The sequence below is a fragment of the Luteimonas sp. RIT-PG2_3 genome, from assembly GCF_054902115.1.
Map to the genome: position 1 here is coordinate 57,672 of NZ_JBUBPF010000010.1, position 57,671 is coordinate 115,342.

At 67.1% G+C, this 57,671-nt stretch carries 42 protein-coding genes and 1 riboswitch (2 of these 43 cut by a window edge); of the genes, 16 read left to right on the plus strand and 26 right to left on the minus strand.

Going from position 1 to position 57,671, the window contains the following annotated elements; genetic code table 11:
• Positions 1 to 709 carry the 3' portion of a serine hydrolase domain-containing protein gene (locus ACYX7E_RS14890; RefSeq protein ID WP_462081375.1) on the plus strand. It extends 587 nt beyond the left edge of the window, so only the last 709 of its 1,296 coding nucleotides appear in the window; its start codon lies beyond the left edge, outside the window; its stop codon occupies positions 707 to 709.
• A 50-nt stretch (positions 710 to 759) separates the two neighbouring features.
• On the opposite strand, the gene ACYX7E_RS14895 is transcribed toward ACYX7E_RS14890, so the two are convergent.
• From ACYX7E_RS14895 to ACYX7E_RS14950, 12 genes are all read right to left on the minus strand, one after another.
• Positions 760 to 2,859, minus strand: coding sequence for a TonB-dependent copper receptor (locus ACYX7E_RS14895; RefSeq protein ID WP_462081376.1), 2,100 nt, complete (start codon positions 2,857 to 2,859; stop codon positions 760 to 762).
• A 153-nt stretch (positions 2,860 to 3,012) separates the two neighbouring features.
• Complete coding sequence (locus tag ACYX7E_RS14900; protein ID WP_462081440.1) at positions 3,013 to 5,079, minus strand: TonB-dependent receptor family protein; 2,067 nt, start codon at positions 5,077 to 5,079, stop codon at positions 3,013 to 3,015.
• Between the two features lie 178 nt (positions 5,080 to 5,257).
• Positions 5,258 to 5,710 carry an azurin gene (azu, locus tag ACYX7E_RS14905; protein WP_462081377.1) on the minus strand — a complete coding sequence of 151 codons (453 nt, stop codon included), beginning with the start codon at positions 5,708 to 5,710 and terminating at the stop codon, positions 5,258 to 5,260.
• Positions 5,711 to 6,054: 344 nt separating this feature from the next.
• Entirely contained in the window at positions 6,055 to 7,782 is a 1,728-nt protein-coding gene (locus ACYX7E_RS14910) for a methanol/ethanol family PQQ-dependent dehydrogenase (protein WP_462081378.1), read from the minus strand.
• Between the two features lie 64 nt (positions 7,783 to 7,846).
• Positions 7,847 to 8,506: a QcrA and Rieske domain-containing protein gene (locus ACYX7E_RS14915; protein ID WP_462081379.1), complete on the minus strand. Its 660-nt coding sequence runs from the start codon at positions 8,504 to 8,506 to the stop codon at positions 7,847 to 7,849.
• Between the two features lie 16 nt (positions 8,507 to 8,522).
• On the minus strand, positions 8,523 to 9,959 hold the full coding sequence (gene aldA / locus ACYX7E_RS14920) for an aldehyde dehydrogenase (protein WP_462081380.1): 1,437 nt from the start codon (positions 9,957 to 9,959) through the stop codon (positions 8,523 to 8,525).
• A gap of 121 nt (positions 9,960 to 10,080) precedes the next feature.
• Positions 10,081 to 10,557 carry a DUF1097 domain-containing protein gene (locus ACYX7E_RS14925; protein ID WP_462081381.1) on the minus strand — a complete coding sequence of 159 codons (477 nt, stop codon included), beginning with the start codon at positions 10,555 to 10,557 and terminating at the stop codon, positions 10,081 to 10,083.
• Between the two features lie 76 nt (positions 10,558 to 10,633).
• Positions 10,634 to 11,509 (minus strand): transporter, encoded by an 876-nt coding sequence (locus ACYX7E_RS14930; protein WP_462081382.1) that lies wholly within the window; start codon positions 11,507 to 11,509, stop codon positions 10,634 to 10,636.
• 1,605 nt (positions 11,510 to 13,114) lie between these two features.
• Positions 13,115 to 15,118 (minus strand): sigma-54-dependent Fis family transcriptional regulator, encoded by a 2,004-nt coding sequence (locus tag ACYX7E_RS14935; protein ID WP_462081383.1) that lies wholly within the window; start codon positions 15,116 to 15,118, stop codon positions 13,115 to 13,117.
• Positions 15,119 to 15,225: 107 nt separating this feature from the next.
• Positions 15,226 to 16,773 carry a LutB/LldF family L-lactate oxidation iron-sulfur protein gene (locus ACYX7E_RS14940; protein WP_462081384.1) on the minus strand — a complete coding sequence of 516 codons (1,548 nt, stop codon included), beginning with the start codon at positions 16,771 to 16,773 and terminating at the stop codon, positions 15,226 to 15,228.
• Complete coding sequence (locus ACYX7E_RS14945) at positions 16,770 to 17,510, minus strand: LutC/YkgG family protein (RefSeq protein ID WP_462081385.1); 741 nt, start codon at positions 17,508 to 17,510, stop codon at positions 16,770 to 16,772. The genes ACYX7E_RS14940 and ACYX7E_RS14945 overlap by 4 nt, the downstream gene beginning before the upstream one ends.
• Positions 17,507 to 18,358 (minus strand): (Fe-S)-binding protein, encoded by an 852-nt coding sequence (locus tag ACYX7E_RS14950; protein ID WP_462081386.1) that lies wholly within the window; start codon positions 18,356 to 18,358, stop codon positions 17,507 to 17,509. The genes ACYX7E_RS14945 and ACYX7E_RS14950 overlap by 4 nt, the downstream gene beginning before the upstream one ends.
• Before the next feature lie 169 nt (positions 18,359 to 18,527).
• Here ACYX7E_RS14950 and ACYX7E_RS14955 point away from each other — a divergent pair, with 169 nt between their 5' ends.
• Positions 18,528 to 19,229 carry a FadR/GntR family transcriptional regulator gene (locus tag ACYX7E_RS14955; RefSeq protein ID WP_462081387.1) on the plus strand — a complete coding sequence of 234 codons (702 nt, stop codon included), beginning with the start codon at positions 18,528 to 18,530 and terminating at the stop codon, positions 19,227 to 19,229.
• Between the two features lie 47 nt (positions 19,230 to 19,276).
• Here the strand turns inward: ACYX7E_RS14955 and ACYX7E_RS14960 are convergent, their stop codons facing one another.
• From ACYX7E_RS14960 to ACYX7E_RS14980, 5 genes are all read right to left on the minus strand, one after another.
• Entirely contained in the window at positions 19,277 to 19,762 is a 486-nt protein-coding gene (locus tag ACYX7E_RS14960; RefSeq protein ID WP_462081388.1) for a RidA family protein, read from the minus strand.
• Positions 19,763 to 19,816: 54 nt separating this feature from the next.
• On the minus strand, positions 19,817 to 21,406 hold the full coding sequence (locus ACYX7E_RS14965; RefSeq protein ID WP_462081389.1) for a S10 family peptidase: 1,590 nt from the start codon (positions 21,404 to 21,406) through the stop codon (positions 19,817 to 19,819).
• Positions 21,406 to 22,872, minus strand: a complete 1,467-nt coding sequence (locus ACYX7E_RS14970; RefSeq protein ID WP_462081390.1) for a S10 family peptidase — start codon at positions 22,870 to 22,872, stop codon at positions 21,406 to 21,408. Before ACYX7E_RS14970 ends, ACYX7E_RS14965 begins: the two co-directional genes overlap by 1 nt.
• An 88-nt stretch (positions 22,873 to 22,960) precedes the next feature.
• Positions 22,961 to 24,319 carry an MFS transporter gene (locus ACYX7E_RS14975; RefSeq protein ID WP_462081391.1) on the minus strand — a complete coding sequence of 453 codons (1,359 nt, stop codon included), beginning with the start codon at positions 24,317 to 24,319 and terminating at the stop codon, positions 22,961 to 22,963.
• Positions 24,320 to 24,405: 86 nt separating this feature from the next.
• The gene (locus tag ACYX7E_RS14980; protein WP_462081392.1) at positions 24,406 to 25,563 is read right to left on the minus strand and encodes a pyridoxal phosphate-dependent aminotransferase; all 1,158 of its coding nucleotides are present in this window, start codon (positions 25,561 to 25,563) and stop codon (positions 24,406 to 24,408) included.
• 314 nt (positions 25,564 to 25,877) lie between these two features.
• Between ACYX7E_RS14980 and ACYX7E_RS14985 the strand changes: the two genes are divergently transcribed.
• Entirely contained in the window at positions 25,878 to 26,351 is a 474-nt protein-coding gene (locus ACYX7E_RS14985) for an Lrp/AsnC family transcriptional regulator (RefSeq protein ID WP_462081393.1), read from the plus strand.
• Positions 26,352 to 26,474: 123 nt separating this feature from the next.
• Here ACYX7E_RS14985 and ACYX7E_RS14990 read toward each other — a convergent pair whose 3' ends face one another.
• The 6 genes from ACYX7E_RS14990 to ACYX7E_RS15015 form a co-directional block, all read right to left on the minus strand.
• Complete coding sequence (locus ACYX7E_RS14990) at positions 26,475 to 27,827, minus strand: amidohydrolase family protein (protein WP_462081394.1); 1,353 nt, start codon at positions 27,825 to 27,827, stop codon at positions 26,475 to 26,477.
• A gap of 9 nt (positions 27,828 to 27,836) precedes the next feature.
• A complete protein-coding gene (locus ACYX7E_RS14995) occupies positions 27,837 to 29,108 on the minus strand; it encodes an amidohydrolase (RefSeq protein ID WP_462081395.1) in 1,272 nt (423 codons plus the stop codon).
• Positions 29,109 to 29,157: 49 nt separating this feature from the next.
• On the minus strand, positions 29,158 to 30,798 hold the full coding sequence (locus ACYX7E_RS15000; RefSeq protein WP_462081396.1) for a S10 family serine carboxypeptidase-like protein: 1,641 nt from the start codon (positions 30,796 to 30,798) through the stop codon (positions 29,158 to 29,160).
• A complete protein-coding gene (locus tag ACYX7E_RS15005; protein WP_462081397.1) occupies positions 30,798 to 32,852 on the minus strand; it encodes an amidohydrolase family protein in 2,055 nt (684 codons plus the stop codon). The genes ACYX7E_RS15000 and ACYX7E_RS15005 overlap by 1 nt, the downstream gene beginning before the upstream one ends.
• 172 nt (positions 32,853 to 33,024) lie before the next feature.
• Positions 33,025 to 35,241: a TonB-dependent receptor gene (locus tag ACYX7E_RS15010; protein WP_462081398.1), complete on the minus strand. Its 2,217-nt coding sequence runs from the start codon at positions 35,239 to 35,241 to the stop codon at positions 33,025 to 33,027.
• Positions 35,242 to 35,717: 476 nt separating this feature from the next.
• The gene (locus ACYX7E_RS15015; protein ID WP_462081399.1) at positions 35,718 to 36,614 is read right to left on the minus strand and encodes a LysR family transcriptional regulator; all 897 of its coding nucleotides are present in this window, start codon (positions 36,612 to 36,614) and stop codon (positions 35,718 to 35,720) included.
• Between the two features lie 390 nt (positions 36,615 to 37,004).
• On the opposite strand from ACYX7E_RS15015, the gene ACYX7E_RS15020 reads away from it, so the two are divergent.
• From ACYX7E_RS15020 to ACYX7E_RS15050, 7 genes are all read left to right on the plus strand, one after another.
• Positions 37,005 to 38,252 carry a thiamine pyrophosphate-dependent enzyme gene (locus ACYX7E_RS15020; protein ID WP_462081400.1) on the plus strand — a complete coding sequence of 416 codons (1,248 nt, stop codon included), beginning with the start codon at positions 37,005 to 37,007 and terminating at the stop codon, positions 38,250 to 38,252.
• A gap of 2 nt (positions 38,253 to 38,254) precedes the next feature.
• Positions 38,255 to 39,313 (plus strand): alpha-ketoacid dehydrogenase subunit beta, encoded by a 1,059-nt coding sequence (locus ACYX7E_RS15025; protein ID WP_462081401.1) that lies wholly within the window; start codon positions 38,255 to 38,257, stop codon positions 39,311 to 39,313.
• Positions 39,313 to 40,644, plus strand: a complete 1,332-nt coding sequence (locus ACYX7E_RS15030; RefSeq protein ID WP_462081402.1) for a dihydrolipoamide acetyltransferase family protein — start codon at positions 39,313 to 39,315, stop codon at positions 40,642 to 40,644. The genes ACYX7E_RS15025 and ACYX7E_RS15030 overlap by 1 nt, the downstream gene beginning before the upstream one ends.
• A gap of 123 nt (positions 40,645 to 40,767) precedes the next feature.
• Positions 40,768 to 42,171 carry a dihydrolipoyl dehydrogenase gene (gene lpdA / locus ACYX7E_RS15035; RefSeq protein ID WP_462081403.1) on the plus strand — a complete coding sequence of 468 codons (1,404 nt, stop codon included), beginning with the start codon at positions 40,768 to 40,770 and terminating at the stop codon, positions 42,169 to 42,171.
• A 44-nt stretch (positions 42,172 to 42,215) separates the two neighbouring features.
• Positions 42,216 to 43,313: a branched-chain amino acid aminotransferase gene (locus tag ACYX7E_RS15040; RefSeq protein ID WP_462081404.1), complete on the plus strand. Its 1,098-nt coding sequence runs from the start codon at positions 42,216 to 42,218 to the stop codon at positions 43,311 to 43,313.
• Positions 43,314 to 43,417: 104 nt separating this feature from the next.
• Complete coding sequence (queD, locus tag ACYX7E_RS15045) at positions 43,418 to 43,774, plus strand: 6-carboxytetrahydropterin synthase QueD (protein WP_462081405.1); 357 nt, start codon at positions 43,418 to 43,420, stop codon at positions 43,772 to 43,774.
• A 137-nt stretch (positions 43,775 to 43,911) separates the two neighbouring features.
• Positions 43,912 to 44,310 (plus strand): phasin family protein, encoded by a 399-nt coding sequence (locus ACYX7E_RS15050; RefSeq protein WP_462081406.1) that lies wholly within the window; start codon positions 43,912 to 43,914, stop codon positions 44,308 to 44,310.
• Positions 44,311 to 44,656: 346 nt separating this feature from the next.
• Here the strand turns inward: ACYX7E_RS15050 and ACYX7E_RS15055 are convergent, their stop codons facing one another.
• Complete coding sequence (locus tag ACYX7E_RS15055; protein ID WP_462081407.1) at positions 44,657 to 47,848, minus strand: multidrug efflux RND transporter permease subunit; 3,192 nt, start codon at positions 47,846 to 47,848, stop codon at positions 44,657 to 44,659.
• A gap of 5 nt (positions 47,849 to 47,853) precedes the next feature.
• Entirely contained in the window at positions 47,854 to 49,050 is a 1,197-nt protein-coding gene (locus ACYX7E_RS15060; RefSeq protein ID WP_462081408.1) for an efflux RND transporter periplasmic adaptor subunit, read from the minus strand.
• Between the two features lie 195 nt (positions 49,051 to 49,245).
• Here ACYX7E_RS15060 and ACYX7E_RS15065 point away from each other — a divergent pair, with 195 nt between their 5' ends.
• From ACYX7E_RS15065 to ACYX7E_RS15075, 3 genes are all read left to right on the plus strand, one after another.
• Positions 49,246 to 50,061, plus strand: a complete 816-nt coding sequence (locus ACYX7E_RS15065) for a TetR/AcrR family transcriptional regulator (RefSeq protein ID WP_462081409.1) — start codon at positions 49,246 to 49,248, stop codon at positions 50,059 to 50,061.
• 141 nt (positions 50,062 to 50,202) lie between these two features.
• Positions 50,203 to 51,393, plus strand: coding sequence for an efflux RND transporter periplasmic adaptor subunit (locus ACYX7E_RS15070; RefSeq protein WP_462081410.1), 1,191 nt, complete (start codon positions 50,203 to 50,205; stop codon positions 51,391 to 51,393).
• Between the two features lie 115 nt (positions 51,394 to 51,508).
• On the plus strand, positions 51,509 to 54,685 hold the full coding sequence (locus ACYX7E_RS15075) for an efflux RND transporter permease subunit (RefSeq protein ID WP_462081411.1): 3,177 nt from the start codon (positions 51,509 to 51,511) through the stop codon (positions 54,683 to 54,685).
• A 136-nt stretch (positions 54,686 to 54,821) separates the two neighbouring features.
• On the opposite strand, the gene bioD is transcribed toward ACYX7E_RS15075, so the two are convergent.
• Positions 54,822 to 55,511, minus strand: coding sequence for a dethiobiotin synthase (bioD, locus tag ACYX7E_RS15080; RefSeq protein WP_462081412.1), 690 nt, complete (start codon positions 55,509 to 55,511; stop codon positions 54,822 to 54,824).
• A 180-nt stretch (positions 55,512 to 55,691) separates the two neighbouring features.
• Here bioD and ACYX7E_RS15085 point away from each other — a divergent pair, with 180 nt between their 5' ends.
• The 3 genes from ACYX7E_RS15085 to btuB form a co-directional block, all read left to right on the plus strand.
• On the plus strand, positions 55,692 to 56,174 hold the full coding sequence (locus tag ACYX7E_RS15085; protein WP_462081413.1) for a GAF domain-containing protein: 483 nt from the start codon (positions 55,692 to 55,694) through the stop codon (positions 56,172 to 56,174).
• Complete coding sequence (locus ACYX7E_RS15090; RefSeq protein ID WP_462081414.1) at positions 56,171 to 56,575, plus strand: TfoX/Sxy family protein; 405 nt, start codon at positions 56,171 to 56,173, stop codon at positions 56,573 to 56,575. The genes ACYX7E_RS15085 and ACYX7E_RS15090 overlap by 4 nt, the downstream gene beginning before the upstream one ends.
• 39 nt (positions 56,576 to 56,614) lie before the next feature.
• Positions 56,615 to 56,852, plus strand: a riboswitch (cobalamin riboswitch).
• A 156-nt stretch (positions 56,853 to 57,008) separates the two neighbouring features.
• A protein-coding gene (btuB, locus tag ACYX7E_RS15095) for a TonB-dependent vitamin B12 receptor (RefSeq protein WP_462081415.1) crosses the window boundary here: on the plus strand, positions 57,009 to 57,671 show its 5' portion. The gene runs 1,203 nt beyond the window's last position; the window shows 663 of its 1,866 coding nt (coding positions 1–663); the start codon lies at positions 57,009 to 57,011; its stop codon lies beyond the right edge, outside the window.

Sequence of the window (57,671 nt, forward strand, 5' to 3'; positions counted from 1 at the left end):
GGTGATCGAAACGCTGACCGGGCAAAGCCTGGACGAGTCGATGCAGACGCACCTGTTCGGTCCGGCCGGCATGCGCGACAGCAGCTATACCTGGAGCCCGTCGCTGGCCGCACGTTCGGTGTATGGCCATCGCGCGCATGACGCCTCCGACGAGGAGCCCTCCAAGCTCGACATGCCGCCGCAGATGCTGCGCGAGCAGTGGAGCGCGGCGCAGCAGGTCGCCGAGCGTTGGGGCAAGCCGCTGTCGAGCTGGACCTATGCCGATGCGGCGCGCGCCCTGCCCGAGGTCATCGCGCTGACACCGCCCGGCCTGGTGACCTGGCCGGGCGACATCCTCGCCAATGCGGCAGCCAGCCTGCGCACCACGGCTACCGACTACGCGACGTTCATGACCCTGATGCTGGCCGGCAGGCAACGCGCCTCCTGGGAAGTCACCGAGTCAACGCGCGCGGCGATGCTGACCGCGCAGATCAATCTGCCCGGGCGCTGGACCGAAAAGGGCCTGGGCTGGAACATGGAAGCGACCTCCAGCGGCCCGCTGTTCTACCACTCCGGCAGCAATGGCGGCATCTTCAAGAACTTCGCGCTCGGCGATGCGCCCAGGCAACGCGCACTGGTGGTGCTGACGAATGCCGGCAGCGGCAATATCGTCTATCGACGCATCGTGCGCGCAGCGACGGGCCACGACCTGCTCGCGTTCGATCTCTGACGTGCCATCGTCGATGGCGGCGCGGAAGGGATCCGCGTCGCGGATTGCACTCAGTATTTCAGGTTCACCTTGACCCAGGCCGTGCGCCCGGGCTCATGGATGCGCAGCGGATCGGACGGATAGCCGAAGGCGCTGTTGCCGCCGAGGTTCAGGTGCTCGCTGTAGCAGCGGTCGAACAGGTTGTCGATGCCGGCGGTCAGTTGCACGCGCTCACCGAAGCGGTAGCCGCCGTTGAGCGAGAACACCGCGAAGCCGGGACTGGGACCAAGATCGCGGCCCACCACGTTGCCCTGTCCCGCACTGGTGCGATCCTGATGGGCGACGACGCGCAGCAGCGCACCCAGCGTCCAGCGCTTGTTGTCGTAGGCGGCCGACAGGCGGGCTTCGGCCGGCGTCATCTGCGGCAACGGCGTCCCCGCATCGGCGACTTCGCCCCAGGCGTAGGCCAGGCTGCCGCCGAGCTTGAAGGCGTCGGTCAACCGATACTCGACGCCGGCCTCGCCACCACGGATGTCGGCATCGACATTGCGCGCACGCGTGCTGCTGCCCGTCATGCCGCCCCCAAGGTCGTCGAACAGGCCAGGGTAGTCGAAAAGAATGTAGTCCTGCATGCGTCCGACATAGACCGACACCCAGGCATCGAGCTTGCCGCCGCGATAGTGCGCGCCGAGATCGAGCTGGGTAGTCCGCTCCGGCTGCACGCCACTGAAGGCATTGGGCGACCCGACCGGGCCACTGCCCGGCGAGAACAGCTCCCAGTAGTCGGGCATCCGCTGCGTGTGGCCGATGCCGGCGTACCAGCGCAGCGGCAGGCCGGCGACGTCCTGTTCATAGCGCAGGAACGCCGAAGGCAGCGTCTCGCTGCGGGTGATCCCGACACTTGGATTGGGCATCGGCATCATGCTGCCCGCGGTCGCGCGCACGTCTTCGACTTCGGCCCGATCCAAGCGCAGGCCGGCGATGACGTGGCGTTGCCGGGACAGATGCAGGTGCGCCTCGGAGAACAGGCCGCGGGTCTCGAAGCGCGCATCGGTCTGCCATGGCTGTTGCAGGTAGCTGCCACGCCCCATCGCATTGCGCTGCTGGTGACGGCTGCGACGGGCGTCCATCCCCAGTGTCAGCTCCCAGGCATCGTCCGCACGCCAGGTCAGCGATGCGCGGCCACCGCGCGTGCGATGCGCGACATTGCTGGCCATCGGCATCGGCATGGCGCTGCCGGGATCCGGGTCGCGCAGGCTGTAGTTATCCATGACATGATCGACATCGTTGTCGTAGACATTGGCCTTGATCTCGTCGAGCAGGCCGTCGATGTTCTTCTTCTCGAAACGAAGGCCGTGGCTGGTGCGCTCGAACTGCGACCCGTCCATGCCGCGCCCGGCGTAACGCGCCTGGGCGTCGCCGGTGCCGATGCTGAGCTCCAGCACGGTGTCGGCGTCGGGCGTCCAGCCCAGTGCGGCATCGGCATTCCATTTGTCCCACGCCGACGGCACGCGCCGGCCATCGCCATCGCGATAGTCGTCGGCCTCTGACCGGTTGGCGGTCACGCGTGCGTAGCCCAGCGGCGATCCGGCCACGAGATCGGCGACCTGGTCGTTGCGGCCGTCGCTACCGGCGAGCGTGCTGCCGTTGAAGCGGACGCCCGGCTGATCGAAGTACGGGATCTCGCGTTCGAAGCGCACCGTGCCCGCCGAGGCGCCGCCGCCCCACAGCACCGACTGCGGCCCCTTGATGACCGTCAGGCGGTCATAGGTTTCCGGCGAGATGTAGGACATCGCGTTGTCCATGCGCGATGGGCAGGCGCCGCTCATCGCGCCGTCGTTGGTCAGCAGGTTCAGGCGCGACCCGAACATGCCGCGCAGGACCGGATCGCCATTGGTGCCGCCACTGCGCAGCACCGCGAATCCGGGGACGGTCTTCAGATAGTCGGCGCCATCGCTGGCCGGTACCGGCTGCCGCGGCAGCCTGGGATCGGTGACGAAGGTCAACGCCTGGCTGGGCGCCACCGCGGTCACCACGAGGGCGTCGAGATCGACGATATCGCCGGTAGTCTCACGACCATCGGCCAGTCCGTCAGCCGTCGTGCTGGCGGCAACGGTTCCGACAGGAGCCAGCACGAGTGCCAGCGTGACACACAGGATGTTCCGGACCATGTTTCCTCTCCCCCACGACGTGCTGCCATTGTTGGCAACACGTCTGCGCGGAAGGGTGTGACAGGTTGTCGCAGTCGTGCGCGCGCTTGACCTGGATCAAACGCGCGCGGAACAGAACCAGGTTTTCGCTACACGCCGCTGCTCTCGTGCAGCTCAGTCGCGCCAGTGCCAGCGCATGCCCAGCATCAGCCCGCGACCCGGGCCGGGCTCGTAGAAGCGGCCATTGCCTTCGTTGACGATGACCGAGCCGATGTGGCGCTGGTCGAGCACGTTGTCGATCCGCGCGAAGCCGCGCAGGCGCCCCAGTCCGATCCGCCAGTCGCGTCCGATGTCCAGGTGCAGCAGGGCGTAGCCCGGCGAGCGTTCGCTGCCGAGATCGTTGACGGTGACGTCGCCGACCGCGACCACCTGCGCGCCAGCGCGCCAGGACTCACCCTGCCATTGCAGGCGTCCGCTGAACTGCTGGGTGGCGACGCCGGGAATGCGCGTGCCGGCCGCGACCAGGGTCGTCGGCGTGGTGCAGCCTGCAGCGGTGCAGATCGGGAAGTCGTCGCGGAACGTGGCGTCGACATAGGTGTAGGCCAGTTCCAGCTGCCACGCGGTCGCCAGCGGCAGCGTCGACGACAGCTCGGCCCCCTGCCGGCGTGCGCTGCCGACGTTGCGGAAGCTGCTGCGTCCGCCGACATTGCGCGCGACGGCCAGTTCGTCGTCGGTATCGGCACGGAACAGCGCGGCCTCGAGCGTGACGCCCCCGGCACCGCGCCACTTGGTGCCCAGTTCGAGATTGCGGCTGACCGCGGGCAGCAAGTCGAACGCGAGCCCTGCTCCGCCGTCCGCGCGATAGCCGAGCTCGTTGAAGGTCGGCGTCTCGAAGCCGCGCCCGGCCGACAGGTACCAGCGCCACTGTTCATTGGGCGCGAACATCAGGCCGGCGACCGGCGTGGTCCTGCCATAGTCGACGCGGCCGCTGTCGTCCGGATTGCCGGCCCTGATGTAGCGGTCGTCCGAGGCGAAACGCACTTCGCTGTGGCGCAGGCCGGCCAGCAGCGACCAGCGCGGCGTAAATTGCCACCATGCCTGCGCGTACTGGTCGAAGTTCTCGACTTCGTTGCGCTCGTCGCGACGCAGCGCGCCGCGCACGCCCAGCACGCTGCCGGCATGGTTCTCGAAGCCCTGGCGATGCTGGCGCTGGCGGTCGGCATTGAGGCCGACGCTGAGCTCGACCGGACGCTGCAGCCATTGCCCCTGCCACGACCAGCGCAGGTCGCCGCCGGCATAGCGGTTGTCGAGGTCGATGACGCCGCCGGAGTTCAGCGGGTTGTTCTGCGCGGCGATCGGCAGCGGCAGGTACTGCTCGACCGCACGCTGGCCGCCATAGGCCATGACGCGCAGGGTATGCCCGTGCTCGAAATTCTGCTGGTACAGCAGGCCCAACTGGTCCTGGCTGGCCGACTTGCGGGTGTTGTACTGATACGCGACCGCGGTGGCCTGGCGCGGGTCGTCCTGCGCCTGCTGCCAGGTCAGGCCGAGCGGATCCTGCGCGTCGGGCGCGTCGAAGTGATTGCCGACGATATCCAGCGTTGCACCCGGCCCCACCGGCACGCGCAACTTCAGGTTGACCGATTCACGCTTCGCGGCGCTGTGGTCGCGCCAGCCATCGGTGTCGAACAGCGATGCGGCGATGTGATAGCCGACGCCGCCCGCGCTGCCACGCAATCGCGCAGCGAGCGTCCGGGTGTCGTCGCGGCCGTAGGTGGCCTGGACGCGGGCATCGACGCCTTCGCGATCGCCGTCAGCGCTCCAGATCTGCACGACGCCGCCGGATGAATTGCCGTACAGCGCCGAGAACGGTCCGCGCATGACTTCGATGCGGTCGGCGGCCTGCAGGTTGAAGTGCGAGACCTGGCCCTGGCCATCGGGCATCGTCGCCGGGATGCCATCGGCGTACAGGCGCAGGCCGCGGACGCCGAACGTGGAGCGCGCGCCGAAGCCGCGGATCGACAGCTGGGTGTCCTGCGCGTAGTTCTGGCGCTCGCGCGCGAGCAGGCCGGGCACGCCGTCCATCGCTTCCGACACGCTGGCATTGGCGCGATCGCTGCCATCCCCGAGCCCGATCACGCTGATCGACGCCGGCACGTCGAAGGCGCGCACGCCTTCGAGCCGGGTCGAGCTGACGACGACGCGATCGAGCGTGACCGCATCCGGCTCGGGATGCGGCATGGCGTCCGCGGACAGCGCGCTGTCGGTGGCGGAAACGCCGGACGCGAGGACGGCCGGGCTGACGCCGGCGCCCAGGCCCAACGCGATCGCGGCGGGCAGCAGGCGGTGGAGCGGGCGCGGCATGCGTGTCGTGCTTGTTTTGCGTGTCAAACGAGGCCTCATTGCAACCATCACAGGATCAACCGAACACCAGTTTGCCCTTCATCAGGCTCGAATGTCCCGGGAAAGAACAAAAGAAGGTGTAATCGCCGCCCTTCTGCAGCTTGCTGGTCGGGAACGTGACCGTGGTCGACTCGCCGCCGCCGACGATCTTGGTGAATGCCAGTACGCGCGCATCGCCGCGTGGCAGGTGGCTGTCGGCGACGCTGGCCTTCAGGCCGGCCGTGGCCAGCGGGGCGACGTCGGGGCTGCGGGCCAGCACCCAGTTGTGGCCCATCATTTCGGCCGGCATCTGGCCGGTGTGCTTCAGGGTCAGCTTCACCTGCGTGCAGTCGCCGGCGATCTTGAGCTCGGACTGGTCGAACTGCATCGCATCGTTGCTCTCGATGGTGACGTTGCAGGTCCGCGCGAACGCCTGTGGCGCAGCCAGCGCGAGCAACGACAGCAGGATCATGGGGAGGACACGGCGCATGGAAATCTCCTGGTATTGGGCGACATCGCGCGGGCCTCCGGGGCTGCCATGCGATGGCGTCTGATGTCTTGAGCTGGCGTATTGATTGGAGCGGGTTGATTGGAGCGGGGCTGTCTTTGACGCAGATCCCGCACTGACGGCGACGTTGCCGTCAGTGCGGATCATGGTGGCGATCACTGAGAACCTGTTCACGATCTTGCTGCGCTTGCCAGCTGGCGCGCGTGCGGTGCTCGAAATGCTCATGTATCTCTACCTACACTGCGCTTTCTGTGCTCCACCACGCGCCACCTGGCCTCGCTCGCGACAGACCGTGAACAGGTTCTGACGCGATCGTCGTGGCAGGATCAATCGCCGAGGGCAAAGACCCACACCGAACCGCCTTCCGGCACGCGCTCGTCCCAGCCGGCCAGGGTGTGCATCTTGCCCTGGATCCACTGCGCGTCGACGCCGTAACCCGAGACCACCGCGATGTACTGCTTGCCGTCGATCGAGAAGCTGCTCGGCGGCGAGATGATGCCCGACGGGGTCGGGAACTCCCACAGCAGCTTGCCGGTCTTGGCGTCGTAGGCGCGGAACATGCGGTCGTTGGTACCACCGGTGAACAGCACGCCGCCCGCCGTGGTCAGGATCGAGCCCCAGTTCCACGAGTGGGCGTAGGTCTGGCGCCATTCTTCCTTGCCCCCGTCGACGCTCCAGGCCTGGATGCCACCGATATGGTCGAAGCCTTCCTTGACCGACAGGTCGAGCCGGTTGATGTCGACGCCGGCCGACCACTGTCCCGGAATGCGCGGCTGGATCATGCCGGTCAGGGTCAGGCAGTGGTTGTCGTTGTACGGGATGTACAGCATCCCGGTCTTCGGGTTGTAGGCTTCGTACGGCCAGTCCTTGCCGCCCCACAGGCTCGGGCAGTAGGTGCGGGTCTTGCCGGTGGCCGGCTTGTGGTCTTCGTTGTAGGTCGGGCGACCGGTCTTCGGGTCGATGCTGGTGAAGACGTTGTTGGTCACGTACGGCTCGGACTTGTCGTACGAAATGTTGCCCTGCTCGTCACGATCGAGCCAGTACAGGCGTCCGTTGCGCTGCGCGCTGATCATGCCGGAGACACGCTTGCCGTTGCGATTGAACTCCACCAGCGTCGGGGCGTTCATGCCCGCCCAGTCCCAGGAATCATTCCAGTGGTACTGGAAGTGGCTGACGATGTCGCCACTGTCGGGATCGAGCGCCAGCACCGAGGCCAGGTACAGGTTGTCCCCGGGACGCTGGTCGCCCAGCCACGGCGCGCCATTGCCGACGCCCCAATAGATGACATCGTTCTTGGCGTCGTAGTTGCCCGGCATCCACATGGTGCCGCCACCGTTCTTCCAGGCATCCTTCCACTCGCCGTCCTGCGGCCAGGTCTCGGAACCCGGCTCGCCCGGCGCGGGCACGCTGTAGCGGGTCCATGCCAGTTCGCCGGTCTCGGCATCGAAGGCCTTCAGGAAGCCGCGCACGCCGAACTCGCCACCCGACGGGCCGATCAGCACCTTGCCCTTGACCACCAGCGGCGCCGAGGTGATGTACGCGCTGTCGGTCTCCCAGTCGCAGACCTGCGCTTCCCACAGCAGCTTGCCGGTCTTGGCATCGAGCGCGCTGAGCATACAGTCGACGCTGCCGACATAGACCTTGTCGTTGTACAGCGAGACACCACGGTTGGTCCGGTGCAGGGCACCGATGCCGACCGGCACTTCGCGCTGGAAATGCCACAGGGGCTTGCCGGTCTTCGCGTTGTAGGCGAACACGTGGTTATGCGGCGTGGCAACGAACATGTATTCGCCGTTGACGATGGCCGGCGCCTCATGGCCGGAATTGACGCCGGTCGCGGCCGACCACACCGGGCGCAGGTTCTTGACGTTGGACGTGGTGATCTGGTCCAGCGCGCTGTAGCTCCAGCCCGCGTAGTTGCCCTTGGTAAGCAACCAGTTCTCCGGCTCGGGGTTGGCCAACCGGGCATCGGTGACCGGCTGGTAGTCGGCGGCGAACAGGGGCAACGAGACGACGGCTGAAATGATGGCGCAGGTAATCAACTTGAGTTTCATGGAAAATCCCTCCCAGGAATGGCGTTCTTGTGTAGCGGAGCGTGCGGGGTGTGGTCTTGTCTGATCAGGTCGGCGGACCGATCGGTCCATCGAATTTTCCGGAGATGAACAGCGCGCCGTCGCGGATCTCCAGCGGCAGCATCGCCAGCCGGCGGATCGCCGGGCCCTGGGTCACGGTGCCGCGATTGCAGGCATCGAAGACCGAACCATGGCAGTTGCAGACGATCTGCGTCTTGCTCGGATGCAGGGTGGTGACCGGGCAGCCGTAGTGCGTGCATAGCGAGGAGAACGCGACGATGCCCTCGGCGGCATTCTTCGCGCTGGCCGGCTGCAGATCCTTGGTGTCCATCCGCACCAGGGTCAGCAAGCCGGCGCGCGAAATGAGCACCTGCCCGCTGGTCGGATCCATCGGATAGGCCAGCACCGGCTCGGTGCCGATCGTCATGTCCGCGGGCAGGATTTCCTTGCCCTGCTTGGGACCGACCATGAAGGCGAGCTTGTCGCCCACCTGCGGATCCTTGCTGCGGGTGGCAGCCGCCTGTGCCGCGGCAGGCCTCGCCACGGCCAGCAGCGGCGAGGCCGCGGCCAGGTACAAGGCGTTGCTCAGCAACGTCCTGCGGCCGGAGTCTGGTGCCCCCGGATCCTGCGTGCTCGAATGCTGCGTGCCCGTCGCCGGCGCGCCGGCTCCGCATCCGCACCCGGTGTTGTTGTCGTGCTTGCTCATCTTGCTTGCGCCTCGTTCACGGGGTTTGCAGGTAGACCACGTGGGTTTCGGTGAACTCCTGCAGGCCATGCTTGCCGTCGGCGCCACCAATGCCCGACTTGCGGCGACCAGCGTGGAATCCCTGCATCGCCTCGAAGTGTTCGCGGTTGATGTAAGTCTCGCCGAAACGCAGCTCGCGCGCGGCCTGCATCGCCGAATTGATGTTGCGGGTGAAGATCGACGACGTCAGTCCGAATTCGGAATCGTTGGACAACGCGATCGCCTCGTCGAGGCTGTCGACGACCTGGATCGGCAGCACCGGTCCGAAGATCTCCTTGCGCATGATGTCCATGTCGGCACGCGCGTCGACGATCAGCGTCGGCTCGTAGTGGAAGCCCTGCCCGAGGTCGGCAACCTTGCCGCCGGTGACGACGGTGGCGCCGTCGCGCTTGGCTTGCTCGACCAGCGTCGAAACCTTGTCCAGCCCCTGCTGGTTGACCAGCGGGCCCATGTGCAGATCGTCGCGCTCGGACGGATCGCCGTAGCGGGTGTCGCGGAAATGCGCGGCCAGGCGTTCGACGAAGGCTTCATGCGCGCCGCGCTCGACGTAGACACGCTCGGCGCAGTTGCAGACCTGCCCGGTGTTGATGACGCGGGAGTCGTAGATCGCCTTCGCGGCCAGGTCCAGGTCGGCATCGGCGAGCACGATCGCGGGGGCCTTGCCGCCCAGCTCAAGGTTGACCCGGGTCAGGTTGCGGCCTGCAGTCTGCATGATGCGGCTGCCGGTGGCGACGCTGCCAGTGAACGTGATCAGGCCGACATCCGGATGCGAGACCAGGGCTTCGCCGGTCGACTTGCCAAGGCCGCCGACCAGGTTGAAGACGCCCTTGGGCAGGTCGGTCTCGGCAACCAGCTGCGCGAACTCGTAAGCATTGATCGGGGTTTCTTCGCTGGGCTTGATGACGATGGTGTTGCCGGTGATCAGTGCCGGCGCCAGCTTGCGCGCGATCAGGAAGAACGGAAAGTTCCACGGCAAGATGCCGGCCACCACGCCAATCGGCTTGCGGAACAGGAAAATGTTCTCGTTCGGGCGGTCGCTGGTCAGGATCTCGCCGTCAAGGCGGCGTGCCCATTCGGCCATGTAGTCGATGTAGTCTGCGGTGAAGTCGACCTCGACCTGGGCGAGCTGCTGGATCTTGCCCTGCTCGCGGACGATGGTCGCGGCGAGGTCCTTGCGGTGCTCGCGCAGCTTGGCCGAGATCTGGCGCAGGTAGCCGGCACGCTGGATCGGCGCCAGCTTTTCCCAACCGGTCTGGGCGCGGCGTGCGGCTTCGACGGCACGCGCGACCACCGTCTCGTCGCTGTCAGGAATCCGCGCAAGCAACGCGCCCGTGGCAGGATTCGTGACTTCCACCGCTTCGGCGGTGTCGGCTGTGAACTGGCCGTCGATGAAATTCTTGTAAAGCTTGGTCATATGGGTTCCTCGTTGCTTTTGCGTTGTTGCCTGATGCCGAAGACCGCCTCGCGGCGAGGCGGCGACGTAGGGGAGGGAATGCGGTGTCGCGGCACGCGATGGTGAGTTCCGGTGGACGTGCTCAGGCGGCCGGAGCCGGCTTGGCGATACGCGCGCCCAGGTGCTGGGACAGGTGTCCGAACGCGACGCCGGCAATCCACGACAGGATGACGAACAGGATGCTGTCGTCGACCTTGCCACCGGTGCCGAAGTAGGTCGCGGCACCGAGGAACGCGGCCGGCGTGTAGGCCAGCGCCTTGTGCCCGGCCATGGCCACCAGCACGAAGGCCAGCAAGGCAACCAGCACGACCAGGGCGATCAGGCCGCCACCGGCATGGCCGACGGCGAACATCGTCAGCGCGGTCAACAGCACACCGGCAATGGCCGGGGGCAGCGACTGCACGATGGCGGCGCGGCCGCCGCCCGCGGCGAAGTACGTCGCCCAGGCGACGAAGCCGATCCAGGGGATGAGCTTCAATGCGGGCAGACCGATGCTCAGGTAGACCCACAGCGCGACCAGTACGGCGATGGAAACGGCAAGTGCGATCAGTGATTTCATCTCGACCTCGTTCACGAGCGAAGGAGACGTGCCGGGCGACGGATGCGGGACATGCCGCACCCGGCACGCAGGAACGTCACCAGACGTAGGCGTACTTGAGGTTGAAGCTGTCGTTGTAGCTGTGGTTCCGCCCGTCGATCGAGGTCGAGTAGCGCATCGTGATCGACTGGTTGTCGAAGGTATGCACCATCAGGCCGACGCCGCCATCCAGGGCCCAGCCGCTGGGCAGGCCGTCGTTGGCGCGGACATGTTCGTGATCGAGGGCCAGGAAGGGTTCCAGGCGCTGCGTGGCACGGTAGGCGAAGCGGTGGTTGGCGTGCCAGCTCATGCCGGGCTGGATGCCGGTGTCGCGCTCGCTCTGCCAGACGAAGCCGGCGTCGCCGGTGTAGCCGAACTTGTCGCCCAGGCGCCAGTCCCAGAAGAAGCTCGACAGGTTTTTCCAGTTGGTGTCGCTGACGCGATCGGTGCCGACCGGGATCTGCACGAACGACTGGAAGCCCAAGGTGACGTTGCCCTGCGGCTTGTACCAGATCGCGAAGCCGGTCATCGGGTCGCCGATGCCGCTGATGTGGCGATCATCCGGACCGGGCGCATTGCTGTTGCGGATACCGACGGCCGGCACGATCACTTCCCAGGCCACGCCGATCTTGCGGTTGGATTCGGGCGACCAGAAGCGCACGTACTTTGAAAGACCGGTGATGGCCTTGCTGCCGGAACCATCGACGCGGTCGCCGTTGTCGTTGAAGGCCTTGGCGTTGTTCTGCACGGAGGCGTACTGCACGAAGACGTTGAAGGGTTCAAAATCGGTGGGCAGTTCATATTCGCGCGGGCCGATCACGTCGAACGTGGTCTGCGCGTGTGCGGCGCCGGCGAGCGACAGGAACAGCACGGCCGAGAGCCGTACCAGCATTGCGTTGCAACGAGACGTCGGCGACGTCGTCGAGGTTGTCATGGATGTTTCCTCCCGATGGTTGGTCTGGCGGAACAATGGATCTGCGCCCATTTCCCCGCCTGCGATTCACGCGGGAAGCGGTGTCGACCCAACGACTTCCGCTTCCACACTGGATATAGGCGCAATTCCCGTGCCAACTCTGGAAAGCGGCTGAAACAGCTGATTTCAGCTGGATTGATGACAAATCACGCGTGTCACCGAGATTTCGGCCCGTGCGTTCCACTGACGTGGTGTCGCTTGCAACACGCAGGCTCGACAGGTGTGACACCCGCTGCGACAGATGTCGCAGGTATTGCTGCGGTGCCGCAGCCCTTGGGATGGACGTGTTGAAGCAGGCCCATTGGCGTCGGACACGTCTCGGCATGCCTGAGCAGATGTCGCGCCTGGCGTTTGCTTCCATGAACGCATTGAGATCCAAAGCAGGTTCTCTGTCCCCGGAGCCGCATCGCTGGGTCGGATCGGGACACGCAGTGACATTCGCTGACCGAGCCGAGGAGTCATCCCGGGTCGGGGTGACGCAGCTTCCGAAGTCGATGGTGCGTTTGGCTTGTACTTCACTGAAAACAGCGAGCGCCGAAGCATGTTCGCTATCTCCGGAACCGCATCGCCGTGTCGGGCAGCGGCCGCTCTTCCCTCGATCAGGGCGTCCTGCCCTGACTCCGGCGCACGCCATCCATGGCGTGCTCGACGCGACCTCCGCCCAACCCAACGCTGCCGCGTGTGTGAGGAATACGCTTTCGATCAGTTCTGAAAATACCTCTCAAGGCCGAAGACATCGAACTATCCGACGCAGTGCGGCATCCCGACCCGGGATTGCGGAGAGCAGGCCATGGATGGCCTGCGGCGGCGAGTCAACCATGGATGGTTGACCGAGCCGAGTAGTCATCCCGGGTCGGGGTGACGCGGCTTCCGAAGCCGTTACCGCGGTTGATGTGTTCTTGCTCCAAAGCGCGAGATCCAAAGCAGGTTCGCTGTCTCCGGAACCGCATCGCCGGGTCGGGCAGAGGCCGCTCTTCCCTCGGTCAGGGCATCCTGCCCTGACTCGGGCGCACGCCATCCATGGCGTGCTCGACGCGACCTCTGCCCAACCCGACGCTGCCGCGTGCGTGAGGGTTACGGCGTTGGAAAGTTAACTGTCTCGTGGAGGCCGAAGACATCGAACTATCCGACACAGCCCGGCTAGGCCGGGTTTCGACCCGGCGTGTTTGTGTTTGACGTGCGGGACGTTCTGGCATCCATACGGCGGCGGGTCGAGACCCGCCCTACGGCGCTCGTCCGCGAGGCCGAAGACATCGAACTATCCGACGTAGTGCGGCATCCCGACTCGGGATTGCGGAGAGCAGGCCAAGGATGGCCTGCGGCGGCGAGTCAACCATGGATGGTTGACCGAGCCGAGGAGTAATTTCGGGTCGGGGTGACGCGGCTTACGAAGCCCACATCGTGTTCTTGCTTTTTCCTGCCTTAAAGCGCGATTCCCCATAGACCCTCTGCCTTTGAATCCATATCGGCAGATCCTTGAAAGAAAAAGGCGACGCATGTGCGTCGCCTTTCTTTGCTGCCGCAAGTGAATCGTCAACTGCGCCAGCGCACCGCTTCGGCCTGCCATCATCCTGAATGCGTCGGTGGCACGATGCCTTCTCGCTTCATGCGCCGGTACACGGTTGCCCGGCACAGGCCCAGCTCGCGCGCGGTATCGGTGATGTTCCAGCGATGCCGGCGCAGAGAATCCAGCAACCCCACGTCCGCCACGACATCCCCCGCACCTGCCGCATCCGGGCGTGCCGGGAATGCCAGCACCTGCGCGGATGCCTGCGGCGACGTCGCCTCGATGATCTCGGCCGGAAGATGATGCAAATCGACCGGTTCGCCATCAGCGATCGACAGCGCAAAGCACAGCACATTGCGCATCTCGCGCACATTGCCCGGCCAATCGTGGCGCATCAACAGCGCCATCGCCTCCGACGTGATCGCCCCCTCGACCTGCATCGCGCCGGCCTCTTCGGCCAGGATGCGCTCGATCAGGAACGGCTTGTCGTTGCGCTCGCGCAGTGCCGGCAAGGCCAGCGTCGCACCGCACAGGCGGTAGTAGAGATCCTCGCGGAATGTGCCCGCACCGATCTGGCGACGCAGGTCGCGGTGGGACGCCGCGACCACGTGCAGGTCGACGCGCACCGGACGATCGGCACCCAACGGCAGGATCTCGCGCTCCGACAGCACGCGCAGCAGCCGCGTCTGCAGCAACAACGGCATGTCGCCGATCTCGTCGAGGAACAGCGTCCCGCCGTCGGCGCGCTGGATCAGGCCCTTCATGCCCTTGTTGCGCGCCCCCGTGAACGTGCCCGGCATGTAGCCGAACAGCTCGCTCTCGATCAACGACTCGGGAATCGCCGCACAGTTGACCGCGACAAAGGTCTGCGACGCCCGCCGACTGGAATCGTGCAGCGCACGCGCCAGCACCTCCTTGCCGGTGCCGGTCTCGCCCTGGATCAGGATGTTGACCGGCTTGTCGACCAGGCGCACCGCACGGTCCAGCAACTGCTGCATCCGCGAGTCCTCGCCTGCCAGCCGGCCCAGGATCTCGTCGCGCTGCGGATTGGCCTGCGACTGCGCATCGCCATCGATGCCCGCACGCAGACGCGCCGGCGCCGCCTTCGGCGCAATCATGGACGCGTGATAGCCCTGCCCTTCCCACGTCGTAACGATGATCCGCTCGTCGCCGGCCGTACCCTTGGTCAGGCGCCAGATGTCGTCGATGCGCGAGCCGAATACACCACTGAGATGATGGCCGACCAGGTGCGCGCGCTCGTCGGCCGGGATCTGCGCGGTTTCGAGCAGGCGCAGGTAGCGGCGCGCATCGGCATTGGCGCCGACGATTCTGCCGTCGCGATCGACCGCCAGCATCAGCTCGCCGCAGACATCCACCAGCGGACCGGCGGTGCCCAGGCGCAGGATCCAGTGCTCGCGGAACTGGTGCATGAAGTTCGCGTCTTCGATCATGCGACCGTAGAGCACGGTCAGGTGCTTGACCAGGTGCTGGCTCTCGCGCGCGTTCGGCGAACTCAACGCCGAGACGTCGAGCACGCCCATGAAACCGCCCAGCGGATCGAACAACGGCGTACTGGTGCAGCTCAGCCCGACATGGCCGATGTAGAAGTGGTCTTCCCGGTGGCAGGTCAGCGCCGTACGCTCGGCGATGCAGGTACCGATCCCGTTGGTGCCGGCATGGATCTCGTTCCAGTTCGCGCCCAGCGCAAGTCCGGCGCGCTTGAGCGGCGTGTCCCAGGTATCGTTGCCGATGTAATCGATGGTGATGCCCTCGGCATCGGTCAACAGCAGCACATAGCCCAGCGCGGACACGTGCTTGTAGAGCTGCTCCATGCCGGCGCGCGCGACGTGCAGGTGTTCCTCATTGCGTTGCAGGCATTCGCGTAGGCGCGTCGATGTCTCGATGCGCACATCGGGACGCAGGCCCGGGTCGAGCGCGTGCTCGGTAGCGCAACGGCGCCAGGAACGGTGGATCAGCGCCGTGTTGGCGTCAGGTTGCGTGCGCTGCCTGGTCGAATGGACAACGCGCAGGATCTTGTCGACGTGATGTTGAACAGTAGCCATTTGCCGCTTCCTCCCAACGCATGCCGTCCATCCTGTCCGGCTTGCGGCCCTCGTCATGGAATGACCAGCATGTCCACGCTGGTGTTCCTGTTGTCATTGCGGTGCCGTCACGGTTCAACCGTTTGTCGTTGTGTGTTGTCTTGGTGTGGGTGTGGTGCGCCGCCTTTCGGCGGAAGAGGACGGGGCGTATCGCGACCCGCCGGAATCGTGGCCAACTGTTCGCGCAGCGAACGTCGCGCCGGGCGCAGTGGACTGCGCGACTGCGTCCATCCCGCTTGCCGGGACGGCGTCAGCATTCTCAGGCGAGACGCAGTCCATGCGAACAACCGGTACAGCAGTGCGTGGGAATAGAGCAGTCGCCACGCCTTCCACGACGCAGCCTCCAGGATGCTACGTGCTGCGCCCTGTCCCTTCAACGATTCTCGTTGCTGCGCTGCGGGATGGACATGCCGCCCGGCTTCGCGCAGGCGCATCAGCAACTCGGGAATCGGGATGCCGACCGGGCAGACATCGCCGCAGGCGCCGCACAGGCTCGACGCCGTAGGCAGATCGCGGGTCGATTCGAGGTTCATCAGGTGCGGCGAGATGATCGCGCCGATCGGGCCGGGATAGGTGGTGCCGTAGGACAGGCCGCCGACACGCGCATAGACCGGGCAGTGGTTCATGCAGGCCCCGCAGCGGATGCATTGCAGCGTCGCGCGGAAATGCTCTTCGCGATAGGCCTGGCTGCGGCCGTTGTCGAGCAGGATCAGGTGGACTTCGCGCGGACCGTCGCGCTCGCCGCTGCGGCGCGGCCCGCTGATGATGTTCAGATACGTGGTCACCGCCTGCCCGGTCGCGGAACGGGTCAGCAGCGTGAACAGCGGAGCGACGTACTCGAGCCGGTCGATGACCTTCTCGATGCCGGTGATCGCGATATGCACGTCCGGCACCGTGGTCGACAGCCGGCCATTGCCTTCGTTCTCGACCAGCACCAGCGAGCCGGTCTGCGCAACCATGAAGTTGACGCCGGACACGCCGATCTTCGCATGGCGGAATTCGTCGCGCAGCGCGCGCCGGCCGATCGCGATCAGTTCGTCGACATCCTCGGTGTAGGGTTCGTGCGGCAGCTTGTCGGCGAAGATCCGCGAAACGTCGTCCTTGGTCTTGTGGATCGCCGGCATGATGATGTGGCTGGGGCGGTCGCCGTCGAGCTGCAGGATGTACTCGCCCATGTCGGTTTCGATGCAGGCGATGTCGTGCTCGGCCATGCGATGGTTGAGCTCGATCTCCTCGCTGACCATCGACTTGCCCTTGACCATGCGCTTGGCGCCATGGCGGTTGGCGATATCGAGGAAGATCCGGTTGGCCTCGTCGGCATCGGCGGCCCAGTGCACCTGCACGCCGTTGGCGGTCAGGCGCGCTTCCAGCTGCTCCAGCAGGTCCGGCAGATGGGCCAGCGCATGCTTGCGGATGCCTTCGCCGAGGCTGCGCAGGCGCTCGAAGCGCTCGATGTCGGGAAACTGCGCCGCGCGCTTGTCGGTCAGGAAATCCATCGCGCCGCGGAAACTGCGCCGCAGCACCGGGTCGGCCAGCACGATGTGCGCGTTGTCCTTGAACGCCAGCGGATCGGCGACCATCGCGCCCGGCACGGCATGGAGGGTCTGCGCGCTCATGCGGCGACGCCCTCGCGGACCAGCAGGATCACCAGCTGCTTCGGACCATGCGCCCCGTAGACCAGCAGGCGCTGGATGTCGGCGGTCTTGGACGGCCCGGTCACCAGCAGCGCATTGGTCGGCAGGCCGTCGGCCCAGCGTTCCGCCTGCATGACCGCGTGCAGGGTGTCGTGCAGGGTGTCGGCCTGCAGCACCGCGATGTGCAGCGGCGGTACCAGCGACAGCGTCCGTGGTTCGGCGATGGTCGGCCACAGCACCAGGCTGCCGGTCTCGACGATGCCGCCGCGAACGGTCGAGATGCCGGCGTCGATGTCGTCGAACAGGGTCGCCTTGAAGTCCTCGATCGGCGCGTCGTACCAGGCCAGGCGTGCCGGATCGATCGCGTTCTGCAGGCAGTCGGCCAATGGCGTGTCGCGACCGGCCAGGAGGCGCTGTATGCCCTTTTCGTCGAGCACGGCCAGCACGGCGGCGCCGAGTCCGTCCGGGGTGGTCTCGATGACGTCGGCACGCCAGCCACGCGCGTGCTCGACGAAGCGCGCGATGCGACCGTCGGCATCGAGGTCGGAAACCGTTGCATCACCGGCATAGTACGGCTGCAGATCAGGCACGGGGATCGGCGCCGATGGCATCGCCGCTCGCAGCCGCGACAGGATCGCGCGCCGCGACGAGCCGGCATGCGCGCTGTCCGCAGGATGGTCTTCCAGGGTGGACGCGCCGGGCATGGGGTCGCGCATCATGCGGCGTCCCTCCCGGGCAGCCTGGCCCGCAGCAGGGTGGCCAGGTGCGTGCCACGCAGGGCCGCGCCGCGACGCTCCAGCGTGGCGTTGAGGTTGAGCAGGCAGCCGCAATCGCCGCTGACGAAGCCATCGCATTGCGTCGCGGTGATCGCATCGACCTTGTCGCCGGCCATCGCCGCGGAGATCTCCGGATGCTTGACCGAGAACGTGCCGCCGAAGCCGCAGCATTCCGGCTCATGGTCCTGGACCAGCAGCTCGACGCCGGGCAGCGCGCCGAGGACGCGTCGCGCACTGGCGAACGCGCCGGTTTCGCGGCGTGCGCTGCACGACGTATGCAGGCAGACCTGCAGGGCCTCGCCGCGCAGGTCGCTGAAGTCGATCCGGTCGACGATGAAGTCGCTGAATTCCACGACCCGTTCGGCAATCGCGTCGGCTTGCGCTTTCAACGCGGCGTCTTCGGCAAACAGGCGTGGCCAGTGGTGGCGCATCATGCCCGCGCAGGAACCCGAGGGCACCACGATCGGCCACGGTTCCGGAAACAGGTCCAGCTGCGCACGCGCGACCGCACGCGCATCCTCGGGAAATCCGGTGGTGTAGGCGGGTTGGCCGCAACAGGTCTGGCCGCTCGGAAACACCGCTTCGATCCCGGCATGCGCGAGCACCGCGACCGTATCCATGCCGGCTTCGGGCACGAACAGATCGACCACACAGGTCGCAAACAGATAGACCTTCTGCACTGCGACGCGCTGCGGCGCGGCCGCGCCGATGTCGTCGCGCACGTCATCGCCGGCGTCGTGGCGCAAGCCATCGGGCAACGGGTGATCCGGGATGTTCTGGGGCTGGCGCATGCGCGATCCAATGGCTGGCGAGGCCGAGTGTCGGCAGTCCATCGCGGGGCTGTATATTGGTCAGACCAATCCCGGAAGATGCTGCATTGCGGCAACTTCAGGCGGTTTTCAGCCTCAGCCACTCCAGCCCCTTCCTGCCCCCGCCATCGAGTCCCAGCGAGTCCCCGCGATGAACAGCCAGGTCCAGCAGGTCATCCATCACCTGGAAGCCTCGATCCTCAAGGGGGCATTTCCGGTCGACCATCGGCTGCCGTCCGAGCGCGCACTGGCCGAACAGCTGTCGGTCTCGCGCGCCACCGTGCGCGAGGCGATCACCTCGCTGGTGTCGCGCGGGATGCTGGTGCGCCGACAGGGGGATGGCACCTATGCAGTCGAGCAGTCCGACCATCGCATGGCCGAGATCTGGCTCGACATGGCGCAGCAGCACCCGATGCTGCAGGGCGACCTGGTGGAGTTCCGCGCGATGCTCGAGAGCCGCACCGCGGAGCTCGCCGCGCGTCGCCACGATGCCAAGGACCGTGTACGCCTGCAGGAAGCGCTCGACAGCGTCGACGCCGCCTATGCCGGCAGCGACCGCCGCGAACAGATCCGCAGCGATGTCGCTTTCCATCGCGCGATCGCCGATGCCACCCACAACCCGGTGTTCTCGTACCTGATGTCGTCGCTGCTGAAGTTGCTGCACGAGCACGTGCAGCTCAGCCTGGCCGGCCTGGAACCGCAGTCCACGACCGCGCAGCAGTTGCGCCAGCAGCATCGCGCCCTGGCGACGGCGATCCTCGCACGCGACGCCGAGCGCGCGCGGCAGGTCGCCGGCATGCACATGGATTTCGTCGCGACGCGCCTCAACGCACTCGCGCGTCCACCGGCCTGACCCGCGGACTCACGCAGCGGCTGCTGCGCGGATCGCGTTGACAAGATCTAAGGCAGGATCTCGACCTCGCCTTCCACTTCCACCGGAATGCCGAACGGCAGCTCGGCCATGCCGACCGCGCTGCGGGTATGGAGGCCGCGCTCGGGGCCGAAGACGTCGAGGATCAGGTCGGAGAAACCGTTGATGACCTGCGGCTGGCGGTCGAAGCCCGGCGCCGAATTGACCATGCCGAACACGCGGCGCCAGCCCACGATCCGATCCAGGCTGCCCAGGCTGCGTTGCAGGCTGCCCAACACCGCCAGCGCGGTCAGGCGTGCCGCCTCGTAGCCCTGCTCGACGGTGACCGCATCGCCGACCTTGCCGAGCGGATGCGCGACCGAGCCGTCCGCATTCAACGGACCGTGTCCGGAGAACAGCACCCGCGTGCCGGCGATCTGCACGAACTGGAACGGCAACGCCACGCCCGGCGGCGGCACGATCGGCGGCGGCAGGATCAGGCCGGCCTGGGCCAGGCGGGCTTCAATCGATGACATGGCGGGACCTTTGGATACGGGGGAGAGGATCGGCCGCCATCCGGGGCGGCGGGCTCACGGCTGCACCGGCTGCACCGGCTGCAGGAACGCACGCACGTCGGCCGCGACCTGGCGCCGACTGTCGGCGCCGATGTAGGGCATGTGGCCGGACGCATAGGTGCGCACGACGACGCGTGCCGGGTCCAGGCCGGCATGCGCGAGCATCTGCTCTGCGCCGCCGACGGTCGTGACCAGGTCGAACCAGCCGGTGCCCACGAACAGGCGCGTCGATGGGCTGCGACGCATCGCGGTGGCGAGGTCTTCGGCGTGATCGCGTCCCGGGACGGGCCCACGACCAGCACCCGCGCCGTAGTCCCAGCGCGCGTTGACGTCGGCAAACTCGATGGCGTTGTAGGCCAGCGGCAGGCTCACGCCAAGATCGTCGCGCAGGTAGTGGTTGATCGCCGCCACGAAGCCCGGCACGTACTGGCCCATGGCCGGGTCGTCGGCAACCGGATCGCCCGCGCTTGCGGCCAGCGGCAGCGTGTAACGCGCGTCGTAGAGTCCGACCTGCAGGCCATCGTCGCGCAGCACCTCGTTGGCGAACAGCGCCGGCGTGACCAGCAGCTTCTGCGCAAGGATCGACTCGGCACGGAGGCCGGTCAGGCCAGCGAGCGTGTCGGCGACCTCACGTCGCTGCACCTCGGGCATGCGGCTTCCTGCATGCAGGGCCAACACATACGCGTGATCGGCGAATGCGCGCGCACGCGCGACATGCGATTCGAAACTGACCAGGTTGCCGGCTGCATCCTGCCGCGCGACCTTGCCATGCCACCACGCTGTCGCCGCCATCGCCGACAGCGAGGTCAGCGCATTGCGACGGGCATCGCCGAACGACAGCGCCTGGCCCAGCAGCAGCACGCCCGACACTGGCGCGCTCTCCATGCGCCCGTCGGCGGTGGGCCCGCCGGCAAGCTGCCTGGCTACGACCGCGGCGCGGATGGTGCCGTAGCTCTCGCCCATCAGGTAGCGCGGCGCGTTCCAGCGCTGATGGCGGGTCAGCCAGTCGCGGATAAACGCGGAGGTGATGCTGGCGTCCTGGGCCGTGCCGAGGAACTGCGCCTCAGTGCCGGCCTTCAGGATGCGGCTGAAGCCGGTGCCGGGCGGATCGAACAGCACGATGTCGGCGACATCCAGCGGACTGTCGTCGTTGTCGACCAGCCGGAACGGCGGCGTGGTGCGCGGATCGATCTCCAGCGCACCCGAGGCACCATCCATGGCCAGGCGGCGCGGGCCGACGAAGCCCAGATGCAGCCACAGCGACGCCGAACCGGGGCCGCCGTTGAACACGAACAGCACGGGCCTTGCGGCATTGTCCTTGCCGTCGGTGCGGATGTAGGACGTGGAGACCAGGCTGGCGGTGCGCTCGCCCTGCGCGTCGACGATGAAGGTCTCGCGCACGCTGGCGGTGTACGCGATCCGCTGTCCGCCGATGCTGATGTGATGCCGCGACACCGACTCGAACCCGACCGGCGCCAGGTCGGCGGCACAGGCCAGCGCCGAGCACAGCAACAGCACCACGGCAACGCCCGCGGACAGCCAGCGACGCGTGCCATGCGGGCGTGCCCACGCGGAGGCAGACGCGCGCACCGGCCTGCGCCCCATCAGCGACGCATCCACGCGCGCAGGTCGTCCGTGAACTGCTTGAGGCTGCTTTCGATGGTGTAAGGCATGTGTCCCCCCTGGTAGTACAGCATCCGTACGCGATCCCTGGGCCAGCCCGATTGCGCGATCGCGTACTCGGAGGCGCCAATGGTCGTGGCGGTATCGTAGTATCCGGCCGCGACGACGACGCTGAGCCCGGGCTGCCTGTCCATCGCGATGCCGAGGTCGCGCATGTACGGCCAGTCCGCGAACGGGCTCTTGCCCGGCGCCCAGTCCCAGCCTTCCAGGCTGTCGACCGGGGACTGCGTGACGTACGCCAGGCCGGCGGGCACGCGCAGCACATCGCGCGCGTAGGCATCGAAGGTATCGGAGATCCGGCGCCACGGTGCCATCGATGCATCCACCAACTGCCCGGGGGCTTCAGGCGTGCCGACGTAGCGCGCATCGTAGCCGCCGAGCACCAGGCCCTGTCCGCGCAGCAGTTCCACCCGGTACTGGTCTTTGGTGACCTTCAGGTCGTGAGCAAGATGCACCTGGGCGGGCAATCCGGTCAGCGCTTCCAGTCGCGCGGCGATCCGCTGCTTCTCGGCATCGGGCAGGTTGCCGCCCTGGAACAACGCAGTGAGGTAGTCGCCTTCGGCGAACTGGCGCACCTCGTCGAGGAAATCCTCGAAACGCCGACTGCGCGGCTCGACCTTGCCGTGATACCAGCCCAGCGACGCCAACGTGGTCAGCGACACCACGTAGCTGGTGACATTACCCGGCCGCTGCGCCATCTCGATGATGTTCAGCGCCTGGCCGAGCAGGAACACGCCATCGACGCGCAGCGGCTGCACACGCTCGCTCATCAGGCGCGCGGCGCGGGCGGCGCGCAGGGTGCCGTAGCTCTCGCCCAGCAGGTACTTGGGCGAATCGAGGCGACCATGCCGGCGCGACCAGGTCTCGATCATCTGCACCAGTTGGCGGGCGTCTGCCTCGACCGAGAAGTAGGCGTTGGGCGCGGTGCCGTCGGCGACGCGGCTGTAGCCGGTGCCGGTGGGGTCGAACAGCACCACGTCGGCGACGTCGAGTACGGTGTACGGATTGTCGACCAGCGCGAACGTCTCCGGATCCGCGGCGAGGTCATCGGGGAAGGCGACGCGCTTGGGTCCGAACGCCCCCATGTGCAGGTAGATCGACGGCGAGATCGGACCGCCGTTGAAGACGAAGATCACCGGACGCTGCGCCGCATCGACGACATCGGCCATGTACGCGATCGACACCACGTCCGCCGAAGGGCCGTCCTTGCCATCGGCGGTCTTGCCATCGCTGATGCGGTTGTGCTCGACGCGCGACGTGTACGCCAGCGCCACCCCGTTGAAGGTACCCTGGTGGCGTGCCACGGCGATCTCGTCGCTGGCATGCGCGGACGGCAGGCCGGCGAGCAGCAGGATCATGGCCGCCAGCCAAGTACGCAGGTCTTTCATTCACGCTCTCCCATGGAATCGCCGCGTGGCGGCGAGGTATCACTTGTGTGGTGTCACGCGTGATGCATCACGCGTGTCCGGGTGCCGCCTATGCCTGCCGGCGCGTGGCCAGCACCGCCTGGATGCGGCTGAATTCACCTGCGCTCAACGCGTAGCCGCGCACCAGCAGGAACGACAGCAGCACGAACCCGGCAGGCACCAGCGCCAGGCCGTAGCGGATACCGGTGGCGACCTCGGCATTGGCGGTGTCCACGCTCTGGTAACCGATCCAGGCCAGCACCAGGCTGACCACGAAACTGCCCAGCGCCATGCCGGTCTGCTGGATGAATACCCACGCGCCATAGATCGTGCCCTCGCGCCGGGTGCCGCTGATCATTTCGTCGTACTCGACGGTATCGGGCACCATCGCATTGGGCAGCAGTTCGCCACCGGCATTGAACGCGCCGAACACCACCATCAACGGATACAGCATCCAGACCTGCCCAGCCGGCAGCACGATCACCGCCAGCCAGCACAGCACCAGGCCGGCGTAGGCGGCCAGGCAGGCCTCGCGCTTGCCGATGCGCGACGCGATCCTGGCCCATACCGGCGTCATCGCCACGCTGGTCAGGGCATTGAGCGGATACAGCACGCCCATGATCGCCGGCGACTGCCCGGAGACCACGGTGATGTAATAGATCAGCATGCCGCTGAAGGCCGCGCTGGCGATGTTGCTGAACAGGTAGGCGCCACTGAGCACGGCCAGCGGGCGGTTCTGGCGCAGCGTCGCGAGCTGCTCGCGGAAGCTCATTTTCTGCGGCTGGAACGCGATCGCCGGTGCATGCGCCGTGGTCGCGAACGCCACCACGCCACTGAGCAGGATCAAACCGCCGAACGCGATGCCGACGAAGCGATAGCCCTCCAGCGGCGTGCTGCCCAGGCTGATCAGCACGGGCGACACCGCGATCGCCAGCAGCACGGCCATGCGTGCCGCCATTTCCTTGTAACCCACCAGGCGCAGGCGCTGGTGGTAGTCGCCTGTCATTTCCGGCGCCATCGCCGAGTACGGCACGTGGTACAGGCTGACGCCGGTATTGACCAGCAGGAACAGCACGCAGAACACGATCGCGGCGGTACGCGGCTCGGCGAACTCGGGCATCGCGAACATCGCGACGAACGACAATCCCCAGACCAGGCCGCCGACCAGCAGGTAGGGCCGGCGCCGTCCCCAGCGCGAACGCGTACGGTCGGAGATCGCGCCCATCAGCGGATCGGTGATGACGTTCCAGATCCGCGGCACCAGCAGCACGATGCCCGCAAGCGCGGCGGGCACGTGGTGGGCTTCGGTCAGGTAGAACAGCAGGTAGATGCTGATGATGGCCATGTGGCTGGCGATCGCGAACTGGCCGAAGGCCCAGCCCAACTGCGCCGTCATCGTCAGGCGTGCACCCTGGCCCGGCATCACCATGCGCGCTGGCCCCTGCTGCCGCCGTATTCATTGCCGGCGGTATTGCCGGCCATGCCGCCGGGCCAGCCGCCTGTCGTCGTCGTCATCTATCCAGCCTCCACACACGCGTTGGACACCATGAATGCCTGCATGCCCTCGGCCAGGCAGCGCATCCCCTCATCGATCCAGGCGGCGTCCCGGCCGAAGCCGATCCGCAGATGCCCGGGGCTGCCGAAGTAACTGCCCGGCGCGACCGCCAGCGCATGCTCGCGCCACAGCCAGTCCGACAGCGCGACATCGTCGACGCCCTCGCGGATGCGCGGAAAGTACATGCAGCCATGCTCGGGCACGGCGCCCTCGATCAGTCCTGCGGCGGACATCGCATCGGCGGCCAGCACCAGGCGCGGACGCGCCTGCGCCAACAGGCCTTGCCAATGCGCATCGAACTCGGCCTGCCGCGACAATACAACAGCGGCCACGGCGTGCGACACCTTGGATACGCCGAACTCGAACTGTTCGTACACGGCGCGGATGCGCTGCTGGCGCGCGCCGCTGGCGACGATCCAGCCGCATTTGAGCGCGTACAGGCCATAGATCTTGGTCAGGCTGTTGACGCTGATGAAATCAGGCGACAGCCGCGCGGCCACGCGCGGCGGCGCGTTGGCGGTCGCGAAGTCAGCGTAGACCTCGTCGAACACCACGGCCACGCCGGTCCGCGCCGCCAGCGCCGCCAGCGACTGCAGGGTGTCGTCGGACAATCGCGTGCCGCTGGGGTTGTGCAGGTCGGTCAGCACGATCAGGCGCGTCGACGGCGTGACCGCCGCCTCGAGCGCCGCGACGTCGAGCTCGAAATCGCGACGGCGCGGCACCCGCCTGACGCTGGCGCGCTGGGCCAGCGCCAGCGACGACAGCAGGTCGAAATACGGACACTCGATCAGCACCTCGTCGCCCGGCGACAGCAACGCCTGGAAGACCAGGGCCAGGCCATTGCTGGCACCGGTGGTGCACAGGATGCTGTCGCGCGACAGGCCGTAACGCTGCGCCAGCGCATCGAGCACGACCGGATTACCATGCGAGAACGCGCTGCGGTAATAGCCGCCGAGCCCGTCGCCGAACGCCTCGGCAATGCACTCGCGCAACAGGCCGATGGGCTCCTGCACCGAGTTGTCGAACAGCAGGTTCGCACCCGGCCGGCGCGTTGCCGCCTCGACCATGCGACGCGCCCACAGGGTGTAGCTCGCCTCCACGCCTTTGCTTTCCTGCACTGGCTTTCCCGCCTTGTCGTCCATTGCCAAACGCCCGCCTCCGCTGCCAGGGACCATCGACCCGGGGATCGTCCGCAGCCCCGAAGGACCGCGGGCCCCTTCAGCCGACGCCTCGTTCCCTGCTGTCAGCCAGCAAAGTCCATGCAACGAATTTATCCGCGCCCGCCCCATAATTGCGTGCGTTATATGGCATCAAACGCCGGTCAATCGCTTTTTTTTGACGCCCGTGCCAGTATCCCGGAACATTTTTCACATGCCTTCCTGCTGTCCCCATCAGCCCCTATGCCCCCCTCGCCATACCGGAGCCGACCACGATGAGCACACTGGATTCCTTCGACGTCCGCATCCTCGAAACGCTGCAGACCGATGGCGACATGACGATGGCCGAACTCTCGGAGCGCGTGCATCTTTCGCACTCGCAATGCTCCAGGCGGGTCAAGCAACTGCGCGACAACGGCGTCATCGACCACTTCGCGGCGATCCTCAGCCCGGAGCGCCTGGGCCTGAACCTGAAGTCGTACGTCTCGGTGACGCTGAAGCACAACTCGCAGACCGCCGACGATTTCCGCGTGCTGATCCGCGACTGCCCGGAGATCATCGAATGCGCGATGGTCACCGGCGATGGCGATTTCCTGATCCAGGCCTACACGCGCGACCTTGCGCATTTCCGCGACCTGCTGGGCAAGCTGGCGCAGATCGAAGTCGTCTCCAGCCTCAAGTCGGTGATCGTCATCGAGGACGTCAAGCGTACCTCCGCACTGCCGGTCTACCAGGGCACTGCGCTGTAGACGGAGATTCTTTGTGGGAGCGCACTTGGGCGCGAATGGGCTTTCCCGGGAATGCTTCATCGCGCCTGTCGGCGCTCCCACAACGGGCGCTGCCATGCGTCCTCGTGCGACCGGCCCCGGGGATCAGGGGCTGACACCGCCGTACTGGTCGCGCAGCCGGGTCTGGTAACTGTCCATCGGCACCGCGACGCCGCGGACGAAGACCTGCCTGACATCCGTGGACATCTGCAACGGATCCCCGGTCGCGATCACCAGGTTGGCCAGCTTGCCGACCTCCAGCGAGCCCAGGTCCTTGTCCATGCCCCAGATCTGCGCCGGATACAGGGTCAGGCCCTTCAGGGCTTCGTCATAAGGCAATCCGTGCGCGACCGCGATCGCCGCCAGGTACGGCAGGTTGCGCGTCTGCGCGAAGCGCGGATACATGAAGCGACCGATGATGTTGACGCCGCCCGAGGCGAACGCGAACTTGACGCCACGCCGTTGCAGTTCGGCCGGCAGCCGGTAGACCGCGTCGTAGCGTTCGTTGGCGGCGGGCAGCAACTGGATCGGCCCCAGGATCACGGGCGCACCGGAGGCGGCGACCGCGTCGAGCTGGTCGCGCGCGTACACCAGGTCACCGAGGATCAGCTTGAGCTTGAACTCGCGCGCCAGTGCCAGCGCGGCGTCGACGTCCTGGCCTTCGCTGGCCGCGATGACGACCGGCCTGCTGCCATCCAGGTACGGCGCCAGTGCTTCGTAACGGGCGTCGCGCGGCGCACCGGGCTTGCGGTCGGCCAGATAGGCGCGGGCATCGATCAGGGTCTGCCGCAGTTGCGCCACCACGCCCATCCGCGTGCCGGGGAATTGCCCGCCCTCGCGGCGTACGCGGCTGGACAGGTAGACGTGCATCGCCAGTTCGGGCTCGACGACCATCCTGCGGCGGTCGTCGGCATGCAACTGGATGAACGCACTGCGGCCCGGCAGGCTGGTCAGGTCGCCGGGGGCGACGACCGCGTTGGTGATGCCGTTGTAGCGGACGACCGGGATATGCACGGTGTCGGCATTGAACGCGTCCACGACCCTTGCCTGCGGAAAGATCTGCTGGCCGGCCTCGGCGACGTCGTTGTCGGCGAAGTCCATGTCGCGCTCGGCCAGGCCGAGGCTGGTGTCGGAATCGATCAGCCCTGGATAGACCGTCATGCCACGACCATCGATGCGCGTTGCCTCCGCCGGCACGGCGACCGTGCCCGAGGCGCCGACCGCGACGATGCGCTCGCCGCGCATCACCAGCACGCCGTCTTCGATCGGCGCACCGCTGACGGGCAGCAGGCGTGCGCCGGTGATGGCGGTCGTCGCGCCCTGCGCCGGCGTGCGTGCAGCAGCGACGCTGGCGGCAGCCTCCCCTGCGGCAGCCGCCTTGAAGGGCTGCGCGATCACCAGCAGCAACGCGGCCAGGAATACCGTCCGTTTTACGCTCTGCACGCTCAGGCTCTGCATGTCGTGTCCTCAGTCGCCGCTCATGACGCCGGAGAATCGCGGCGTTCCCGTTCCGGCGAGGTTGCGGTCGAAATACAGCACACCCTCGATGTAGACTTGGTCGGCCAGCGCGTAGGCCGACATCGGATCGGTGCTCCAGATCACCAGGTCCGCGTCCTTGCCGACGTCGAGCGAACCCACGCGGTCCTGCAGCCCGATGATCCAGGCCGCGTCCAGCGTGATCATGCGCAGCGCTTCCTCGCGGGTGGCGCCGCCGTAGCGCATGATCTTCGCGGCTTCATGGTTGAGCCGACGGGTGATGTCGGCCGAGTCGCTGTGCAGCGCGACCCGCACGCCGCGACGCAGCGCCATCACCGCGTTCCACGGAATCGCCTCCATCGCCTCGGGCTTGACTCCGAACCAGTCGCTCCAGACCGCGATCGCCACGCCCTCCCCGGCCAGGATGTCGGCGATCTTGTAGGCATCGGTGGCGTGGTGGAACGCGTGCACCTTGTAGCCGAACTCGCGCGCGATCTCGAGCTCGGTCAGCATCTCATCGGCGCGGTAGGCGTGGATCTGCACCAGCGTCTCGCCCGACAGCACGCCGGCCAGCGCTTCCTTCTTGAGGTCGCGACCCGGTGCGTCCTGCGGCTTTCCGCTGCGCTGCCTGCGATAGTCGGCCGCCTCGTCCAGCGCTTGGCGTAACACGGCGGCATTGCCCATCCGGCTCGACGGCGACTGGTTGCGTGCGCCATAGGTGCGCTTGGGATTCTCGCCGATCGCGAACTTCATCGACGCCGGCGCATCGGCCACCAGCATCTGCGCCAGCGGCAAGCCGAACTTGTTCTTGACCACCGCCGCCTGTCCACCGACGAGGTTGGCCGAACCGGGCAGGATCATCTGCGTCGTGGTGCCGCCTGCCAGCGCGAAGTAGAACTCCTTGTGCGTCGGCACCAGGACGTCGGCGATGCGTACCTGCGAGGTCACCGGGCTGCTCATCTCGTTGCCGTCGCCGACGGTGCCGATATGCGAGTGTGGATCGACGATCCCCGGGGTCACGAACCTGCCGGTGCCATCGATGACTTTCGCATCGGCGGGCGCATCCACGCGGGCACCGACGCCGGCGATCCGGCCGTCGCGGATCCACACACTGGCGTTCTCCAGCGTGCCCTGCGAGACCGTCATCACCGTGGCGTTGCGGATCACCCAGTCGGCGGCCTGCGCAGCCGGCGCCAGCAGCGCGGCGCAACACAGCAGTGCGGACAACCGCATGGCCCGGCGCGACAGCAGCGCGCGCGTCATGGCTGCGCCTTCATGGATGTGCCCTCATTGATGTGTCCTTGTGCTTGCATCATTCCATCGGCCGACGCGCCGGTGCCTGTCCTTGATGATCGCCATCGACCGGCGAGGGCCGGATGAACGCGACGATGTCCGCGGCCAGGAGGTCCCACTCGCTGTCGGTCCCGTAGATCCTGTGCCCACCGTTCCAGTAGCAGCGTGCGGTGTAGTTGCGACTGTACTTGTCTTCAAGGTGTTCCAGCACGGCGTCGTTGGCGGCGCAGTTGTTCGCGCCGTCGAACAGGCCGTATCCGACGAAGGCACGCAGCGCCGGATGGATGTCCATCGCGCGCGGGATCCACGGCTCGCTGCGCAGGTCGTCGTCGGTGCCCACCCTGGTATTGACGCCGCGATTCCAGCCCCAGCGCTCGCCGGCCGGGACGTACGCGTCCGCCGTGCTCGGGCTGTAGCCGGTTTCGAAGCCAAGATAGGCCAGCTCGCTGTTGAAGCCGATGTTGTGCCGGATATCGTCGACGATGGCGCGGTCTTCGCGCGGCGACAGGCGCGCGCCGACGTCGGCCCGGTGGCGCATGTCGTGCCAGCCCAGCTTGATGCCCTGGTCAGCCAGCAGCCGGCCCGTGAATGCCGACAGCGTAATGCGCAGGCTGGTGCGATCGATGTCGGCCAGCGGGTATCCGGTGAACCTGGACAACGCGCGCGCAATCGCCTCGCGGCGCGCGGCCGGCAGCGTGTCGACCTGGTCGAGCGCGGGAATGTACTCGGACTTGACCCACGCCGTCGCCGCCTGGATGACTGCCTCCTGGCTGCCGCCGACGTCGGGCGAAAGGCGGCCGTGATGGAACGCGGTCGCCGCTTGCGACGGCACGCGATAGGCGGTGATCTCGTTCTCGCTCAGGTAAGCCGTCCCGACCAGGATCCCGCCCGAGAGCAGGATGGCACCGTCGACCGGCCGCCCCATCTCCGACAGCATCTGCGTCACCATGCCGACGCGCCACGCGCCATAGCTGCCACCCAGCAGGTAGACCGGCGTCTCCGGACTTGCGTTCTGCGCATGCCAGACGCGCACGAACTCGGCCAGCGACCTCGCATCGCCATCGGCGTTGAAGAATTCCGCCTCGTACTCCACGCGCTCGGGGCGGCTGAACCCGGTCCCGATGGCATCGACGAACACCAGGTCGGTGACCGGCAGCAGGCTGCGCGGATTGTCGATGAGCTGGAGGTCGGCGTCGAACGACTTGGGCCCGAACGCCCGATGGTTGAACCCCAGCCCGGGTTGCGATGGACCGCCGCCGAAGAAATAGGTCACCGGGCGGGCGGGCGCGCCGGCTGCCACGGGCACCCGGTATGCGGTGTAGAACATGCGCCCCCTGAGCTCCCCGGTCGCGGTGCCGCGGATCGGAACATGACCGGCCTCGGTGCGGTAGCGGTACACGGCGCCCTGCAGCCGGGCCGTGTGTTCCCTGACCACGACGCCGGCTTGGCCGACGTCGGCGTGCGCCCCGCCGGCCCATGCCGCCAAGGCCAGCACACCGGCCATGACGCAGGCCACTTTGAACATGGCGCATGCCCTCAACATCGAGCCTGTCCTCAACATGGCGCATGTCCTCGACACGGAGCAGGCCTCAACATGGATCTTGCCTCGACAGGAACATGACTCGACGGGAGCATGGCTCGACACGCACGCCTTCGGCATCACCGGAGTGGCCGCGGCGCATCGGCGAACGGCCGGACGCCCAGGGCTTCATAGATCTCGGAAGGGAAATAGATCGCGTCGCCCTTCGACACCAGCCTGGCCTTGCGCACCGCGTTGATGTCGCGCGTGGGATCGCCGGCAACCAGGAAGAAGTCCGCCTGCTTGCCAACGTCGATGCTGCCCAGCGTCTTGTCCTGGCCCATGTAGCGGGCCATGTCGAGCGTCGCGATCCGCAGCACCTCGCCGGCCGGAATACCCGACTTGGCGTACAGCTCCAGCTCGCGATGCAGGGTGAAGCCGGTGCCGTCATCGGTGCCGGGGAGCAGGCGCAATCCGTTGTCGTGCAGCAGCTTGATCGTCGCCAACATGCGCTCGACCGACAGGTGATAGTCCTTGTCGCCCTGCTCGGTCAGGTCGGAGACATAGGTGCGCTTGCGATAGCGCTGGTAACCGATCGGCATGTGGTCGAGGAAGTACTCGCCGCCGGGCGACATGTCGCCGGCACGGCTGAGCATCAGCAGTTCGAGGATCACTGCCGTGGTATCCAGCGCGGTGTCGTGCTGCTTCATCAGCGCGATCGTCGCCTGCACCTTGGGCGACAGCGCGAGATCGAGCCCGGCAGCGCGCGCCATGCCGGTCAGGCGCAGCGGCGTGCGGGTGTCCTCCTGCGGCCCCAGCAACCAGCCGAGCATCAGCTGGTTGAGATGCGCGATCTCGTCGTAACCATCGCCGATCACGCGATCGGGGGACGAAAACGCGGGCACATGCCCGGTCACACCCATGCCGAGCCGGTGCGCTTCGGCGGACACCGGCTTCACCCAGTCGGGATTGAGCGAGTTGTAGATCTTGATCTGCCAGTAGCCGTTGGCGGCATACCAGCGCACCGCTTCAAGCGCCTCGTCGAGGGTATCGGCCACGATGCCGGTGCGGGCCGAGTACGGGCTGCGCCCTTCGAGGAACCCATTGCGGACGATGCGCGGACCGGCCACCGTGCCGGCGTCGATGCGCGTCATCAGGTCCATCAGGAAGGCGTTGTCGTTGCCCATGTCGCGCGTGGCGGTGACGCCGGCGGCCAGGTACCACAGACCTGAATCCAGCGTGCTGTGCGAATGCATGTCATGCAGGCCGGGCACCAGGGTGCCGCCTTCGCCGTCGTAACCGCGCAGGCCGGTCGCGCTGTCGCCGCCTGCCGGCACTGCGTCGGGCTTGCCCGTTTCGGGCGCACCCGGGTAGGGCGTGATCGCGGCGATCCTGCCACCGTCGAGGGTCACCGTGACCCGGGGTCCACGCGTCGCGGTGACCGGATCGAAAACGTGTACGTTGCGGATCGTGACCGGACCATCGCTACGATGCGCCAGTTGCTGCTGCAGCTGCTCCGCGCGCTCCATGCCCAGGCGCGAGACCAGCGCCTGGAACTGCTCGCCGTGGGATTCGTAACCTTCGCGCACGACCAGCGCGCCGGACATCAGCGAGCCCGGCAGCACCGCGAACAACTGCTGCTGCGCGTCGAGCAACAGGTACACCGGCTGCAGGTCGACGCCGGTCAGGCGATAGACGGTCGTGGTCACCAGAGCGTCACCGCTGCCGACCGCCTCGTCCTGCAGGCGCTCCAGTTGCAGGCGGCCACCCGGCACGGCGTCCAGGCGCAACCCGGGCGCTTGCAGCAGCGCCCTGGCATAGACGCCAATCGCCCAGGGACTGCCGTCATTGACGACATACAGCGCGGGCACCGGCGCCTGGCGTTCGCCGGCATCGGCCTGGCTGGTCCAGCGCGCGACGCCCTGGTCCCAGCGATAGTCCTCGGCCACCGGGCCGCCCATCAGCGAGGTGCCGTCGATCTTCCACGACAGCGGAATTCCCTGGTCGCCGATGACGATCGACTCGTGGTGCTTGGGGCCGCGGCCATTGTCGTCGACGCGATAGTCGACCTCGACGCTGGACGCATCGGTGACGCCGACCAGGCTGCCGACCACTTCGGCATTGGCGACGACCGAGAAGCGCAGGGTCACCGGTTCGGTGGGCGCGTCCTGTCGTGCGCACGCGGACAGTCCCACGAGCAGGAGGAGGCAGAGACAGGACTGGAGGCGACGCGACAACGATGGCATGGGGGATCATCCGGTGGCATGGATATCGACCCTGGACGCAGGCAGCACACGACAGGGCATCAACGGCACACAGGGTCTGCAGCCCCGCCGCGGCATCGCCGCAGCGGGGCTGCGCCTTGGCTCAGTAGTCGAACGCGAACGACACGCCGTAGGTCCGCGGCTGGATCAGACCTACGCCGTAGGCGCTCAGGCCCGTGGTCGAGTTGCGCGGCGTCGCGCTGAGGTAGCCCTTCTCGTCGGTGACGTTCTTGACGAACAGCGACAGCGTCCAGTTGTCGCCCTGCAGGCCGCCATTGATGTCGCCGGTGGTGTAGCTCGGCATTACGAAGCGCGGGGTGGTGGCGACATTGTTGAACGGCGCCAGGCGGTCGCCCATGTAGCTGATGTTGCCGCCGACGAAGGCCAGCAGGTTGTCGCCGACCATGAAGTCCTTGACCACCGACAGGCTGCCGGTGCGCTTGGCCGAATACGGCAGGCGATCGCCACGCAGGCCGAACGTGCCGGCGCGGGTGTCCTCCTGCAGCACGGCATCGGTCAGCGTGGCGCTGCCGGTGACGGTCAGCCCGGCCACCGGACGCCAGGCCAGGCTGGCTTCGATGCCCTGGCTCTTGGCCTTGCCGCCATTGGCGTAGTACGACTCGCCGGTGCTCTGGTCGACCTGGCGCAGCTGGATGTCGCTCCAGTCGATGTAGAACAACGACGTGTCCAGGGTCAGGCTGCGGTCGAAGAACTCGCCCTTCAGGCCGATCTCGTAGTTGACCAGGCTGTCGGAGTCATAGGCATCGGGGATCTCCTCGAGCGAAATCCCCAGCGTCTGGTTCTGGCCGCCTGCGCGGTAACCGGTCGCGACGCGGCCATAGACCATCAACTGCTCGGACAGCTTGAAGCGCGGCGTCAGCGAATAGGTGAACACGTTCTCGCCGGACGAGCCGGTGTTCTCGCTGAAACCACCGTTCATCGGACCATCGATGTATTCGTTGTAGCGCTCGTCGTTGCTGCTGTAGCGACCGCCGACCTGCAGGTCGAAGCGATCGGTGAACTGGTAGGACACGTTGGCGAACAACGCCTTCTCGCTGAAGATGCTCGGCGTGCGCGCGTTGTACATGTACGGCAGGCCGACCTCGCCACCGGTGGTCGGATCGACGACACGCAGGCGCTGGCGTCCTTCGCTCTTCTCGCGCGTGTAGAACGCGCCGAGCATCCAGTTGAACGGCGAGTCCGACACGGTCGACGCCAGGCGGAACTCCTGCGAGAACTTGTCGGTGCTGAGCAGGTTGTCGATCACCACGCCCATGCCCGGACGACCGAAGATCGCCTGGGCGATGCCGCCGAACGTGCCGGTGACGTCCTGCGGACCGTCGTGGCGATGCTGGCCGTAGGCACTGATGGAGTCGAAGCTCGCCCAGCCCAGGTCGACATTGACGGTGGCGTCGTAGAAGCGGCTTGTACCCTCGAAGCCGTCGGTGCCGCGCAGGCGCTCATGCGTGTAGTCGCCGTTGAGCGTGCTGTAGTCGAAGCGGACGTCCTCGTTGGGCGTAGCGCCCGAACGCGAGTTCTGCAGCAGGGCCGACGCGCGCACGGTGACGTTGTCGGCAGCCTGCCAGAACGCAGCCACGCGACCACCGCGCACCATCGCGTCGTTGACGTCCTCGCGGCCCTGCAGGGTGTCGTCGATGTAGCCGGGATCTTCGCGCTGGAACACGCTGACGCGCAGTGCGAACTTGTCCTGCACCAGCGGCAGGTTGACCGAGCTGCGCACGCCGAAGCCATGGTCGCCGCCATTGGACGAGGCATCGAACTGCACGCGCCCACTGGTCTGGGCGGGGTCGGGCGCGACGGTGACGTACTTGAGCAGGCCGCCCATGCTGCTGGCGCCGTACAGCGTGCCCTGCGGGCCCTTCAGTACTTCGATGTGCTGCAGTTCGGCCGGATCGAGGTCGGGCACCATGAAGTCGCCACCACCGCGCGAGCTCGACGAACCGTACGGCGCGTCATCGATGGTGATGCCGACGGTCGGGTTGCCGCCGCTGCCGGTCGAAATGCCGCGCAGGATCAGCTGGGTGCGTCCGGCGCCGCGCGCGTTGATGCTCAGGCCCGGGACCTGGCTGAAGTAGTCGGTCAGCTGGACCGCGCCGCGGTCGGCCATCTTCGAGGCGTCGACCACCGAGATCGCCATCGGCACTTCCTTCAGCGGCTCCTCGCGCTTCTGCGCGGTCACGGTGATCGTGTCGAGCGTGGTCGCCTGCGCCGATGACGGCGCGTCCTGTGCCAGAGCCGGCCCCACGGCCAGTGCCGACAGCGCGACCCCGGCAAGGACGCGGGCGATGGCGGACGCCATGGTGCTGTGCTGACAGTTCGCTTGCTGGATATTCATCATGGCGGGCCAATTGCTCCTGACGGGGTTCTAGAGGGGTGTGGTCGGCCCGCGGCGTGTCTGCGACACGTCCGCAGGGCGGGCATCCGGCGCGTTGCCACCTGGCCGGATGCCGTCTTCCCCTGTCGGAGAAAGCGGCTTCGGATGGCGGTCGCATGGGGCACCTACCATTCGAATGTATCCTCGATTTAACGCGTATTTTATGTTTTTTTGGACGCGTTCACTCAGAACGGCGATTAAATTTCACCGAATTGAAATTTTTTACGGTATTTTTTTTCACGGGCTGCGTTCCCTTCCGGAATCGCAGCGCAACACAGTTCGCGATGACCGTCCCGGATGCACGGCTGTGCGGACCGTCCGACCGGCCCCAGGGAACCGGCCCCCAGGCAGAAGACGCCTGCGATGGCGGCCGCGCACGCGCGGCGGCAGGCGCGCCGCGCTCAGCCTCCGCCGCAGGCGAACACCAGGAACTGCTGCAACGCGCGCGCGGGCGGCGGGATGTCGGCGTCGTCGCGCCAGACCAGGCCGACTTCCATTGGCGGCACGATGTCGTTGACGGTGCGCACATCGATCCGGCGCCCTTCCAGCGACCACGGCCGGTAGACCATGTCCGACAGAATGCTGACGCCGAACCCGTAGGCGACCATGCCGCGCAGCGCCTCCAGTGCCGAGGTCCGGAACGCGACGTTGGGCGTGCAGCCGGCCGACCGCCAATAGCGCAGCGCCGAGGCCTCGCCTTCGTCGACGGTCAGCATGATGTAGGGATACGGCGCGATGTCGGCCAGGCCGATCGTGGGCTGCGCCGACAGCGGATGCGACTCCGGCAGCCAGAGCTGGCGCCGCGAACGGATCAGCACCTGCCGCTGCAGCGGGCTGGGCATGTCCATGTTGGAAATGATGCACATGCCCAGGTCGAGCTCGCCCTCGGTCACGCCGCGCTGGATCGAGGCGCGGTCCATGTCGATCAGGTCGATCTCGATCTGCGGATACGAGCGCTTGAAGCGTGCCAGCAGGCTCGGCAGGAAGTAGCCCAGCACCGTGTACGACGCGCCCACGCGGACTGTTCCCGGCAGCGTGCTGGCCAGGAACATCGGCTCGCTGAGCGCGTCCTGCAGGGTGTCGAGCATGTGCCGGACATGCTGGTAGAAGCGGTGGCCCTCGGCGGTCAGGGCCACGCCATGCGGCAACCGGTCGAACAGCCGGGCACCGATCGTGGACTCCAGTTGCGCGACCGCGGTGGTGATCACCGATTGCGACACATGGGCTTTGCGCGCAGCCTGCGAGAACTGCCCGACTTCGGCGGCCTCGACGAAGTAGCGCAGTTGGCGTAACGACATGTTTGCGGGGATTGCCATCTGAAAACCAGATATCTCGTAGCCCATTAAACAAATTTACGATAACCTGTCCGACCCATAGACTGCAACGGTGTTGATCGACACTGGCACGCTGGGGACTGGTTTCGACTGTCCCGGCACGCCAGCCGATGCCGCCCTCGCGCAGCCCGCATGCATCGCGGCCACTGCGACGATGGCACCGTCCGCAACGCCCCATCCGATCGGGAGACCCAGCCTCGATGTGCGAACTGCCTGCCACTGCCGCATCGCTTCGCCCTTCGCACAGGCTGCGTCTTTCCAACGCGCGCGCAGGTATGCTCCGCGCCGCCATCTCCACCGGTCATCGCGCCAGCGCGATGCCGTCTTTACGTTCAAAAGCGGGAGGACCCTGATATGAGCCCATCCGATCCAAACGGACACGCGCCGCTGCGCCTGCATGTCCCCGAGCCCAGCGCCCGTCCCGGCCAGGCCACCGACTTCTCCTACCTCAAGCTGAGCCCGGCCGGCGCGGTCGGCACGCTGCCGCTCGACGTCACCGCGTCGCAGACGGTGGACCTGTCGGGCCAGTTGATCCGCGTGCTCGACGACGACGGCAAGGCCGTCGGCCCGTGGGCGGCGGATATCCCCGACGAGATCCTGTTGTCGGGCATGCGCGCGATGCTCAAGACCCGCGCCTATGACGCCCGCCTGCTGATCGCGCAGCGCCAGAAGAAGACCTCGTTCTACATCCAGTGCCTGGGCGAAGAGGCGATCGCGGTCGGCCAGACCCTGGCGATGCGCGATGGCGACATGCATTTCCCGACCTACCGCCAGCAGGGCATCCTGATCACCAAGCAGCTGCCGCTGGTCGAGATGATGTGCCAGGTGCTGTCGAATGCCGCCGACCCGCTGAAGGGCCGGCAGCTGCCGATCATGTACTCGTACCGCGAGGAAGGCTTCTTCACGATCTCCGGCAACCTGGCCACGCAGTACATCCAGGCGGTCGGCTGGGCGATGGCCTCGGCGATCAAGGGCGACACCAAGATCGCAGCGGCCTGGATCGGCGACGGCGCCACCGCCGAAGGCGACTTCCACGCTGCGCTGACGTTCGCGCATGTCTATCGCGCGCCGGTCATCCTCAACGTTGTCAACAACCAGTGGGCGATCTCGACCTTCCAGGCGATCGCCGGTGGCGAAAACACCACGTTCGCCGCGCGCGGCGTCGGCTACGGCATTCCGTCGGTGCGTGCCGACGGCAACGACCTGCTCGCGGTCTATGCGGTGTCGCGCTGGGCGGCCGAACGCGCGCGCCGCAACCTGGGACCGACGCTGATCGAATGGGTGACCTATCGCGCAGGCCCGCACTCGACCTCCGACGATCCGTCCAAGTACCGTCCGGCCGACGACGCCGCGCAGTACCCGCTGGGCGATCCGATCGAACGCCTGAAGCAGCACCTGATCGCCCGCGGCCTGTGGAGCGATCAACTGCACGAGGACACCCGCAAGGGCTTCGATGCCGAGATCTCGGCGGCACTGAAGGAAGCCGAAACCCATGGCGCGCTGGGCAGCGAACAGCGCCCCAGCGCCGCGGAAATGTTCGAGGACGTCTACAAGGACCTTCCCGAACACCTGCGTCGCCAGCGCCAACAGCTTGGAGTCTGACCATGGCCGATCAAGACATTTCACGTGCCGACGAGGCACAGGGCGCGGCAGTGCCGATGACGATGATCCAGGCATTGCGCTCCGCGATGGACGTGATGCTGGAGCGCGATGACAACGTGGTCGTGTTCGGCCAGGACGTCGGCTACTTCGGCGGCGTGTTCCGCTGCACCGATGGCCTGCAGGCCAAGTACGGCAAGAGCCGCGTGTTCGATGCACCGATCTCCGAGAACGGCATCGCCGGCGCGGCGATCGGCATGGGCGCGTACGGCCTGCGCCCGGTCGCGGAAATCCAGTTCGCCGATTACATCTACCCCGCCTACGACCAGATCGTGTCCGAGGCGGCGCGATTGAGGTACCGCTCCTGCGGCATGTTCACCGCGCCGATCACGTTCCGCACGCCCTGCGGCGGCGGCATCTACGGCGGCCAGACGCACAGCCAGAGCCCCGAGGCGATCTTCGCCCACGTCGCCGGCCTGCGCACGGTCATGCCGTCCAACCCCTACGACGCCAAGGGCCTGCTGATCTCGTCGATCGAATGCGACGACCCGGTGATCTTCCTCGAGCCCAAGCGCCTGTACAACGGCCCGTTCGACGGCCACCACGACCGTCCGGTGACCGCATGGTCCAAGCATCCGGCCAACGCGGTGCCCGAGGGTTACTACAACGTGCCGCTCGACAAGGCGGCGATCGCGCGCCCCGGCGAGAAGGTCACGATCCTGACCTACGGCACCACGGTGTGGGTCGCGATGGCCGCGGCCGAAGACGCCGGCATCGACGCCGAAGTCGTCGACCTGCGCAGCCTGTGGCCGCTGGACCTGGAGACCATCGTCAACTCGGTCAAGAAGACGCGCCGCTGCATCGTGCTGCACGAGGCCACGCGCACCTGCGGCTTCGGTGCCGAACTGGTCTCGCTGGTGCAGGAGCACTGTTTCTATCACCTGGAAGCGCCGGTCGAACGCGTCACCGGTTGGGATACGCCCTATCCGCATGCGCAGGAATGGGATTACTTCCCGGGCCCGTCCCGGGTCATCGAAGCAATGAAGCGCGTGCTGGAGGACTAATGGGACACCATGTCATCAAGATGCCCGACATCGGCGAAGGCATCGCCGAAGTCGAACTGATCGCCTGGCAGGTCCAGGTCGGCGGTACCGTCAGCGAAGACCAGGTCGTCGCCGAAGTCATGACCGACAAGGCAATGGTCGAGATCCCGTCGCCGGTGTCCGGCACGGTCATCTCGCTGGGCGGCCAGCCCGGCGAAGTGATCCCGGTCGGCGCCGAACTGATCCGCCTGGAAGTCGAAGGGCCCGGCAACGTCGGCGCCGCGGCAGCGTCCGCGCCGGCCAAGCCAGCGTCCGCCGTCGCTCCGGCAGCTGCGGCCAAAGCCGCAGAGCCAGCGAAAGTCGAAGCACCCGCGCCGGTTGCTGCGGCAACGAGCGCGAATGCGAAAAGCGACGTGCCTGCGCGCGACGCCTCGCGCGAGCGCGGGCCGGTCACCAGCCGCGCGCTGACCGAAGGCGAAGCGCCGCTGGCATCGCCTGCGGTCCGTCGCCGCGCCTGGGACCTGGGCATCGAACTGCGCTTCGTGCCGGCCACCGGCCCGGCCGGACGCATCCTGCACGACGACCTCGACGCCTATGTCGCCAATGGCGGCAAGACCCAGGCCAGCGGCGGTGGCAGCAGTTATGCGCGCCGCACCGGCACCCAGGACATCCCGATCATCGGCCTGCGCCGCAAGATCGCGCAGAAGATGCAGGAGTCCAAGCGCCGCATCCCGCACATCACCTATGTCGAGGAAATCGACGTCACCGACGTCGAGGCCCTGCGCGCGCAACTCAACAGCAAGTGGGGCAAGGAGCGCGGCAAGCTGACGCTGCTGCCGTTGCTGGCGCGTGCGATCGTGCTGGCCCTGCGCGACTTCCCACAGATGAACGCCCGTTTCGACGACGACAACAATGTCGTCACCCGCTACGAGGGCGTGCAGCTGGGCATCGCCACGCAGAGCGAGGTCGGGTTGTCGGTGCCGGTCGTCGCGCATGCCGAATCGCTGGACCTGTGGGCGACCGCCGCGGAAATCTCGCGCCTTGCCACCGCGGTCCGCGCCGGCAAGGCGACCCGCGAGGAGCTGTCGGGCTCGACGATCACGATCAGCAGCCTGGGCCCGATCGGCGGCGTGGTCTCGACGCCGATCATCAACCACCCGGAAGTGGCGATCGTCGGCGTCAACCGCATCATCGAGCGCCCGGCGTTCAAGGATGGTCTGGTCGTCGCGCGCAAGCTGATGAACCTGTCGTCCTCGTTCGACCATCGCATCGTCGACGGCATGGAAGCGGCCGAATTCGTGCAGGCGATCCGTCGCCTGCTGGAAAACCCGGCGCTGCTGTTCATCGATTGATGCACGCGTGGCGGGCGCGGCACGCTGGGCGATACGCTCGATGGCCGCGCCCAGTACATTTCATCGCACCGTCGCCGCAGTGGATCGCGGCCCGGCGCAGACACTGATCGGATGGATACCTGCATGAGCCAGACACTCGACACCCAACTGCTGATCATCGGCGGTGGCCCCGGCGGCTACGTCGCCGGCATCCGCGCCGGCCAGCTCGGCATCCGCACGATCCTGGTCGAAGGCGCGCGCGTGGGTGGCACCTGCCTCAACATCGGCTGCATCCCGTCGAAGGCGTTGATCCACGCCGCCGAGGAGTTCGCCAAGGTCACCGAGTTCGCGCAGGGCTCGCCGCTGGGCATCTCGGTGCAGTCGCCGACGATCGACATCGGCAAGACCATCGGCTGGAAGGACGGCATCGTCAAGCGCCTGACCCAGGGCGTGGGCGCGCTGCTGAAGAAGAACGGCGTGCAGGTGGTCAACGGCTGGGCGCGCGTGCTCGACGGCAAGACCGTCGAGATCGACGGCGCCGGCGAAGGCGGCACGCCGCTGCGCATCCGTTGCGAACATCTGCTGCTGGCCACCGGCTCGGATCCGGTCGAACTGCCGTTCCTGCCGTTCGGCGACAACGTCATCTCCTCGACCGGCGCGCTGGCGCCGAGCGACATCCCCGGCAAGCTCGTCGTCGTCGGCGGCGGCTACATCGGCCTGGAGCTGGGCACGGTGTACCGCAAGCTGGGTGCCGAGGTCGTCGTCGTCGAAGCCCAGGACCGCGTGCTGCCCGCCTACGACAACGAACTGACCACGCCGGTCGCCAACCACCTGCGCAAGTCCGGCGTCGAACTGTTGCTGGGCCACAGCGTGCTCGGCCTCGACGACAGCGGTGCGCTGCGCGTGCGCACGCCGGCGGGCGAAGAGACCGCGATCGCCGCCGACCGCATCCTGGTCGCCGTCGGCCGCAAGCCCAGGACCGAAGGCTTCAACCTCGAATCGCTGCACCTGGACATGAACGGCAAGGCGGTCAGGATCGACGACCAGTGCCGGACCTCGATGCGCAACGTCTGGGCGATCGGCGATGTCGCCGGCGAGCCGATGCTGGCGCACCGCGCGATGGCGCAGGGCGAAATGGTCGCCGAGATCATCGCCGGGCGGACCCGCCACTTCGTGCCGGCCGCGATCCCGGCGGTATGCTTCACCGATCCGGAAGTCGTCGTCGTCGGCCTGTCCCCGGACGAGGCCAAGGCGCAGGGCGTCGCGATCAAGACCGCGCTGTTCCCGTTCGCCGCCAATGGCCGCGCGATGACGCTGGAATCGGGCGACGGCTTCGTGCGCGTGGTCGCGCGTGCCGACGACCATCGCATCCTCGGCTGGCAGGCCGTCGGCAAGGCGGTGTCCGAACTGTCGATCGCCTTCGTGCAGTCGATCGAACTCGGCGCCGTGCTCGAAGACATCGCCGGCACGATCCATCCGCACCCGACCCTGGGCGAAGCCGTGCAGGAAGCGGCATTGCGCGCCCTCGGCCACGCCCTGCATATCTGACCGCAAGACACGCCTACCTTCCCCCTACTTCGCACAGACCCGCCATGACCACCGACCGCTCTGCCGATTTCCGCTCGCTCCCCTCCGACCACCGGCTGGCGCCGGCCGAGCGCGACGCCAAGCTCGCCAACCCCGGGTTCGGCCTGCATTTCACCGACCACATGGTCGCGATCGACTGGACCGAAGAGGCCGGCTGGCACGATGCCCAGGTGCGCGCGTTCGGCCCGCTGTCGCTGTCGCCGGCGGCGTCGGTGCTGCATTACGGCCAGGAGATCTTCGAAGGCCTGAAGGCGTTCCGCCACGCCGACGGTTCGGTGTGGAGCTTCCGCATCGAGTCCAACGGCAAGCGCCTGCAGCATTCCGCCGCGCGCCTGGCCCTGCCGCAACTGCCGGTCGACCTGTTCGTCGAGTCGATCCGCCAGCTGGTGCGCGCCGATGCCGAGTGGGTGCCGTCGGGCGCCGAGTCGAGCCTGTACATCCGTCCCTTCATGATCGCCAACGAGGACTTCCTCGGCGTGCGTGCCGCGCGCCGTGCGGCCTACTACGTCATCGCCAGCCCCGCGGGCGCGTATTTCCCGAAGGGCGTCGCGCCGGTGTCGATCTGGCTGTCGTCGGACTTCGCCCGCGCCGGTCGCGGCGGCACCGGTTCGGCCAAATGCGGCGGCAACTACGCGGCGTCGCTGCTGCCGCAGAAGCAGGCCACCGAGAACGGTTGCGCCCAGGTGCTGTTCCTGGACGCCTGCGACGGTCGCTACATCGAAGAGCTGGGCGGCATGAACGTGTTCCTGGTCCGCAAGGACGGCAGCGTGATCACGCCGGAACTGTCGGGCAGCATCCTCGACGGCATCACCCGCGCCAGCGTGATCCAGCTGCTGCGCGATCGCGGCCATGAGGTCACCGAGCGCCGCATCGCCATCGATGAATGGATCGACGGTGTGCGCTCGGGCGAGATCGCCGAAGTCTTCGCCTGCGGCACTGCCGCCAGCATCTCGCCGATCGGCGTGCTCAAGGGCAGCGACTTCAGCGTTGGCGACGAGAACGCGCCGGCCGGTGCGGTCACCCTGGCGATCCGCAAGGACCTGACCGACATCCAGTACGGCCGCGCGCCCGACCGCCACGGCTGGCTGACGCGCCTGGCCTGACCGCCACGGACGCCGCTCCGGTCCGCCACCGACGGGAGACGGCGACCGCGGGCACGACACCGCGCATGGGGACCGGCGACGCGCCCCATGCGAACATGCGCGCCATGGACATCTTCAAGACCTTCACCCTCGAGGCGGCCCACCGGCTGCCCAACGTGCCTGCGGGCCACAAATGCGCCCGCCTGCATGGGCATTCGTTCCGGATCGAGCTGCGCGTCAGCGGCGAGCCCGGACCGGAGACCGGCTGGATCATGGACTTCTCCGAGATCAAGGCCGCGTTCGCGCCACTGTACGACCAGCTCGATCACCACTACCTCAACGACATCGAGGGACTGGACAATCCGACCAGCGAACGGCTGGCGATCTGGATCTGGGATCGGCTCAAGCCCAGGCTGCCGCTACTGAGCCGGATCGTGGTCCACGAGACCTGCACCTCCGGCTGCTCCTATTCAGGAACGTGATCGCAAACGACTGATTCCAAAGGAATCTGAACAGATTCCGGGTTCCCGACCAGCGGATGTTGCACCGCAACATATGATGACATATGCTGCACCGCACAAACCCGGCAATCCCTGCCGGCACACTGCAGGAAACCGCCATGTCTTATCAGTTCAACGAGCAGTTCACCGCCGCGACCCGTCAGTTCGCCGACACCGCCGCGCAGATCAACCGCCTGACCCTCGACAACGCGCAGCAGATCTTCGGCCTGCAGCTGTCGACCCTCCAGGACAACGCCAGCGCCGCGTTCGCGTTCTTCGGCGAAGCCTCGGAAGTGCGCGACATCGACGGCCTGAAGACCCTGTTCCCGAAGGGCGTGCAGGTTGCCCGCGAGAGCGTCGAGCGCAGCATCAGCACCGGCCAGGAAGTCTTCGGCCGCACCGTCAAGACCAACGAAGCCATCGCCGGCCTCGCCAAGTCGCAGGTCGAGACCGCCACCGTGCAGGCCAAGGCCGAAGCCGAGAAGGTCGTCAAGGCTGCCACGAAGGCGCGCCGCTGAGCTTCGAAGTAGACGCGGTGGTGTCGCCGATGCGACATCCCCGCGTGCTCCGGTGACGGAGCGCAGCTGTCACCGGGTGCGACCTCTCTCCCGCACCCGACTGGAAGCCCGGCCGTGAAAACGGCCGGGTTTTTCTTTGCCCGGAGATAGGCAGGAACCCGCGGTCGGAAGAACCCGGGAGCAGCGTCGTGTTTCCACACCGGAAGATCCCAGCGAAGACCGGCTGGATGGCATACACGCTGACCCGACCCTGCTCCGACCCGGCTTTGCCTTTTCATCCGCCACAACAAAAACGGGGCGGACCATGACGGTCCGCCCCGCGGATCTCCAGCGATGTTGCGCGCGGCTACTGGCCGTGGTGCGGCAGGTGGTTCGCCGGTGCCGGCTCGTCGAGCTTCTCGCCCAGCATCCGCCTCACGATCACGAAGAACACCGGGATCAGCAGCAAGCCCAGGAACGTCGCGAACAGCATGCCGCCGATCACGCCGGTGGACAGTGCGTGGCGGGCATTGGAACCGGCGCCGCTCGACAGCGCCATCGGCGTCACGCCCATGATGAAGGCGAACGAGGTCATCAGGATCGGACGGAAGCGCAGGCGTGCGGCTTCGATGACCGCCACGCGCAGCGTCTTGCCTTCGAGCTGCTGCTGCACCGCGAACTCCACGATCAGGATCGCGTTCTTCGCCGCCAGGCCGATCACCGTGATCATGCCGATCTTGAAGAACAGGTCGTTGGACAGCCCGCGCATCATCGAGAAGATCACCGCGCCGAGGATGCCCAGCGGCACCACCAGCAGCACCGACACCGGGATCGACCAGCTTTCGTACAGCGCGGCCAGGCACAGGAACACCACGACCACCGACAGCACCAGCAGCAGCGTCGCGGTATTGCCGGCGATGATCTCCTGGTACGACATGCCCGCCCAGTCATAACCGAAGCCCGACGGCAGCTCGTCGTTGACGATGTTCTCCATCGCGGTCATCGCCTCGCCGGAGCTGCGCCCGGGCGCCTGCGAACCGACGATGTTGACCGCCGAGTAGCCGTTGTAGCGTGTCAGCGACGGCGACGCGGTCGACCAGTTGGACGACACCACGTTGCTCAGCGGCACCATCGCCTGCTGGCCATCGAGGCCGGTCCCGGGCGACGGCGTGTAGAAGCGCTCGAACGACTCCGGCCCGGTCCGGTACGGCGCATCGGCACGCATGTTGACGCGCTTGATGCGACCTTCCGAGAAGAAGTCGTTGACGTAGACCGGCGCCAGCATCAGCTGCACAGCGTTGTACACATCCGACACCGACAGCCCCATCGCCTGCGCCTGCACGCGGTCGACCTTGAGCTGCAGCTGCGGCGCGTCTTCCAGCGTGTTCGGACGCACGCCGACCAGCTGGTCCTGCTTCTGCGCCGCGCTGCCGAGCAGCATGTTGCGCGCCTGCGTCAGCGCCTCGTGGCCCTGGCCGCTGCGGTCCTGCAGGTACATGTCGAAGCCGCCGAACTGGCCCAGTCCCTGGATCGTCGGCAGGTTGACGACGAAGATCTGCGCATCCTTGATGCCGTACAGCGCGCCATTGGCCTGCGCGAGGAAGCCGTTGACGTCGACATCGCGGTCGGCCCAGTCCTTGAGCTTGATGAACGCCATGCCGACGTTCTCACCCTGCCCGATGAAGCTGAAGCCCGAGACCTGCAGGATGCTTTCGAAGCCGGCCACGCCGCCTTCGTATTCGCCGGTCTGCTCGTTCTTCTGGCCCTGCAGTACGTGGCGTACGTCTTCCATGACCTTCTGCGTCCGCTGCAGGCTGGCGCCCGGCGGCAGCTGGACGATCGCCATCGCGTAGCCCTGGTCTTCCTCGGGCACGAAACTGCCGGGCATCCGCGTGAACAACAGGCCGCAGATCAACGACAACACCACGAACAGGATCATCCAGCGCGGTGCATGCCGCACGGCACTGGTGATGTGACCGACGTAGGTCGCATTGATGCGGTCGTAGTACTTGTTGAAGGTGCGGTAGACGATGTTCTGCTTGTCGGCCGCATCCGGGTCGTGCTGCTTCAGGAAGGTCGCGCACAACGCCGGCGTGAAGCCGAGCGCGAGGAACGCCGAGAAGCCCATCGACACCGCGATCGTGATCGCGAACTGCTTGTAGATCTCACCCGAGGCGCCGCCCTGCAGCGCACTGGGGATGAACACCGCGGCCAGCACGACGGTGATCGCCACGACCGCACCGGTGATCTGGCCCATCGCCTTGGTGGTCGCCTCGCGTGCGGGCAGGTGCTCCTCGGCCATGATGCGTTCGACGTTCTCGATGACCACGATCGCATCGTCGACCACGATGCCGATCGACAGCACCATCGCGAACAGCGTCAGCTGGTTGATCGTGAAGCCCAGCATGCTCAGGCCCAGGAACGTGCCCAGCAATGCCACCGGGATCACCAGGGTCGGGATGATCGTCGCGCGCAGGTTCTGCAGGAACAGCAGCATCACCAGGAACACCAGCACCACCGCCTCGATCAGGGTCTTGACGACTTCCTTGATCGAGATCTTGACGAAGGTGGTGCTGTCGAACGGCGTGAACCATTCCACGCCCTGCGGAAACGTCGCCGACAGTTCGTCCATGCGCGCAGCCACCGCTTCGGCGACACCCAGCGCGTTGGCACCGGGTTGCAGCATGATCGCGACCGCGCCTGTCGGCTGGCCGTTGTACTTGGTGTCGAAGCCGTAGCCGGACGCGCCGACCTCGACGCGCGCGACGTCGCCCAGGCGGACCACGGCGCCATCGGCGTCGGTGCGCAGGATGATCGACTTGAACTGCTCGGGCGTGCTGAAGCGGCCCTCGCCCGAGACCGTCGCGCTGAAGCCAGTGCCGTCGGGTGCCGGGTCCGAACCGATGGAGCCGGCGGCGAACTGCACGTTCTGCCCGCGCACCGCAGCCAATGCCTCGCTCGCCGACAGGCCGTAGCCCTGCAGCTTCTCCGGATTCAGCCAGATGTTCATCGCATACTCGGCACCGAAGTGCTGGGTATTGCCGACGCCGGGCACGCGCGCCAACTGCTCGAGCACGCGCGAGGCGATCAGATCGTTGAGCGCATTGCGGTCCATCGAAGGATCGCTGGAACGCAGGCCGACCACCATCAGGAAGCCGCTGTTTTCCTTGGCGACCACGACGCCCTGCTGCACCACTTCGCTGGGCAGGCGCGGCGTCGCCAGCGCGATCTTGTTCTGCACCTGGACCTGGGCGATATCGCTATCGGTGCCGGTCTCGAACGTCAGCGTGACGCTGGCACGTCCACTCGCGCTGGAGGTGGAACTGAAATACAGCAGGTTGTCGATACCGGTGAGCTGCTGCTCGATGACCTGGGTGACCGCGCGTTCGGCGGTCTGCGCATCGGCACCGGGATAGGTGGCCGACACCGTGATCTGCGGCGGGGCGACGCTGGGATACGACTCGACACCCATGTTCAACAGCGAGATCACGCCGCTGAGCGAAATCAGGATCGAGACGACCCAGGCGAAGACCGGGTGGTTGATGAAAAACTTGGGCATCGGAGTCAGTCCTTGGCTTCGTTGCCGTCAGTCGGGGCGGCCGGGGGCGTCGCGGCCTCGGCCGGCGCTGCAGCCGCGTCGGCGGCAGGCGCGGCGGGCGCACCCGCCTTGGCATCGCTCGGCTTGACGACCGCATCGACCTTGGCCTTCTGCAGGCCGGACACGATCACGCGGTCGCCGCTGGCCAGGCCCTGGTCGACGATCCAGTCGCTGCCGGCCGAGCGCACCAGGCGGATGTCCTTGCGTGCGACCTTGTCGCCGGCCCCGACCACCAGCACGTAGGCGCTGGCGGCATCGCGCTGCACGGCGGCCTGCGGCACCACATAGATGTTGCTCTGGTTGCCCAGGTTCGCCAGCAACGTCACGTAGGCGCCCGGCAACAGTTGCTTGTCGGGGTTGGGCACGGTGGCGCGCAACGAGATCGCGCCGGTGGTCGGATCGACGACATCGCCGGAGAAGTCCAGCGTGCCGGTCTGGTTGAACAGCGTGCCGTCCTGCAGGCGGACCTGGACCTGGGTCTGGCCGGAGCGGTCGATCTGCATCCGGCGCAGTTCCTCCATCTCCGAGACGCTCATCGAGAAGTTCACGTACAGCGGGTCGATCTGGTCGACCGTGGTCAGCAGCGTGGTTGCGCCCTGTCCCACCAGCGCGCCCTCGGTGACCTGCTGCTTGCCGGCGCGGCCGCTGATCGGTGCGCGCACCGTGGCGTAGCCGAGGTTGATCTGTGCGGCGTCGACCGCGGCACGCCCGGCCTGCACCGAGGCCGCGCTGCTGCGCTCGGTCGCCAGCGCGTTGTCGAGGTCGGACTTGGAGATGTAGTTCTGCGGCGCCAGCTGGCGGGCGCGGTCGGCCGCCGTCTTGGCATTGGCGTAACTGGCCTGGGCCTGCGCCAGCGACGCCTGCGCGGTGCCCAGTGCGGCGCGCAGCTGCGCGGGGTCGATCGTGAACAGCACGTCGCCTTCCTTGACGTCGCTGCCTTCGCGGTAGACGCGCTGCTGCAGGACGCCGGGGACGCGTGCGCGGACATCTGCGCTGCGGAACGGGGCCAGGCGGCCGACCAGATCCTTCTGCAACGGTAGGGTCTGCGGCGACACGGCAAGCACGACGACGTCCGGCGGAGGCGGCTGCGCTGGCGCTTCGGTCTTCTGGCAGGCAGTCAGCAGGGTCGCCAGAACGGCGACGGCGGGCAGGAGTCGAGCCATGGGAAATGTCCGTGAAAGGTGGAGCGCAAGGAGAACGCGAATTTCTGTACCGGGCAGTATAGCTATAGATTGTGTTAGCTGGAACCCTGCCAAAAGTCGTGATCTGGCGACTCGAGCCCCGGTTCAGGAAGAATTGCACTCGAAAAGTGAATCTGATTCATAATATCGCCCTTCGCCGTCAGGCCGGACCTCCCCATGTCGACATTGAGCCGCAAGCAGCGTGAATTCGCCGTGCGTGAGGAGCAGTTCCTCGACAAGGCCCAGGAATTGATCCAGCGCGACGGCCTCCTGGCCTTGCAGATGTCGCGGATCGCCGAGGAATGCGAGTACGCGACCGGCACCCTGTACAAGCACTTCGCCAGCAAGGAAGACCTGCTGGTCGCACTGGCCACCCGCAACTGCCTGAGCCGGGTCGACCTCTACGAGCGCGCCGCGCGCTGGCCGGGGCCGACGCGCGACCGCATGCTCGCGGTGGTGCTGGCGGACCTGATCGTCATGCGCGAGCAGCCCGAGCATTTCCGGCTCGCCCAGTTCGTCTGGACAGACGTGGTCTGGGGCGCCGCATCGCGCGAAAGCCGCCAGCGCGCGCTCGAGGCCAGCGCACCGCTGGCGACGCTGATCGACGGTATCGCCACCGAAGCCCGGCGCACCGGCGAACTGCCTGTCCACATGCCCCTGTCTGACGCAAGCCTGACGATTGGCCCATGGGCAATGTGCCTGGGCATGCATACGCTTGCGCAGCAGGACGGACTGATCGATGCCGGGCTGGTCGGCAATCCCTACCGCCTGCTGATCAAGCACCTGCACTACCTGCTCAACGGCTACGGCTGGCAACCCATGTTCGACCCCAGCGACGAAGACGCGATCGATGACGGCATCGCGCGCCTGAGCCAGGAGGTGTTCGGCATTCCCTGCGCCACGTTGTTCCCCGACGACTGTCCTGCGTCTCCCCGCTTCACCGGTTCACGCGCCACCGGTTCAACCGCCACCGGCTCCCCCGCCGCCGGCTAGCCGCCCGCCTTTCACCGCATCGCGTCAGCCCCAGCCCGCCCGGCCTCGACCCGTCGACGCCGCGCCAGCCAGGCCGCCTGACCGCCGACGCACCGCTCCACCGGTCCGCCACAGCATCAACACCTCCTTCGGATATCTCCCATGGCCAAGCCCAACTCCACGCGCGCTCCCTCCACCCGAAAGCGCATGTTCTGGATGCTCCTGCTCACCGGACTGATCGTCGGCGGCCTGTTCGCCGCCAAGGCGTTCATGGGAGCCGGCATGAACGAGTTCTTCGACAACATGCCGCAGCCCGCGGTCGCCGTGACCACCGCCGAGACGCGGGAAGAGACCTGGGCCGCCGGACTCGATGCGGTCGGCACCCTGGTCGCGGTCAACGGCGCGGACGTCACCACCGAAGCGGCCGGCGTGGTCAAGTCGATCAGCTTCGAGGCCGGCCAGCCGGTCAAGGCCGGCAGCGTGCTGGTGCAGCTGAACTCGGCCAATGAGCTGGCAACGCTGCGTGCGCTCGACGCCGCCGCCGCGCAGGCCGCCACGCAGCGCGACCGCTGGCGCGAACTGGTGCAGGACAAGCTGGTGTCGCAGGCCGACGCCGATGCCCGCACCACCGAGGCCGCGACCACCCGCGCCAGCGCCGAGGCCCAGCGCGCGCTGATCGCGCAGAAGACCATCCGCGCCCCGTTCGATGGCGTGCTCGGCATCCGCAAGATCAACCTCGGCCAGTACATCGCACCCGGCGATGCGATCGTCAGCCTGCAGTCGCTGGATCCGATCTACCTGGATTTCTCGCTGCCCGAGCAGCACCTGCCGACCACCCGCGAAGGCGTCACCATCAAGGTGCAGGTCGACGCGCTGCCGGGCGAGAGCTTCGAGGGCACGATCACCGCGCTCGAACCGGCAGTGGATGCCAGCACGCGCAACTTCCGCGCCCAGGCCACGCTGCGCAACCCGGACGGCAAGCTGCGCCCGGGCAGCTTTGCGCGCGTCGGCTTCGACAGCGGCACGTCCAGCAAGGTCGTGGTGATTCCGCAGACCGCCGTCAGCTTCAATCCCTATGGCAACGCGGTCTACGTGATCACCGAAGTGCCGCGCGGCAAGGACGAGAAGGACGAGAAGGGCAATCCCGCCACCGGCCCGAAGTTCGTCGCCAAGCAGCGCTTCGTCACCACCGGTGCCGCGCGCGGCGACCTGATCTCGGTCTCCGACGGCCTCAAGCCCGGCGAAGTGATCGCCACCAGCGGCCTGCTGAAGTTGCGCAACGATGCCGAAGTCGTCGTCAACAACAAGATCCAGCCCAGTGCCGAAGAGGCGCCGAAGCCCGAGAACCGCTGACCCCGCGTGCGACTGCGCGCAACCCTGCACGCGCTGATCCGTACCCGGCCCGGCCGCCGCCGAACTGCACTTACCCCTGCCCTCTCCCCGTTCGGGAGAGGGGGAGACGCAAGCGATGAAATTCACCGACATCTTCGTCAACAAGCCCGTGCTGGCTGTCGTGGTCAGCCTGTTCATCCTGCTGTTCGGCTTGCGCTCGTTCACCGAGCTCAACGTCCGCCAGTACCCGGAAGTGCGCAATGCGGTCGTCAACGTCAGCACCACCTACTTCGGTGCCGACGCCGACCTGATGCAGGGCTTCATCACCACGCCGCTGGAACGCGAGATCGCCAGCGCCGAGGGCATCGACTACCTGACCTCCAGCAGCTCGGCCGGCGTCAGCGTGATCCAGGCCTACATCCGCCTGGACCAGGACCCCAACGAGGCACTGACCCAGATCGCCGCCAAGGTCAACAAGCTGCGCGGCGAACTGCCGCAGGAATCGGAAGACCCGGTCATCGACCTGCAGCAGGGCCAGCAGATCGCGGCCATGTACGTGTCGTTCGCCAGCGAACGCCTCAACGGCAACCAGATCACCGACTACCTGACCCGCGTCGTCGAGCCCAAGATCGCGACGATCCCCGGCGTGCAGCGCGCCGACATCATGGGACCGGGCGCGTTCGCGATGCGCGTGTGGCTCAAGCCCGACCGCATGACCGCGCTGGGCGTCACCGCGAGCGACGTGCACACCGCGCTGCAGTCCAACAACGTGCTGTCCGCACTGGGCTCGACCAAGGGCCAGATGGTCGCGATCGACCTGACCGCCCGCACCGACCTGCGCACGCCCGAGGAATTCCGCAAGCTCTCGGTGCGCGAGGAGAACGGCGCGATCGTTCGCCTGGGCGACGTCGCCGACGTCGAACTGGGCTCGGAGGACTACGGCACCTCGGTACGCATCAATGGCGATGACGCGACCTTCATGGGCATCTTCGTCTCGCCCGACGCCAATTCGCTCGACGTCATCGCCGAAGTCCGCAAGGCCTGGGACAACGAGATCATCCCGCAGCTGCCCGAGGGCCTGGTCGGCTCGATCCCCTACGACAGTACCGAGTCGATCCAGGACGCGATCAACGAGGTCGTCAAGACCATCCTCGAGGCGGTGGTCATCGTCATCGTGGTGATCTTCCTGTTCCTGGGCTCGCTGCGCAGCGTGCTGATCCCTGCGGTCACCGTGCCGCTGTCGCTGGTCGGCACCCTGTTCCTGATGTTGCTGCTGGGCTTCACGATCAACCTGCTGACCCTGCTGGCGATGGTGCTGGCGATCGGCATCGTCGTCGACGACGCGATCATCGTGCTCGAGAACATCCATCGCCACATCGAGGAAGGCATGTCGCCACAGCAGGCCGCGCTCAAGGGCGCGCGCGAACTCGCCTGGCCGGTCGTGGCGATGACCACGACCCTGGTCGCGGTCTACCTGCCGATCGGTTTCCAGGGCGGCCTGACCGGCGTTCTGTTCACCGAGTTCGCGTTCACGCTGGCCGGCGCGGTGCTGCTGTCGGGCGTGATCGCGCTGACGCTGACGCCAATGATGTGCGCCAAGATGCTCAAGCCGCACAGCGAAGGCAGCAAGGGCAAGCTGGAAGCCTGGCTGGACGCCCGCTTCGACTGGTTGCGCGACGGCTACCAGCGCAAGCTGCATGGTGCGCTCGATACCCGCTCGGTGATCATCGTGTTCGGCGCGATCATCTTCGTGTCCTGCGGCTTCCTGTACATGGTCGCGCCGAAGGAACCGGCACCGGTCGAGGACGAGGGCTTCGTGTTCGCGATCGGCAGCGCCGACTCCTACACCACCTTGGACTACGTGGAGCGCTACACCGAAGAGATGACGGCCGCGGGCAAGGCGATCCCGGAGATCAACGACTTCTTCCTGTTCAACGGCGGCATGGGTGGTGGCGGCGCCAGCAACACCGCGATGGCCGGCTTCGTCATGAAGCCCTGGAGCGAGCGCTCGCGTTCGACCAACCAGATCCTGCAGCAGGACCTGCAGCCCAGGATCAGCCAGATCACCGGCCTGAACGTGTTCGCGATGGTGCCGCCATCGCTGCCCACCGCGGGCGGCGACGGCGGCGGCGAGTTCCTGATCGGCGGTGTTGGCGGCCTGGACCAGTTGTCGGAACTGGCCGACGGCATCCTCAAGCGCGCGTATGCGAGCAAGCGCTTCATCTTCCTCGACAAGGACCTGAAGATCGACAAGCCACGTATCGAGGTGCAGATCGACCGCGACAAGGCGGCGATGCTGGGCATCGACATGCGCACGCTGGCGGCCGACATGGCGGCGATGCTGGCCGGTGGTTACACCAACCGCTTCGCGATGCAGAACCGCTCCTACCGCGTGATCCCGCAGGTGCAGCGCAGCGATCGGCTCAACGCCGAACAACTGGCGAACTACTACACCCGCACCCGCGATGGCGCGCTGATCCCGTTGTCGACGATCATCACGCTGAAGGAAAGCACCCAGCCGCAGACGCTCAAGCGCTTCCAGCAGCTCAACTCGGTCGGCATCACCTTCATGGCGCGTCCCGGCGTGACCAAGGGCGATGCGCTTCGCGTGCTGGAACAGGCCGCCGCCGAGGTGCTGCCGCAGGGATACAGCGTCGACTACGCCGGCGAATCGCGCCAGTTCAAGCAGGAAGGCGCGACGATGCTGGTGACGCTGGCGTTCGCGCTGATCATCATCTTCCTGGTGCTGTCGGCGCAGTTCGAGAGCTTCCGCGATGCCCTGATCATGCTGGCGACCGTACCGATGGCGATCTGCGGCGCGCTGCTGGTGCTCAATGCGCTGGCGTTGCTCAGCGGCATCCTGCAGTTCGCGGGGATCGAGGCCTTCCCCGGCATGAGCATCAACATCTACACCCAGGTCGGCCTGGTGACCCTGGTCGGCGTGATCTCCAAGCACGGCATCCTGATCGTGGAGTTCGCCAACAAGCTCCAGAGCGAGCAGGGCCTGTCCAAGCGCGAGGCGATCGAACAGGCGGCCGGTATCCGCCTGCGCCCGGTGTTGATGACCACCGCGGCACTGGTGTTCGCGATGGTGCCGCTGCTGATCGCCAATGGTCCGGGTGCCGCGGCGCGGTTCTCGATGGGCGTGGTGATCGCGGCCGGCATGACCATCGGTACCGCGTTCACGCTGTTCGTGCTGCCGGCGTTCTACCTGCTGCTGGCCCGCGACCACGCGCACGACCAGGATGCGCAACGCGACGCCGCGCAGCTCGACGCTGGCCATGACGCACCGCCGGCACCGCAACATGGCTGAGCACGGCGACCCGCCCTGCTCCTGAACGAAGAAGGCGCACCCCGGTGCGCCTTCTTCGTTCGTGCACTGCCGGAATCGCGCCCATAGGTACTGGTGCAGCGAAGGCTCGCGCCCAAGGGCGCTCCTGCGGCGCGGGCTACCGCCAGACCTCCGGCAACCGCAGGTACGTTGCGGCATCGGCCTCGCCCCGCGCCTCGCCATCGGCGACATGCGGCAACACGCCCAGGCAGGGCGCCGGCAGTGCCGCCGTCAACAGCAGCAGATAGTCGTCGACACGGTCGAACTCCGGATCCACGCGGTTGCCGATCCAGCCCAGCAGGGGTCGGCCATCGGCAAGGATGGCGCGCGCGGTCAGGCGCGCATGGCTCAGGCATCCCAGGCGCAGGCCGACCACCAGCACCACGCCGGCATCGAACGCCTGCGCCAGCTGATGGTGTTCAAGCGCATCGGCCAGCGGCGCGGCCCAACCACCCGCGCCCTCCACGACCACCACGTCCGCCATCGCCGCCAGCCGGGCATGCGCTGCCCGCAGCACGCCGCTGTCGACCACGATGCCGGCATCGCGCGCGGCCAACTGCGGCGCCGTCGGCACCGGCAACGCATACGGATTGACGTCGTCGTAGTCCGGCCGCGGTGCGCTGGCCGCCTGCAGCGCCAGCGCATCGTCGTTGCGCCAGCCAGCCGTCGTGGACTCGCAGCCGCTGGCCACGGGTTTCATGCCGACCGCACGCAGGCCGCGCGCACGCAGCGCATGCAGCAGGGCAACGGTGGCGTGGGTCTTGCCGATGCCGGTGTCGGTACCGGTGACCATCAGGTTGCGTTGCATGGGCCTGCCTGGCGGCGTCGAGCGGGAACGGCCGGCCATTGTGCCGCAAGGCGATACGCCGCGAGGCGGACGGCCCGGCGGCACGCGTGCCGCCGGCCTGCATGGCGCCGGTCTACAGCGGGGGTTCACCGCCTCCGCGCGGGTCCGGAGCGCATGCGACGACGCTGTTACACTCGGGACATGTTCACCTCCACCTCGCTCAGCGGCAGCAAAGCCGAACAGTACGCAGCGCTCGCCGAGCAGGCGGGCGCGCTGCTGCACGGCGAAAACGATGCCATCGCCAACGCCGCCAACCTGTCGGCGCTGGTCTATCACGCGCTGCCGGAGCTGAACTGGGTCGGCTTCTATTTCTTCGACGGCGTCGAACTCGTGGTCGGTCCGTTCCAGGGCCTGCCCGCCTGCGTCCGCATTCCCCTGCACAAGGGCGTCTGTGGCGCGGCCGCAAGCAGCCGGCAGACCCAGCGCGTCGACGACGTCCACGCCTTCCCGGGACACATCGCCTGCGACAGCGCATCGCGCTCCGAGCTGGTCGTACCGCTGTACAAGGGCGATCGCCTGGTCGGCGTCTTCGACCTCGACAGTCCTGCCCCTGCCCGTTTCGACCTGATCGACCAACAGGGCATCGAAACGATTGCCCGCATCTACCTCGAGGCGCTGTCATGAATGCTCCGCTGAAACCGGTTCCCCTGAAGCTCCGCAACATCGGCCCGAAGAGCGCGGCCTGGTTGCGGCAGGTCGGACTGCGGACCCGCGAGGACCTGGAAGCCGCCGGCCCCGTGGATGCCTTCATGCGGGTCAAGCGCGCGGGCTTCAAACCCAGCCTCAACCTGCTGTACGCGCTGGAAGGCGCGCTCAACGACTGCCATTGGCAGGAGGTTCCCGAGGCGCGTCGCAAGGTGCTGGTCGAGGCCGCCGAAGCCGCGATCGCACTGTTGCCGGCGCCACGCAACCGGCCGGCGGCGTCGCCGGTAACGACCACGCACCTGCAGGAAGAGTCGGCCCCGTCCTACGGCTTCCTCGACGACACCCCGGGCGACAGCGACGGCGACAGCAGCCGCGACTGAGCCGCCGCCGGGCCCGCAGCGCGCGGAATCCTTCGCGTACAATGCGCGCTGTTTCGAGGTGACCTGAGGGCGTCCTGCCGCCAGGTTGAAACGGGAAGCCGGTGACCCTTCGCCGCGGCCTTGCTGCCGTGGCGCTGTCATTCCGGCGCTGCCCCCGCAACGGTAAGCGAGCCAATCCTGTCGCATCCGCCACTGTGCTTCGCACGGGAAGGCGCGACAGGCGGAGTCCTGGACTCCACTCGCAAGCCCGGAGACCGGCCTCGATACACGGATCGCCCCATCCCGGGGACCGATCCAATCCGGTTGCGATGCGGAGGGCGTCGCGGCAGCGATGTCGGCGCGCGCCTGCGTTCCGGCTGCGCGGCCTGCGTCCTCTCCATCCGACTTCCCCGCCATGTCAGCGCACGCCCGATGCGTGCGATGGAGAAGCCCCATGCAAGTCCGCCGCCTCACCCTGGCCCTGTCTGCCAGCCTGTTCGCCACCCTGCCCGCCGTCGCGCTGGCCCAGCCCGACCAGGGCGCCACCGACCTCGACCAGGTCGTGGTCACCGCCAACCGCATCGAGACCCTCGTCGCCGACAGCATCGTCCCGGTGCAGGTCATCGACCGCGAGGAGATCGAGCGCAGCCAATCCACCAACGTGCTGGAACTGCTGCGCGGACGCGCCGGCATCGACTTCGGCAACCAGGGCGGCCCCGGCAAGCTCAGCTCGCTGTTCCTGCGTGGCGCGGAGTCCGACCACGTGCTGGTGCTGGTCGACGGCGTCAAGTACAGCTCGGCGACCGCCGGCATGGCCGCCTTCCAGGACCTGCCGCTGGCGTTGATCGATCGCGTCGAGATCGTGCGCGGCCCGCGTTCCAGCCTGTACGGCTCGGAAGCGATCGGCGGCGTGATCCAGGTGTTCACGCGTCGCGGCGGCGATGGTTTCAGCCCCCACGTCACGGTCGGCGGCGGCAGCCATGGCAGCCGTGACGCCAGCGCCGGCTTCGGCTACAACGGCACCCGCGGCTGGGTCGGCGCCAACGCCGCCTACGCCAGCACCGACGGCATCAATGCCTGCCGTGGATCGGGCACCCTGTTCCAGGGCTGCTTCACC

Excerpts from the sequence above, each read along its gene's own strand:
- ACYX7E_RS15060 (WP_462081408.1), bottom strand. The coding sequence starts at position 49,050 with ATGGCTCGACTCCTGCCCGCCGTCGCCGTTCTGGCGACCCTGCTGACT.
- ACYX7E_RS14930 (WP_462081382.1), bottom strand. The coding sequence starts at position 11,509 with ATGACAACCTCGACGACGTCGCCGACGTCTCGTTGCAACGCAATGCTG.
- ACYX7E_RS15075 (WP_462081411.1), top strand. The coding sequence starts at position 51,509 with ATGAAATTCACCGACATCTTCGTCAACAAGCCCGTGCTGGCTGTCGTG.
- ACYX7E_RS15015 (WP_462081399.1), bottom strand. The coding sequence starts at position 36,614 with ATGTCGTTACGCCAACTGCGCTACTTCGTCGAGGCCGCCGAAGTCGGG.
- ACYX7E_RS15055 (WP_462081407.1), bottom strand. The coding sequence starts at position 47,848 with ATGCCCAAGTTTTTCATCAACCACCCGGTCTTCGCCTGGGTCGTCTCG.
- ACYX7E_RS14960 (WP_462081388.1), bottom strand. The coding sequence starts at position 19,762 with ATGTCATCGATTGAAGCCCGCCTGGCCCAGGCCGGCCTGATCCTGCCG.
- ACYX7E_RS14935 (WP_462081383.1), bottom strand. The coding sequence starts at position 15,118 with ATGGCTACTGTTCAACATCACGTCGACAAGATCCTGCGCGTTGTCCAT.
- ACYX7E_RS15030 (WP_462081402.1), top strand. The coding sequence starts at position 39,313 with ATGGGACACCATGTCATCAAGATGCCCGACATCGGCGAAGGCATCGCC.
- ACYX7E_RS14900 (WP_462081440.1), bottom strand. The coding sequence starts at position 5,079 with ATGCCGCATCCCGAGCCGGATGCGGTCACGCTCGATCGCGTCGTCGTC.
- lpdA (WP_462081403.1), top strand. The coding sequence starts at position 40,768 with ATGAGCCAGACACTCGACACCCAACTGCTGATCATCGGCGGTGGCCCC.
- ACYX7E_RS15085 (WP_462081413.1), top strand. The coding sequence starts at position 55,692 with ATGTTCACCTCCACCTCGCTCAGCGGCAGCAAAGCCGAACAGTACGCA.
- queD (WP_462081405.1), top strand. The coding sequence starts at position 43,418 with ATGGACATCTTCAAGACCTTCACCCTCGAGGCGGCCCACCGGCTGCCC.
- ACYX7E_RS15070 (WP_462081410.1), top strand. The coding sequence starts at position 50,203 with ATGGCCAAGCCCAACTCCACGCGCGCTCCCTCCACCCGAAAGCGCATG.
- ACYX7E_RS15065 (WP_462081409.1), top strand. The coding sequence starts at position 49,246 with ATGTCGACATTGAGCCGCAAGCAGCGTGAATTCGCCGTGCGTGAGGAG.
- ACYX7E_RS14910 (WP_462081378.1), bottom strand. The coding sequence starts at position 7,782 with ATGAAACTCAAGTTGATTACCTGCGCCATCATTTCAGCCGTCGTCTCG.
- ACYX7E_RS14940 (WP_462081384.1), bottom strand. The coding sequence starts at position 16,773 with ATGAGCGCGCAGACCCTCCATGCCGTGCCGGGCGCGATGGTCGCCGAT.
- bioD (WP_462081412.1), bottom strand. The coding sequence starts at position 55,511 with ATGCAACGCAACCTGATGGTCACCGGTACCGACACCGGCATCGGCAAG.
- ACYX7E_RS14950 (WP_462081386.1), bottom strand. The coding sequence starts at position 18,358 with ATGCGCCAGCCCCAGAACATCCCGGATCACCCGTTGCCCGATGGCTTG.
- azu (WP_462081377.1), bottom strand. The coding sequence starts at position 5,710 with ATGCGCCGTGTCCTCCCCATGATCCTGCTGTCGTTGCTCGCGCTGGCT.
- ACYX7E_RS15050 (WP_462081406.1), top strand. The coding sequence starts at position 43,912 with ATGTCTTATCAGTTCAACGAGCAGTTCACCGCCGCGACCCGTCAGTTC.
- aldA (WP_462081380.1), bottom strand. The coding sequence starts at position 9,959 with ATGACCAAGCTTTACAAGAATTTCATCGACGGCCAGTTCACAGCCGAC.
- ACYX7E_RS15000 (WP_462081396.1), bottom strand. The coding sequence starts at position 30,798 with ATGCCGAAGGCGTGCGTGTCGAGCCATGCTCCCGTCGAGTCATGTTCC.
- ACYX7E_RS14970 (WP_462081390.1), bottom strand. The coding sequence starts at position 22,872 with ATGAAAGACCTGCGTACTTGGCTGGCGGCCATGATCCTGCTGCTCGCC.
- ACYX7E_RS14945 (WP_462081385.1), bottom strand. The coding sequence starts at position 17,510 with ATGATGCGCGACCCCATGCCCGGCGCGTCCACCCTGGAAGACCATCCT.
- ACYX7E_RS15010 (WP_462081398.1), bottom strand. The coding sequence starts at position 35,241 with ATGGCGTCCGCCATCGCCCGCGTCCTTGCCGGGGTCGCGCTGTCGGCA.
- ACYX7E_RS14925 (WP_462081381.1), bottom strand. The coding sequence starts at position 10,557 with ATGAAATCACTGATCGCACTTGCCGTTTCCATCGCCGTACTGGTCGCG.
- ACYX7E_RS14990 (WP_462081394.1), bottom strand. The coding sequence starts at position 27,827 with ATGCAGAGCCTGAGCGTGCAGAGCGTAAAACGGACGGTATTCCTGGCC.
- ACYX7E_RS14995 (WP_462081395.1), bottom strand. The coding sequence starts at position 29,108 with ATGACGCGCGCGCTGCTGTCGCGCCGGGCCATGCGGTTGTCCGCACTG.
- ACYX7E_RS14965 (WP_462081389.1), bottom strand. The coding sequence starts at position 21,406 with ATGGGGCGCAGGCCGGTGCGCGCGTCTGCCTCCGCGTGGGCACGCCCG.
- ACYX7E_RS15025 (WP_462081401.1), top strand. The coding sequence starts at position 38,255 with ATGGCCGATCAAGACATTTCACGTGCCGACGAGGCACAGGGCGCGGCA.
- ACYX7E_RS15090 (WP_462081414.1), top strand. The coding sequence starts at position 56,171 with ATGAATGCTCCGCTGAAACCGGTTCCCCTGAAGCTCCGCAACATCGGC.
- ACYX7E_RS14955 (WP_462081387.1), top strand. The coding sequence starts at position 18,528 with ATGAACAGCCAGGTCCAGCAGGTCATCCATCACCTGGAAGCCTCGATC.
- ACYX7E_RS14915 (WP_462081379.1), bottom strand. The coding sequence starts at position 8,506 with ATGAGCAAGCACGACAACAACACCGGGTGCGGATGCGGAGCCGGCGCG.
- ACYX7E_RS14985 (WP_462081393.1), top strand. The coding sequence starts at position 25,878 with ATGAGCACACTGGATTCCTTCGACGTCCGCATCCTCGAAACGCTGCAG.
- ACYX7E_RS15040 (WP_462081404.1), top strand. The coding sequence starts at position 42,216 with ATGACCACCGACCGCTCTGCCGATTTCCGCTCGCTCCCCTCCGACCAC.
- ACYX7E_RS15020 (WP_462081400.1), top strand. The coding sequence starts at position 37,005 with ATGAGCCCATCCGATCCAAACGGACACGCGCCGCTGCGCCTGCATGTC.
- ACYX7E_RS14975 (WP_462081391.1), bottom strand. The coding sequence starts at position 24,319 with ATGGTGATGCCGGGCCAGGGTGCACGCCTGACGATGACGGCGCAGTTG.
- ACYX7E_RS14895 (WP_462081376.1), bottom strand. The coding sequence starts at position 2,859 with ATGGTCCGGAACATCCTGTGTGTCACGCTGGCACTCGTGCTGGCTCCT.